General features: G+C 74.0%; 47 protein-coding genes and 2 pseudogenes (1 of these 49 running past the window's edge). 17 read left to right on the forward strand and 32 right to left on the reverse strand.

Annotation, left to right across the window (positions count from 1 at the left end; genetic code table 11):
- Nucleotides 1–71: 71 nt before the first annotated feature.
- On the reverse strand, nucleotides 72–1,520 hold the full coding sequence (locus RM844_RS00995) for an ATP-binding protein (RefSeq protein WP_311663533.1): 1,449 nt from the start codon (nucleotides 1,518–1,520) through the stop codon (nucleotides 72–74).
- A gap of 441 nt (nucleotides 1,521–1,961) precedes the next feature.
- Between RM844_RS00995 and RM844_RS01000 the strand changes: the two genes are divergently transcribed.
- The 3 genes from RM844_RS01000 (at nucleotide 1,962) to RM844_RS01010 (ending at nucleotide 7,968) form a co-directional block, all read left to right on the forward strand.
- A complete protein-coding gene (locus RM844_RS01000; RefSeq protein ID WP_311663535.1) occupies nucleotides 1,962–3,323 on the forward strand; it encodes a glutamine synthetase family protein in 1,362 nt (453 codons plus the stop codon).
- Between the two features lie 153 nt (nucleotides 3,324–3,476).
- The gene (locus tag RM844_RS01005) at nucleotides 3,477–4,862 is read left to right on the forward strand and encodes an FAD-binding oxidoreductase (RefSeq protein WP_311663537.1); all 1,386 of its coding nucleotides are present in this window, start codon (nucleotides 3,477–3,479) and stop codon (nucleotides 4,860–4,862) included.
- Between the two features lie 112 nt (nucleotides 4,863–4,974).
- Complete coding sequence (locus tag RM844_RS01010) at nucleotides 4,975–7,968, forward strand: bifunctional [glutamine synthetase] adenylyltransferase/[glutamine synthetase]-adenylyl-L-tyrosine phosphorylase (RefSeq protein ID WP_311663539.1); 2,994 nt, start codon at nucleotides 4,975–4,977, stop codon at nucleotides 7,966–7,968.
- Here the strand turns inward: RM844_RS01010 and RM844_RS01015 are convergent.
- From RM844_RS01015 to RM844_RS01025, 3 genes are all read right to left on the reverse strand, one after another.
- Nucleotides 7,956–8,273 (reverse strand): MGMT family protein, encoded by a 318-nt coding sequence (locus tag RM844_RS01015; protein ID WP_311664304.1) that lies wholly within the window; start codon nucleotides 8,271–8,273, stop codon nucleotides 7,956–7,958. The two genes, RM844_RS01010 and RM844_RS01015, sit on opposite strands and share 13 nt — an antisense overlap.
- Nucleotides 8,274–8,341: 68 nt before the next feature.
- Nucleotides 8,342–8,872 (reverse strand): DUF488 domain-containing protein, encoded by a 531-nt coding sequence (locus tag RM844_RS01020; RefSeq protein ID WP_311663541.1) that lies wholly within the window; start codon nucleotides 8,870–8,872, stop codon nucleotides 8,342–8,344.
- Nucleotides 8,873–8,898: 26 nt separating this feature from the next.
- A complete protein-coding gene (locus RM844_RS01025) occupies nucleotides 8,899–9,108 on the reverse strand; it encodes a hypervirulence associated TUDOR domain-containing protein (protein ID WP_311663543.1) in 210 nt (69 codons plus the stop codon).
- Nucleotides 9,109–9,220: 112 nt separating this feature from the next.
- On the opposite strand from RM844_RS01025, the gene RM844_RS01030 reads away from it, so the two are divergent.
- Entirely contained in the window at nucleotides 9,221–10,015 is a 795-nt protein-coding gene (locus tag RM844_RS01030; protein WP_311663545.1) for a uracil-DNA glycosylase, read from the forward strand.
- A gap of 4 nt (nucleotides 10,016–10,019) precedes the next feature.
- Here RM844_RS01030 and RM844_RS01035 read toward each other — a convergent pair whose 3' ends face one another.
- Together RM844_RS01035 and RM844_RS01040 are read right to left on the reverse strand one after the other, a co-directional pair.
- A complete protein-coding gene (locus tag RM844_RS01035) occupies nucleotides 10,020–10,958 on the reverse strand; it encodes a phosphatase PAP2 family protein (protein ID WP_311663547.1) in 939 nt (312 codons plus the stop codon).
- Between the two features lie 119 nt (nucleotides 10,959–11,077).
- Nucleotides 11,078–12,106 carry a LacI family DNA-binding transcriptional regulator gene (locus RM844_RS01040; RefSeq protein WP_311663549.1) on the reverse strand — a complete coding sequence of 343 codons (1,029 nt, stop codon included), beginning with the start codon at nucleotides 12,104–12,106 and terminating at the stop codon, nucleotides 11,078–11,080.
- 466 nt (nucleotides 12,107–12,572) lie between these two features.
- Here RM844_RS01040 and RM844_RS01045 point away from each other — a divergent pair, with 466 nt between their 5' ends.
- From RM844_RS01045 to RM844_RS01070, 6 genes are all read left to right on the forward strand, one after another.
- On the forward strand, nucleotides 12,573–13,808 hold the full coding sequence (locus RM844_RS01045) for an extracellular solute-binding protein (protein WP_311663551.1): 1,236 nt from the start codon (nucleotides 12,573–12,575) through the stop codon (nucleotides 13,806–13,808).
- Between the two features lie 32 nt (nucleotides 13,809–13,840).
- Nucleotides 13,841–14,878 (forward strand): carbohydrate ABC transporter permease, encoded by a 1,038-nt coding sequence (locus RM844_RS01050; RefSeq protein ID WP_311663553.1) that lies wholly within the window; start codon nucleotides 13,841–13,843, stop codon nucleotides 14,876–14,878.
- 2 nt (nucleotides 14,879–14,880) lie between these two features.
- Nucleotides 14,881–15,807 (forward strand): sugar ABC transporter permease, encoded by a 927-nt coding sequence (locus RM844_RS01055; RefSeq protein WP_311663555.1) that lies wholly within the window; start codon nucleotides 14,881–14,883, stop codon nucleotides 15,805–15,807.
- 49 nt (nucleotides 15,808–15,856) lie between these two features.
- Nucleotides 15,857–17,554: a glycoside hydrolase family 13 protein gene (locus RM844_RS01060; protein ID WP_311663558.1), complete on the forward strand. Its 1,698-nt coding sequence runs from the start codon at nucleotides 15,857–15,859 to the stop codon at nucleotides 17,552–17,554.
- Complete coding sequence (locus RM844_RS01065; RefSeq protein WP_394814382.1) at nucleotides 17,542–18,612, forward strand: LacI family DNA-binding transcriptional regulator; 1,071 nt, start codon at nucleotides 17,542–17,544, stop codon at nucleotides 18,610–18,612. The genes RM844_RS01060 and RM844_RS01065 overlap by 13 nt, the downstream gene beginning before the upstream one ends.
- Before the next feature lie 101 nt (nucleotides 18,613–18,713).
- Nucleotides 18,714–20,306 carry an N-acyl-D-amino-acid deacylase family protein gene (locus RM844_RS01070; RefSeq protein ID WP_311663562.1) on the forward strand — a complete coding sequence of 531 codons (1,593 nt, stop codon included), beginning with the start codon at nucleotides 18,714–18,716 and terminating at the stop codon, nucleotides 20,304–20,306.
- A 177-nt stretch (nucleotides 20,307–20,483) separates the two neighbouring features.
- Here the strand turns inward: RM844_RS01070 and RM844_RS01075 are convergent, their stop codons facing one another.
- The 7 genes from RM844_RS01075 to glnII all read right to left on the reverse strand — a co-directional run bounded on the left by RM844_RS01075 (nucleotide 20,484) and on the right by glnII (nucleotide 28,174).
- Nucleotides 20,484–22,460, reverse strand: a complete 1,977-nt coding sequence (locus RM844_RS01075; protein ID WP_311663564.1) for a hypothetical protein — start codon at nucleotides 22,458–22,460, stop codon at nucleotides 20,484–20,486.
- A gap of 229 nt (nucleotides 22,461–22,689) precedes the next feature.
- Nucleotides 22,690–23,337, reverse strand: a complete 648-nt coding sequence (locus RM844_RS01080; RefSeq protein WP_311663566.1) for a response regulator transcription factor — start codon at nucleotides 23,335–23,337, stop codon at nucleotides 22,690–22,692.
- A gap of 155 nt (nucleotides 23,338–23,492) precedes the next feature.
- Nucleotides 23,493–24,533: a phosphatidylinositol-specific phospholipase C domain-containing protein gene (locus RM844_RS01085; RefSeq protein ID WP_311663568.1), complete on the reverse strand. Its 1,041-nt coding sequence runs from the start codon at nucleotides 24,531–24,533 to the stop codon at nucleotides 23,493–23,495.
- Nucleotides 24,534–24,696: 163 nt separating this feature from the next.
- Nucleotides 24,697–24,891: a DUF397 domain-containing protein gene (locus tag RM844_RS01090; protein WP_311663569.1), complete on the reverse strand. Its 195-nt coding sequence runs from the start codon at nucleotides 24,889–24,891 to the stop codon at nucleotides 24,697–24,699.
- A gap of 46 nt (nucleotides 24,892–24,937) precedes the next feature.
- Nucleotides 24,938–25,573, reverse strand: coding sequence for a GrpB family protein (locus RM844_RS01095; RefSeq protein WP_311663571.1), 636 nt, complete (start codon nucleotides 25,571–25,573; stop codon nucleotides 24,938–24,940).
- 5 nt (nucleotides 25,574–25,578) lie between these two features.
- On the reverse strand, nucleotides 25,579–26,877 hold the full coding sequence (locus RM844_RS01100; RefSeq protein WP_311663573.1) for a sensor histidine kinase: 1,299 nt from the start codon (nucleotides 26,875–26,877) through the stop codon (nucleotides 25,579–25,581).
- Nucleotides 26,878–27,151: 274 nt separating this feature from the next.
- Nucleotides 27,152–28,174, reverse strand: coding sequence for a glutamine synthetase (gene glnII / locus RM844_RS01105; protein WP_311663575.1), 1,023 nt, complete (start codon nucleotides 28,172–28,174; stop codon nucleotides 27,152–27,154).
- Nucleotides 28,175–28,428: 254 nt separating this feature from the next.
- On the opposite strand from glnII, the gene RM844_RS01110 reads away from it, so the two are divergent.
- Nucleotides 28,429–29,319, forward strand: coding sequence for a Gfo/Idh/MocA family protein (locus RM844_RS01110; protein WP_311663577.1), 891 nt, complete (start codon nucleotides 28,429–28,431; stop codon nucleotides 29,317–29,319).
- Nucleotides 29,320–29,480: 161 nt separating this feature from the next.
- Here the strand turns inward: RM844_RS01110 and RM844_RS01115 are convergent, their stop codons facing one another.
- From RM844_RS01115 to RM844_RS01135, 5 genes are all read right to left on the reverse strand, one after another.
- Nucleotides 29,481–29,882: a DUF2795 domain-containing protein gene (locus RM844_RS01115; protein WP_311663579.1), complete on the reverse strand. Its 402-nt coding sequence runs from the start codon at nucleotides 29,880–29,882 to the stop codon at nucleotides 29,481–29,483.
- A gap of 414 nt (nucleotides 29,883–30,296) precedes the next feature.
- The gene (locus RM844_RS01120; RefSeq protein WP_311663581.1) at nucleotides 30,297–30,902 is read right to left on the reverse strand and encodes a TetR/AcrR family transcriptional regulator; all 606 of its coding nucleotides are present in this window, start codon (nucleotides 30,900–30,902) and stop codon (nucleotides 30,297–30,299) included.
- A gap of 171 nt (nucleotides 30,903–31,073) precedes the next feature.
- Nucleotides 31,074–31,643, reverse strand: a complete 570-nt coding sequence (locus RM844_RS01125; protein ID WP_311663583.1) for a hypothetical protein — start codon at nucleotides 31,641–31,643, stop codon at nucleotides 31,074–31,076.
- Between the two features lie 162 nt (nucleotides 31,644–31,805).
- Complete coding sequence (gene rsgA, locus RM844_RS01130; protein ID WP_311663585.1) at nucleotides 31,806–32,930, reverse strand: ribosome small subunit-dependent GTPase A; 1,125 nt, start codon at nucleotides 32,928–32,930, stop codon at nucleotides 31,806–31,808.
- A 208-nt stretch (nucleotides 32,931–33,138) separates the two neighbouring features.
- Complete coding sequence (locus RM844_RS01135) at nucleotides 33,139–33,966, reverse strand: alpha/beta fold hydrolase (RefSeq protein WP_311663587.1); 828 nt, start codon at nucleotides 33,964–33,966, stop codon at nucleotides 33,139–33,141.
- 258 nt (nucleotides 33,967–34,224) lie between these two features.
- On the opposite strand from RM844_RS01135, the gene RM844_RS01140 reads away from it, so the two are divergent.
- Nucleotides 34,225–35,136 (forward strand): transglutaminase-like domain-containing protein, encoded by a 912-nt coding sequence (locus tag RM844_RS01140; RefSeq protein WP_311663589.1) that lies wholly within the window; start codon nucleotides 34,225–34,227, stop codon nucleotides 35,134–35,136.
- 39 nt (nucleotides 35,137–35,175) lie between these two features.
- Nucleotides 35,176–35,745, forward strand: a complete 570-nt coding sequence (locus RM844_RS01145) for a hypothetical protein (protein ID WP_311663591.1) — start codon at nucleotides 35,176–35,178, stop codon at nucleotides 35,743–35,745.
- Between the two features lie 181 nt (nucleotides 35,746–35,926).
- Here RM844_RS01145 and glnA read toward each other — a convergent pair whose 3' ends face one another.
- Complete coding sequence (glnA, locus tag RM844_RS01150) at nucleotides 35,927–37,342, reverse strand: type I glutamate--ammonia ligase (RefSeq protein WP_311663593.1); 1,416 nt, start codon at nucleotides 37,340–37,342, stop codon at nucleotides 35,927–35,929.
- A 198-nt stretch (nucleotides 37,343–37,540) separates the two neighbouring features.
- On the opposite strand from glnA, the pseudogene RM844_RS01155 reads away from it, so the two are divergent.
- Nucleotides 37,541–38,005, forward strand: a pseudogene (locus RM844_RS01155) (RDD family protein); the annotation flags it as partial.
- A gap of 624 nt (nucleotides 38,006–38,629) precedes the next feature.
- On the opposite strand, the gene RM844_RS01160 reads toward RM844_RS01155, so the two are convergent.
- The 4 genes from RM844_RS01160 to lipB all read right to left on the reverse strand — a co-directional run bounded on the left by RM844_RS01160 (nucleotide 38,630) and on the right by lipB (nucleotide 41,575).
- Nucleotides 38,630–39,346 carry a DUF4191 domain-containing protein gene (locus tag RM844_RS01160; RefSeq protein ID WP_311663595.1) on the reverse strand — a complete coding sequence of 239 codons (717 nt, stop codon included), beginning with the start codon at nucleotides 39,344–39,346 and terminating at the stop codon, nucleotides 38,630–38,632.
- Between the two features lie 42 nt (nucleotides 39,347–39,388).
- The gene (locus tag RM844_RS01165; protein WP_311663597.1) at nucleotides 39,389–39,616 is read right to left on the reverse strand and encodes a hypothetical protein; all 228 of its coding nucleotides are present in this window, start codon (nucleotides 39,614–39,616) and stop codon (nucleotides 39,389–39,391) included.
- Nucleotides 39,617–39,781: 165 nt separating this feature from the next.
- Nucleotides 39,782–40,723 (reverse strand): lipoyl synthase, encoded by a 942-nt coding sequence (gene lipA, locus RM844_RS01170; RefSeq protein ID WP_311663599.1) that lies wholly within the window; start codon nucleotides 40,721–40,723, stop codon nucleotides 39,782–39,784.
- Nucleotides 40,724–40,795: 72 nt separating this feature from the next.
- On the reverse strand, nucleotides 40,796–41,575 hold the full coding sequence (gene lipB / locus RM844_RS01175) for a lipoyl(octanoyl) transferase LipB (protein WP_311663601.1): 780 nt from the start codon (nucleotides 41,573–41,575) through the stop codon (nucleotides 40,796–40,798).
- A 223-nt stretch (nucleotides 41,576–41,798) separates the two neighbouring features.
- On the opposite strand from lipB, the gene RM844_RS01180 reads away from it, so the two are divergent.
- Nucleotides 41,799–43,334, forward strand: a complete 1,536-nt coding sequence (locus RM844_RS01180; protein WP_311663607.1) for a regulator — start codon at nucleotides 41,799–41,801, stop codon at nucleotides 43,332–43,334.
- Nucleotides 43,335–43,390: 56 nt separating this feature from the next.
- Here the strand turns inward: RM844_RS01180 and RM844_RS01185 are convergent, their stop codons facing one another.
- The 3 genes and pseudogenes from RM844_RS01185 to RM844_RS01195 form a co-directional block, all read right to left on the reverse strand.
- Entirely contained in the window at nucleotides 43,391–44,701 is a 1,311-nt protein-coding gene (locus RM844_RS01185) for an FAD-dependent oxidoreductase (protein ID WP_311663612.1), read from the reverse strand.
- Nucleotides 44,702–45,251: 550 nt separating this feature from the next.
- Nucleotides 45,252–46,196 (reverse strand): TIGR01777 family oxidoreductase, encoded by a 945-nt coding sequence (locus RM844_RS01190; RefSeq protein ID WP_394814383.1) that lies wholly within the window; start codon nucleotides 46,194–46,196, stop codon nucleotides 45,252–45,254.
- Nucleotides 46,197–46,442: 246 nt separating this feature from the next.
- Nucleotides 46,443–46,955 (reverse strand): annotated as a pseudogene (locus tag RM844_RS01195) (DUF4240 domain-containing protein); the annotation flags it as partial.
- A 235-nt stretch (nucleotides 46,956–47,190) separates the two neighbouring features.
- Here RM844_RS01195 and RM844_RS01200 point away from each other — a divergent pair.
- A complete protein-coding gene (locus RM844_RS01200; RefSeq protein WP_311663616.1) occupies nucleotides 47,191–48,120 on the forward strand; it encodes an SDR family oxidoreductase in 930 nt (309 codons plus the stop codon).
- On the opposite strand, the gene RM844_RS01205 is transcribed toward RM844_RS01200, so the two are convergent.
- Nucleotides 48,111–48,749 (reverse strand): TetR/AcrR family transcriptional regulator, encoded by a 639-nt coding sequence (locus RM844_RS01205; RefSeq protein ID WP_311663618.1) that lies wholly within the window; start codon nucleotides 48,747–48,749, stop codon nucleotides 48,111–48,113. The genes RM844_RS01200 and RM844_RS01205 overlap by 10 nt on opposite strands.
- Nucleotides 48,750–48,948: 199 nt before the next feature.
- Here RM844_RS01205 and RM844_RS01210 point away from each other — a divergent pair, with 199 nt between their 5' ends.
- Entirely contained in the window at nucleotides 48,949–49,920 is a 972-nt protein-coding gene (locus tag RM844_RS01210; RefSeq protein ID WP_311664306.1) for a TIGR03620 family F420-dependent LLM class oxidoreductase, read from the forward strand.
- Between the two features lie 105 nt (nucleotides 49,921–50,025).
- On the opposite strand, the gene RM844_RS01215 is transcribed toward RM844_RS01210, so the two are convergent.
- The 5 genes from RM844_RS01215 to RM844_RS01235 form a co-directional block, all read right to left on the reverse strand.
- Nucleotides 50,026–51,012 (reverse strand): helix-turn-helix transcriptional regulator, encoded by a 987-nt coding sequence (locus tag RM844_RS01215; RefSeq protein ID WP_311663620.1) that lies wholly within the window; start codon nucleotides 51,010–51,012, stop codon nucleotides 50,026–50,028.
- Between the two features lie 282 nt (nucleotides 51,013–51,294).
- Nucleotides 51,295–51,918 carry a GntR family transcriptional regulator gene (locus RM844_RS01220; protein ID WP_311663622.1) on the reverse strand — a complete coding sequence of 208 codons (624 nt, stop codon included), beginning with the start codon at nucleotides 51,916–51,918 and terminating at the stop codon, nucleotides 51,295–51,297.
- Between the two features lie 113 nt (nucleotides 51,919–52,031).
- The gene (gene sucB, locus RM844_RS01225; RefSeq protein ID WP_311663624.1) at nucleotides 52,032–53,753 is read right to left on the reverse strand and encodes a 2-oxoglutarate dehydrogenase, E2 component, dihydrolipoamide succinyltransferase; all 1,722 of its coding nucleotides are present in this window, start codon (nucleotides 53,751–53,753) and stop codon (nucleotides 52,032–52,034) included.
- Between the two features lie 66 nt (nucleotides 53,754–53,819).
- On the reverse strand, nucleotides 53,820–55,208 hold the full coding sequence (lpdA, locus tag RM844_RS01230) for a dihydrolipoyl dehydrogenase (protein ID WP_311663626.1): 1,389 nt from the start codon (nucleotides 55,206–55,208) through the stop codon (nucleotides 53,820–53,822).
- 240 nt (nucleotides 55,209–55,448) lie between these two features.
- Nucleotides 55,449–56,952, reverse strand: partial view of a leucyl aminopeptidase gene (locus tag RM844_RS01235; protein WP_311663628.1) — the 3' portion only. The gene runs 20 nt beyond the window's last position; the window shows 1,504 of its 1,524 coding nt (coding positions 21–1,524); its start codon lies beyond the right edge, outside the window; the stop codon is at nucleotides 55,449–55,451.

Consider the following 56,952-nt stretch of genomic DNA (forward strand, 5'->3'; position numbering starts at 1 on the left):
GGGGTCTCGCGGGCCGCTCGGGCCCGGGCGGCGTGGGGCCGCCCGGGCCGGCGGCGGGGCGGGCGGCCGGCTCAGGGGCCGGGGCGCTCCGCCTCGCCCGGGCCGTCCGCTGGCGGCGAGGCACCGGGCTCCGACCGGATCCCGGCGAAGAAGGCGTCCACCCACAGCCCCGACTCCCGGCGCTCGGGCGCCCCCCGCCGCCGCGCCGCGGGCGGCGAGGCGGCCGGGGCCGCGCCGTTCGCCCGGGGCGGCGCCGGCCGGCCGCCGCCGTCCGACGTCGCCGTCCGGCGGCGGCGCTGCGGCAGGCCGTTGGCGTTCCGCTCGTACTCCGGGGTCTCCTCGTCCAGCGCGCCGATCGGCAGGTGCCACTGCGGCGTGGGCCGCAGCGCCGGGATCGGGTACTTGGGCGGGGGCACGGCGGTCAGCAGGTCGTTGGGGATGAAGACGACCGCCCGGACGCCCTCGCAGGTGGAGGGGCGCAGGGAGAGTTTGACGCCGTGGTGGCTGGCCAGGATGCCGGCCACCCGGAGCCCGATCCTGGCGGTCTCGCCCAGGTCCTCCAGGTCGAGGCCGTCGACGCCCTGCTGGAGCAGGAACTCGGCGCGGCGGCGCGACTCGTCGGTGAGGCCGGCGCCCTTGTCCTCGATGGAGACCTCGACGCCGGTGGCGACCTCCTCGGTGTTCATCACCACGGTGCTGCTGGGCGGGGAGTAGCGGGTGGCGTTGTCCAGCAGCTCGCCCATGATCATGATCAGCGGCTCGACGGCGTGCCCGACGACGGCCGTCTCGATCACCCGGTGCTGCTCCACCCGCAGGTACTCGTTGATCGGGCCCGAGCCGGCGCGCATCACGTCGTGCAGCGAGATGGGGCGGGCCCAGCGCCGCACCGGGGCGCCGCCGCCGACCACGGCCAGGCTGGTGGCGAACCGGCCGGTGACATTGATGCGGTGCTCCAGGTGCATCAGGTCGCTGAGCACCTCGGGGGTGCCGTGCCGGAACTGCATCTTGGCGATGTCGTCCTGGAGGCGGTGGATCTCGGACTGGATGCGGTGCGCGATGTTCACGATGGCCCGCTTGGCCGAGTCCCGTTGCAGCTCCTTCTCCCGGAGGACGTCGAGGATGCCGAAGGCCATGCCCTCCAGGGCGGCGACGAGCTGCGGGTCGGAGGTGCCGCCGGTGGGGAGGGAGGGGATGACCTCGTCCTCCAGCTCGCCGTTCTTCATCCGGTCGAGCGCCACCGGGAGCAGCTCGTAGGCCATCAGGTCGGCGTCGCCGACCTGGGCGTGGACCCGGTCCCGCAACAGCTCGACGACCCGCCCGCGGCGCGCGGTCTCGCCCGCGATCAGCAGCACCGCGAGGGTGGCCAGGCCGCCGCACCACAGCACCGCGAGGCGGGCTGCCGCCGGCACCAGGAACACGGCGCCCAGCGCGCCGAGCGCCACCAGGGCGGGCGGCACGAACCACCGGCCGGTGGGCAGGACGGGGCGGCTGGTTCGCTCTAATGAACCGACGTGCACCATGGGGCTTCCTCACAGGCTTGCGACGGACGGATACGACGGTGGCCCATGCCACTGACATAGGCGGCGGCGACTAGCCGTAGCGGCCACAACTCGCTATGTGACACAGGAGAGTAGAGGTCCGACGAGGGGTGCCGCAGGCACTTGCGCAAAGCTCCCCCGATCGGGCGGCCAGCCGCCGTCCCTGGGCCGGTGTGGCCGCCGTCGAACCCCAGCTGACCTGTGGTTTCGTGGTTCGGGGCGGGTCCGGGTCGATCCGTGAGGTTATGGCCAAGGGTCGGTTTCCCCGGGGCCTGTGCCGGTGCCCCACAATGGAGCCACCGGCTCCGGGGCCTCCGGTCGCCGAACGGCAACGCGTCGGAAATCCTGGGCTGGGATGCTCGGACGTCCCGGCAGCGGCGCGTTCGGCGACGAGAGCCGTCTGACCAGCGAGGATGGGTGGAAATGGAGAAGCAGCAGGAGTTTGTGCTCCGCACGCTGGAGGAGCGGGACATCCGGTTCGTGCGGCTGTGGTTCACCGACGTGTTGGGCTTCCTCAAGTCCGTCGCGGTCGCCCCCGCCGAACTGGAGCAGGCCTTCGAGGAGGGCATCGGCTTCGACGGCTCGGCCATCGAGGGCTTCGCCCGGGTGCACGAGTCGGACATGATCGCCAAGCCCTCGCCCGGCACCTTCCAGATCCTGCCGTGGCGGGCCGAATCCCCGGGCACCGCGCGGATGTTCTGCGACATCCTGATGCCGGACGGCTCCCCCTCCTACGCGGACCCGCGCTATGTGCTCAAGCGGGCGCTGGCCAAGAGCTCCGACCTCGGCTTCACCTTCTACACCCATCCCGAGATCGAGTTCTTCCTGCTCAGCCACAAGCCGGTGGACGGCACCCGGCCCACCCCGGCCGACTCCTCCGGGTACTTCGACCACACCCCGCAGAACGTCGGCATGGACTTCCGCCGGCAGGCCATCACCATGCTGGAGTCGATGGGCATCTCGGTGGAGTTCTCGCACCACGAGGGCGCCCCCGGCCAGCAGGAGATCGACCTGCGGTACGCGGACGCGCTCTCCACCGCGGACAACATCATGACCTTCCGGCTGGTGATGAAGCAGGTGGCGTTGGAGCAGGGGGTGCAGGCGACCTTCATGCCCAAGCCCTTCTCCGAGTTCCCCGGCTCCGGGATGCACACCCACCTGTCGCTCTTCGAGGGCGACCGCAACGCCTTCCACGAGACCGGCGCCGAGTACCAACTCTCCAAGGTGGGGCGCTCGTTCATCGCCGGGCTGCTGCGGCACGCGGGCGAGGTCTCGGCGATCACCAACCAGTGGGTCAACTCCTACAAGCGGATCTGGGGCGGCGCCCAGCGCACGGCGGGCGCCGGCGGCGAGGCCCCCTCGTACATCTGCTGGGGCCACAACAACCGCTCGGCGCTGATCCGGGTGCCGATGTACAAACCGGGCAAGACCGTCTCCACCCGGGTCGAGGTCCGCTCCCTGGACTCCGGCGCCAACCCCTACCTGGCCTACGCGGTGCTGCTGGCGGCCGGTCTCAAGGGGGTCGAGGAGGGGTACGAGCTGCCCCCGGGCGCCGAGGACGACGTCTGGGCGCTGACCGACCGGGAGCGCAGCGCGCTCGGCATCGAGCCGCTGCCGCAGAACCTGGGGGAAGCCATTCAGCTGATGCAGCGCAGCGAACTGGTCGCGGAGACCCTCGGCGAACATGTCTTTGATTTCTTCCTCCGGAACAAGCGCCAGGAGTGGGAGGAGTACCGGTCCGAGGTGACCGCATTCGAGTTGCGCAAGAACCTGCCGGCCCTCTGAGGGGTCACCGGCCGGCGGACGGAGGTGAAGAGGGGCGCGCGAGTGGCGCCGCGCGCTCCCGGGTGATCCGGTGACGCTCATACGAGGGATGTAAGACCGGCCCTCGGACCTCAAGACTGTGTGCTCCCCAGCGCACAGCCGAGAGGACCTCACGTGCCCGCCCACCCGCTCGCCCGGCAGCTCGCCCGGCATCTGCGCGGCGCCGTGTTCGACCCCGCCGACGCGAGCAGCGCCGCCGCCGAACCCGCCGCCCCGCCCGCCCCTTTCAACGGCGTCGCCCGGCACCGGCCCGAGCTGACCGTGGCCGCCGCCGACCGCGAGGACGTGCGCACCGCGGTGACGCACGCCGCCGACCGGGGGCTGCCGGTCGCCGTCCGCGCCACCGGCCACGGCATCACCCGGCCCGCCGACGGCGGCCTGCTGCTGAGCACCCACCGGATGACCGAGGTCCGGGTCGACCCGGCCGCCCGCACCGCGCTGGTCGGCGCCGGCGCGCGCTGGGAGCAGGTCATCCGGGCGGCCTGGGCGCACGGGCTGGCGCCGCTCAACGGCTCGTCCCCGCAGGTCGGCGTCGTCGGCTACACGCTGGGCGGCGGCCTCGGCCCGCTGGCCAGGCGGTACGGCTTCGCCGCCGACCTGGTCACCCGGCTTGAGGTGGTGACGGCCGACGGCGCCGTCCGGGAGGCCAGCGCCCAGGGCGAGGCCGACCTCTACTGGGGCCTGCGCGGCAGCAAGGACAACCTCGGCGTGGTCACCGAGCTGGAGTTCGGCCTGGTGCCGGTCGACCGGTTCTACGGCGGCGGCCTCTACTTCCCGGGCTGGGCGGCGGCGGAGGTCGTCCACAACTGGCGGATGTGGACGGCCACCGTGCCCGAGACGATGACCAGCTCGCTGGCCCTGGTCCGGTTCCCCGACATGCCGCCCTTCCCCGAGCCGCTGCGCGGCGCGCACGCCGTGCACCTGCGGATCGCCCACACCGGCCCGATCGCCGAGGGCGAGGCGCTGGTCGGCCAGCTGCGCGCGGTCACCGCCCCGCTGCTCGACACCGTCACCGAACGGCCCTACCTGGAGATCGCCCGGGTGCACGACGACCCGACCGAGCCACTGGACCACCACGCGCACTCGGTGATGCTGCGCGACCTGGACGCCGCCGCCGTGGACCAGGTGCTCACCCTGGTCGGCCCCGAGGTCTCCCAGTGCCCCGCCTACATGGTCGAGTTGCGGCACCTGGGCGGCGCCGCCGGCCGGTCGCCGGCCGCGCCCAGCGCGGTGGGCAACCGGGACGCCGTCTTCAGCCTGATGGTGATCTCGCCGCCCGAGTCCACCGGCTCCTACGCGGACGCGCTGACCAAGCGCATGATCCCCTGGTGCACCGGCCGGTCCTACGTCAACTTCCTGACCGGCCCGCTGGCCGTCGCCGCCGCCCCCGAGGTGCACGACCCGGCCGACGTGCCCCGGTTGGCGCGGCTCAAGCACCGGTTCGACCCGGACAACATGTTCCGTTTCAACCACAACATCACCCCGGCGCCCGGCGGCTGACCGTTTCGGCCGGAAGCATGACTAGTCTCTATGCCCAGTGACACCTTCAGGACCGGCCGATCCTGGTGAGCGGGCCGGTCGCCGGGGCAGCGACCGAGAGGGGACGACCACGGTGCCGGTGGGAGGGCGACGGGAGAGCCGTTTCGGACAGCTGCTGCGGCGCGGGTTCACCGACCCGTCCGCCGCCGACCGCCTGCTGGAGTCCCCGCCGCTGCGGCCCGTCGCCGGCCACCCGGCGCTGCTCGACGCGCTGGGCGCCGTCGCCGACCCGGACCAGGCGCTCCGCGCCCTCGCCCGGCTGGTCGAGGCGCAGCCCGAGGCCGACCGGCCCAGGCTGTTGGACACCCTGCTGGCCGCCAAGCCGCTGCGCGACCGGCTGCTCGCGGTGCTGGGCGCCTCCGAGGGGCTGGCCGACGAGCTGGTGCGGCACCCGGCGACCTGGCAGGCCCTGGTCGCCTTCGAGTCCGCCGACCTGCACCCGGGCACCGAGGAGTTCGGCACCGCGCTGGCCGACGCCCACGACCGGGACACGCTGCGGATCCGCTACCACCGGGCGCTGCTCACCATCGCCGCCCGCGACCTGACCGGCAGCAGCGAACTCGCCGAGACCGCCGCCGAGCTGGCCGACCTGGCCACCGCCACGCTGCGGGCCGCGCTGCGGATCGCCGGCGCCGCCGCCCCCGAGGACGCGGCCAGGTGCCGGCTCGCGGTGATCGGCATGGGCAAGTGCGGCGGCCGGGAGCTGAACTACGTCTCCGACGTGGACGTGATCTTCGTCGCCGAGCCCGTCGAAGGCGTCCCCGAGGAGGACGCGCTGCGCGCCGCCACCCGGCTGGCCTCGGCGATGATGCGGATCTGCTCCGAGCGCACCGTCGAGGGCACCATCTGGCCGGTGGACGCCAACCTCCGCCCGGAGGGCCGCAACGGCCCGCTGGTGCGCACCCTCTCCAGCCACCTCGCCTACTACCGGCGGTGGGCCAAGACCTGGGAGTTCCAGGCGCTGCTCAAGGCCCGACCGATCGCCGGCGACCTGGCGCTGGGCGAGGAGTACCGGGCCGCGGTCGCCCCCCTGGTCTGGCAGGCCGCGGCCCGCGAGAACTTCGTGCCCGACGTGCAGCGGATGCGCCGCCGGGTGGAACGTTCGGTCCCCGCCGCCCAGCTGGAGCGGGAGCTGAAGCTGGGCCCCGGCGGGCTGCGGGACGTGGAGTTCGCCGTCCAGCTGCTCCAGCTGGTGCACGGCCGAACCGACCCGGAGCTGCGGCGCGCCCCCACCCTTGAGGCGCTGGCGGCGCTCGCCGAGGGCGGCTACGTCGGCCGCCGGGACGCGGCCGAGCTGGACCGCTCCTACCGCTTCCTGCGCACCGTCGAGCACCGGATACAGCTGCACCGGCTGCGCCGCACCCACCTGATGCCGACCGACCCGGCCGAGCTGCGCCGGCTCGGCCGCTCGCTGGGCTTCGTCGGCGACCCGGTCAGGGAGCTGACCGCCAGCTGGCGCCGACACACCTCGGGCGTCCGGCGGCTGCACGAGAAGCTCTTCTACCGGCCGCTGCTCGAAGCGGTGGCCCGGCTGGAGGATGGCCAGGTCAGGCTGGGGGAGGGCGCGGCCAAGGAGCGGCTGGAGGCGCTCGGCTACACCGACCCGGCCGCGGCGCTGCGCCACCTGTCCGCGCTGGCCTCCGGGGTGAGCCGCAAGGCCGCCATCCAACGCACGCTGCTGCCGGTCCTGTTGGACCGGTTCGCCGACTCGGCCGACCCGGACGCCGGGCTGCTCGGCTTCCGCAAGGTCTCCGACGCGCTGGGCACCACCCCCTGGTACCTGCGGCTGCTGCGGGACGAGGGGGCGGCAGCCGAGCACCTGGCCCGGGTGCTGTCCGCCGGCCGGCTCGCCCCCGACCTGCTGCTGCGCGCCCCCGAGGCGGTCGCCCTGCTCGGCGACCCGGCGGGGCTCCAGCCCCGGGGCCGGGCCGCTCTCAGCCAGGAGGTGCGGGCGGCCACCGGCCGGGCCAGCGGCCCGGAGGCGGCGGCCGCCGCGGCCCGGGGCGTGCGCCGGCGCGAGCTGTTCCGCACCGCCGCCGCCGACATCGTCGGCGCCTACGCCCCGGAGGGCACCCCGGGCGCGGCCAGCGACCTCGGCGCCGCCCTCGACCTGGTCGGGGACGCGCTCACCGACATCAACGCGGCCACCCTGGTCGGCGCGTTGGAGGCGGCCACCACGGCGGTGCTGCGCGGCGCCGAGCCGGCCACCCGGCTGGCGGTGATCGCGATGGGCCGGTTCGGCGGCCGCGAGCTGAGCTACGGCTCCGACGCGGACGTGGTCTTCGTCCACGACCCGCTGCCCGGGGCCGCCGAAGCGGCCGCCGCCGACCAGGCCAGGGCACTCGCCAACGAGATGATCCGGCTACTCCAACTGCCCAGTGCCGACCCGCCGTTGCTGGTCGACACCGAGCTGCGCCCGGAGGGCAGGAACGGGCCGCTGGTGCGCTCGCTGGCCAGCTACGCAGCCTACTACCGGCGCTGGTCGCTGGTCTGGGAGAGCCAGGCGCTGCTGCGCGCCGAGCCGGTCGCCGGCGACGCCGAGCTGGGGCGCCGGTTCGTGGCGCTGATCGATCCGCTGCGCTACCCGGCCGACGGGCTCGACGAGGCGGCGGTGCGCGAGATCCGCAAGCTCAAGGCCCGGATGGAGGGCGAGCGGCTGCCCCGCGGCGCCGATCCGACCACCCACACCAAGCTGGGCCGTGGCGGGCTCTCCGACATCGAGTGGACGGTGCAGCTGCTCCAGCTCCAGCACGCCGCCGCGCTGCCCGCCTTGCGCACCACCGGCACCCGCCCGGCGCTGGCGGCGGCGACCGCCGCCGGCCTGCTGTCCGAGGAGGACGCCGAGGTGCTGGACGAGGCGTGGGTGCTGGCCTCCCGGGTGCGGAACGCGGTGATGCTGGTGCGCGGCCGCCCGTTGGACACCTTCCCCACCGACACCAGGGAGACCGCGGCGGTGGCCCGCTACCTCGGCTACGAGCCGGGCACCGCGGGGCGGATGCTGGACGACTACCGCCGGGTCACCCGGCGCGCCCGCGCGGTGGTGGAGCGGCTCTTCTACGAGTCCTGACCGGGGGGTTGCGGCGGTTCGGTGGCTCCTGACGGGTCCTGACCGGATCCGGACCGAGTCTGACCGCCGCGTGGCGGTGTCCGGACCGTGGCCGCGTCGGGCTGGTGCTGGCGGGCGCGGCGCGGGTCCACCCGGGCGCCACGCATCGGGGTGCCCTCGGCGCGAAGCAGCTCCGGCGCCCGCCCACCGTGACAACCCGCCGGCCTCCCGTCCGCGTGGACCACCCGCCACCACGGCACATCCGCGTCGAGCAGGCTCATCGCCCGCCCCACCTGGCGGGGGCCGACCCCGATCCGCCGGCCGATGTCGCCCTAGGTGACCACCCGGCCGGTGGGGACGGCGCGGACCACCGCACCGACCTCGGCGACCACGTTCACGCCGCCTCCCGCGCCGGGTAGGTCAGCCGCCCGTCGCGCACCCGGGCCCACGGGGTCAGGGTCGCCTCCCGGCTGCTGGTCGGCGACAGGATGTCGAGTACCGGCACGCCGGCGACGAGCAGCGCGTCGGTGATCAGCCGCCGGTGGCAGCGCCAGGGCACCGCCTCGCTGCACATGATCGCCGGCCGGGCCCGTTCGGCCAGCCGGAGCAGCTCGGCCAATCCCTCGGCGAACGCGTCGGTGGCCAGGTAGTCGGCGTAGTCGCGGAACGCCTTGACCCGCCAGGCGTCGTTGACGCTCGGCACGCCCTTCGGGGTGTGCCGCCGGCCGCCCAGCTTGGGCAGCCACCGGTAGCCGAGGTCGGCCGGCAGTTCATCGACGAGCGCCGACCGGTTCCACCGGGGGTAGGCGCGGGAGGACGGGAAGGAACGGACGTCGACCAGGCAGGTGACGTCGTGCGCGCGCAGCATCGTCACCAGCTCGTCGACCTCGCGGGTCGAGTGGCCCACCGTGCAGACCCGGTGCACCGTCCCTCACCTCCCGACCGACGCGGCTACCACCTGGCGAGGGCCGCCCCGCGGTGCAGGGCGACGTGGTCGGTGCGGTCGCTGCGGATCGCGTACTGCGGTTCGTCCTCGGAGCAGCGGTGGATGTGGCCGTGGTACTCGACGTCCTGGGTGTGCTTCTCGATGATCACGCCGGTCACGTATCCGGCTTCCGAGTTCCATCTGACATGGTCGCCGACCGCGAACTGTTCCGCCATTTCCGGTCCTTTCCGCTCGTGGAGGTGCCGGACGGGCGGCCTCCCGGTAGAACGGATACCACCGGTTCACCCGGCGCGCCGCCCGGCGGCGGCCAGCGAGGAGGGCGGCGGGATGGGCGACGGCGGTCAGCGCGGGCCCGCGGCGCCCGACTTCCCGGCCCGGACGGCGCCGGCCGTGCGGTCGGTCGCCGAGCTGGACGCGGCCGTGACGACCTGCCGCGCCTGCCCGCGGCTGGTCGCCTGGCGGGAGGAGGTCGGCCGCCTCCGGCGCCGGGCCTTCCGGGACTGGGAGTACTGGGCCCGGCCGGTGCCCGGCTTCGGGCCGGTGGACGCGCCGCTGGCGCTGGTCGGCCTGGCCCCGGCGGCGCACGGCGGCAACCGCACGGGCCGGGTCTTCACGGGTGACCCGTCCGGTGACGCCCTCTACGCCGCGCTCTACGACCTCGGCCTGGCCTCCCAGCCGACCGCCACCCACCGCGGCGACGGCCTGCGGCTGCACGGGGTGCGGATCATGGTGCCGGTGCACTGCGCGCCGCCGGAGAACCGGCCGACCACCGAGGAGCGGGCCAGGTGCGGCCCGTGGCTGGCCCGCGAGCTGGCGCTGCTGCGGCCCGGGCCGCGGGCCGTGGTGGCGCTCGGCGGCTTCGCCTGGCGGGTGCTGCTGCCGCTGCTGGCCGACGCCGGCTGGCGGTTGCCCAGGCCGCGGCCGGTCTTCGGACACGGCGTCGAGGTGACCCTGGCCGACGCGGCCGGGGCGGGGCGGCTGCACCTGGTCGGCGGCTACCACCCGAGCCAGCGCAACATGTCCACCCGCACCCTCACCCCGGCCGGGTTGCGCGCGGTGCTCCACCGGGGCGCGCGGCTGGCCGGGCTGGACACGGTGGCGCCGCCGGGGGAGGCCGGCTGAGCCGCTACGGCGTGGCGTGGTCCTTGTCGCCGCCGGGTGGGGCGGCCGCCTCGGCGCGGGCCGCCGCCATCCCGACGGCGGTGGCCGCGACCGGCTCCTTCGGGTCGTCCACCGCCCGGGGCAGCCGGTAGCAGAGCCGGCCGAACCAGAGGTACGCCACCAGATAGCCGAAGCCCAGGCAGATCACGCCGCCGACCGCGTCCAGCCAGAAGTGGTTGGCGGTGGCCACGATCACCAGCAGGGTGAGCACCGGGTAGAGCGCCCCGAGCAGCTTGATCCACAGCGGCCTGGCCAGCACGGCTATGGTGATCCCGCACCAGACCGACCAGCCGATGTGCATCGAGGGCATCGCCGCGTACTGGTTGGAGACGGAGGCCATCGCGCTGTCCTCGGCGGACAGCGAGCCCCAGGTGTCGTGCACCCGGGCGGTGTCGATGAAGTCCATGCCCTCCATCAGCCGGGGCGGCGCCAGCGGGAAGAAGTAGTAGCCGAGCAGGGCGACGCCGGTGGTGAGGAAGAGCACCAGCCTCGTCGGGCCGTACCGGCCGGGGTGCGAGCGGAAGAGCCAGACCAGCACGGCGATGGTCACCACGAAGTGCAGCGTGGCGTAGTAGTAGTTCATCGACACGACGAGCCAGGTCACGCCCTCCACGGCGTGGTTGACCGTGCGCTCGAAGGCCAGGCCCATGCTGCCCTGCAGGTCCCAGATCCAGCGGGCGTGCCGTTGGGCGTCCTCCACCCGGTCCGGCGCCGCGTTGCGGATCGCCGAGTACACCGCGTAACTCACGGCGATGAGCAGCAGTTCGAACCAGATGCGCGGGCGGCCGGGGAGCCTCGGCCGGGAGAACCGTCTGCTGGGGGCGGACACGGTCGCTTGTCGCTCGGTCACGGATGTGGCCGCTTCCACTCGTTCATCGGTCGGACTGACGCTCGTTGCCCCCATGGGCCACTAGTCTGCCAGAGCGCCACCGTCCGCCCGATCATCCTTCGGTCTGGTCTTCGGCCCGGTGTGTCCGCCGTTCGGGGGATGCCGACCCCGAGGTCAGGGGAGGGGGGCCGGGGTCAGGCGTGGGTGCCGGGCGGGGCGGCGGCGGTGGAGCCGCGCACCACCAGCTCCGGCATGAAGACGAACTCGCTGGGCGGCGCCGGGGTGCCCCCCAGCTCCTCAAGCAGCGCCCGCACCGCGGCCTGGCCCATGGCCGGGACCGGCTGCCTGATGGTGGTCAGTGGCGGGTCGGTGAAGGCGATCAGCGGCGAGTCGTCGAAGCCGATCACCGAGCAGTCGCCCGGCACCGAGAGGCCGCGCTGCCGGGCGGCGCGGATCGCGCCGAGCGCCATCATGTCGCTGGCGCAGATCACCGCCGTGCAGCCGGCGTCCAGCAGCGCGTTGGCCGCGGCCTGGCCGCCCTCCAGGGTGAAGAGCGAGTGCTGGATCAGCCCCTCGGCCCTGGCCTGCGGCATCGACAGCTCGGCGGCCATGCTCTCCACGAAGCCCGTCATCTTCCGCCGCACGGGCACGAACCTGGCCGGCCCCAGGGCCAGCCCGATCTCCCGGTGGCCGAGCGAGACCAGGTGCGTGACGGCCAGCCGCATCGCCGCCCGGTCGTCGGGCGAGACGAAGGGCGCCCGCACGCTCGGCGCGTACCCGTTGATCAGCACGAAGGGGACGCCGCTGGCCCGCAGCCGGTCGTAGCGCTCCATGTCGGCCGAGGTGTCGGCGTGCAGTCCTGAGATGAAGATGATGCCGGCGACGCCCCGCTCCACCAGCATGCCGGTCAGCTCGTCCTCGGTGGAGCCGCCGGGGGTCTGGGTGGCCAGCACGGGCGTGAAGCCCTGCCGGGTCAGCGCCTGGCAGATGACCTGGGCGAACGCGGGGAAGATCGGGTTCTCCAGCTCGGGTGTGATCAGGCCCACCAGGCCGGCGCTGCGTTTCTGGAGGCGCGCGGGCCGCTCGTAGCCGAGCAGGTCGAGCGCGGCCAGCACGGACTCGCGGGTGGCCGAGGCGACGCCTGGCTTGCCGTTCAACACCCGGCTGACGGTCGCCTCACTGACCCCCGCCTGGGCTGCGATGTCGGCTAGCCGCGCGGTCACAGTCCGGGACCTTACCTGGCGTCGCTGACACTGCCTACTCGGGGCGGACAACTGTCCTGACATGTGGGGACATTCGGGGCCGCGGCGGGGCTCGCCGGCCGGGTCGCGCGCCGCGCCGGGGCCGGTGTGCGCCGGGGCGGGTGCGCATCAGCCCCCGCGCCACCTCCGTCGCCCCCGTCGCCCCCGTCGCCCCTTGTGTCGCCCCACCCGGGCCGCCTCCGGCCCCCGCCCGGCGGGCCCCGGTGCGCGCGGCTCGCGGGGCCCCGTCGGCCGGCCGCCGGGCGGTCGGCTGTGCGCTCCGTGGCGGGAAAAGTCCTGTCCAGCGCACTCTTGCAGAAATTTGCCGCAAGGTCTTTCCAAAATCTTGCGGCACTGTTACGTTCCTGCTCGGCCCGGCGCAGCACTGGCGCGGCGCATAGGGTGGCTATATCGCCCTGAATCGGGCGTAACGGTTGAAGGAGTTCACATGCGGCGCAGCATAGGGACCACGGCCGTGCTGGCGGCACTGGCTGTTACGGCAACAGCTTGCGGCGGGGACGACGGTGGCGGCGACGAGGGCGGCAGCACCGTCACCTTCTGGGACACCTCGAACGAGACCGAAGCCGCGGTCTTCGAGGCGGTCGCCAAGGAGTTCGAGGACCAGCACCCCGATGTCACCGTCGAGTACGTCAACGTCGGCTTCGACGACGCGCAGAACCGCTTCAAGAACGCGGCCGGCGCGAACGAGGGCCCCGACGTGATGCGTACCGAGGTGGCCTGGGTCGCCGACTTCGCCAGCCTCGGTTACCTCTACCCGCTGGACGACACCGCCGCCCTGGAGAACCAGGAGGACTTCCTCCCCGAGGCCTGGGCCAGCACCCAGTACGAGGGTCAGACCTACGCCGTGCCGCAGGTCACCGACACCCTGGCGCTCTTCTACAACAGGTCCCTGCTGGCCGAGGCCGGCATCGAGGTGCCCGAGACCCTGGACCAGATCCGGCAGGACGCCGGCGCCCTGGAGGAGATCGGCACCACCCCGCTCTACGTCCGCGGTGACGACCCCTACTGGTTCCTCCCCTTCCTCTACGGCGAGGGCGGCGACCTGGTGGACGCCGACGCCCAGCAGGTCACCATCGACAGCGAGGCCGGCGTGGCGGCCTTCGAGCAGATGAACGACCTGGTCGAGTCCGGGGTCGCGATCAGCGACACCACCGACGGCTGGGAGAACATGATGTCCGCCTTCGCCGCCGGCGACGTGGCGATGATGGTGAACGGCCCCTGGGCCATCGCCGACGCGCAGGCCGCGCTCGGCGAGGACCTGGGCGTGGCCCCCGTCCCCGGCGGCGCGGCCCAGCAGGGCTCCCCGCTCGGCGGCTGGAACTACGGCGTCTACTCCGGCACCCCGGACGCCGACGCCTCCTTCGAGTTCGTCAAGTACATGAGCTCCGCCGAGACCCAGGCCCGGATCACCGAGGAGCTGAGCCTGCTGCCGACCCGCGAGTCCGTCTACGCGGAGCCCGCGGTCGAGGCCAACGAGATGGTGCAGTTCTTCAAGCCGGCCGTGGACGTCGCTCACGAGCGCCCCTGGATCCCGCAGGCGCAGTCGCTCTTCGAGCCGCTCCAGCACTCCATCGAGGCCATGCTGACCGGCTCCGCCTCGCCGGAGGAGGCCGCCAACAACACCGGTGACGCCTACCGTGACCTGCTCGAAGACTGGCAGTGAGCACCGGTCCTGGCGGACGAAGGGCACACCCCATGGCTGACGCGACAACCCCCACCAGCACGCAGGACCCGGGCCCGCCGCCCGCGCCCGCCGGCCCCGGTACCCCCGGGGCCGGCCCGGCCGGCCGGGCCCGCCGCCCCGGGCGGCCGCCGCTGCGCAACCGACTCGGCGACTACTGGTACGCCTGGGCGATGATCGCCCCCGTGGTCGCGGTGATCAGCGTGATCATCGGCTGGCCCCTGGTCCGCGGCATCTACCTGTCGCTGACCGACGCCGACGAGTCCAACGTCGAGCGGACCATCGGCGTCAACACCATCGAGGCGACCTACGAGTTCGTCGGCCTCGACAACTACGTCGACGTCCTCACCGACAACGCCTTCTGGGACCGGCTCGGCTGGACCGTGCTGTGGACGGTGGCCTGTGTCGGCCTCACCTTCCTCGTCGGCCTGAGCCTGGCCAACATGCTCAACCGCTCCCTCCGGGGCCGCACCCTCTACCGGATGGCGCTGATCCTGCCCTGGGCGATCCCGGCCTTCGTGTCGATCTTCGCCTGGCGGATGCTCTTCAACGAGCGCAACGGCATCCTCAACGGCGTCCTGGAGAACGGCGGCATCGACGGCGTCTCCTGGCTGTCCGACCCGACCTGGGCCAAGATCTCGGTGATCGCGGTCAACGTCTGGCTCGGCGTGCCGTTCATGCTGATCGCCATGCTGGGCGCGCTCCAGTCCATCCCCGCCGAGCAGTACGAGGCGGCCGAGATGGACGGCGCCAGCGCCTGGCAGCGCTTCGTCAACATCACGCTGCCCGGGGTGCGTTCGGTCAGCATGACGGTGGTGCTGCTCAGCACCATCTGGACGTTCAACATGTTCCCGGTGATCTTCCTGCTCACCCGGGGCGGACCGGCCGGCTCCAGCGACATCCTGGTGACCGAGGCGTTCCGGCTGGCCTTCGTCAACAGCCCACGTGACTTCGCCGGTTCGGCGACCTGGGGCGTGTTGATCCTGCTGCTGCTGGTGCTCTTCGCCGTCGCCTACCGCAGGGCGCTGCGCCGGCAGGGAGAGGTGTGGTGACCATGGCGACCGATACCACCCGGGTCGACGGCACGGAGCCGCTGCCCGTGCCGGGACCGGCCAGGACCGGTGGCGCCGGCGGGCGCGTCCGCCGGACCAGGAAGCGCGGCGAGCGCGGACCGCTGGCCTCCGTGGGGCTGCACCTGACGCTGCTGGTGGCCGCGTTCATCGCGCTCTTCCCGCCGCTGTGGCTGCTGGTGACCTCGTTCAAGCCGAAGAGCGAGACCTTCTCGCTGTCGCTGATCTCGGACTTCACCCTCGACAACTACGACCACGTCATCAACAACACGGCGTTCCTCACCTGGTTCGGCAACTCCGTGGTGATCGTGTTCGTGACCACCGTGATCGGGGTGCTGATCTCCTCGACCACCGGCTACGCCCTCAGCCGCTTCCGGTTCCCCGGGATGCGCCCGCTGATGTGGACCCTGCTGATCACGCAGATGTTCCCGATGGCGGTGCTGATCGTGCCGCTGTACAACCTGATGGCCAAGTACGGCCTGCTCAACCAGCCGGTCGCGCTGATCGTCACCTACCTCACCATCGCGGTGCCGTTCTGCGCCTGGATGATGAAGGGCTTCTTCGACACCATCCCGGTCTCCATCGACGAGTCGGGACGGGTGGACGGCCTCACCCCGTTCGGCACCTTCTGGCGGCTGGTCATGCCGCTGGCCAGGCCCGGGCTGGCCGTCACCGGCTTCTACACCTTCGTGACCGCCTGGGCCGAGGTGGCCTACGCGACCGCCTTCATGACCGGCGAGGAGAACCTCACCCTCGCCGGTGGCCTCCAGACCTTCGTCAACCAGCACACCCAGGACTGGCATCTGATGACGGCCGCGGCCGTCCTGATCGCCGTTCCCGCGACGCTGGTCTTCGGGTACGCCCAACGGCATCTGCAGTCCGGGCTCACCGCCGGCGCCACCAAGTCCTGACGGCACGGCGCAGCCCCACCGACCGCCCACCACCCACCTCAGGGATGTCATGACCCAGCACCTCGCTGACCGCACCCAGCCGACCAGCGAAGCCCGCCCCCCGCGACCCGGCGGCGAGCCGCAGGCCGCCGCCCCCAGCCGCTCGGAGTGGTGGCGGGAAGCGGTGATCTACCAGGTGTACCCGCGTTCCTTCGCCGACGGCGACGGCGACGGCATGGGCGACCTGGCCGGCATCCGGGCCCGGCTGCCCTACCTGGCGCAGCTCGGCGTGGACGCCGTCTGGCTGAGCCCCTTCTACGCCTCCCCCCAGGCCGACGCCGGCTACGACGTGGCGGACTACCGGGCCATCGACCCGATGTTCGGCAACCTGCACGACGCCGACGCGCTGATCCGCGACGCCCACGACCTGGGCCTGCGGATCATCGTCGACCTGGTGCCCAACCACTCGTCCGACCAGCACGAGTGGTTCCAGCGGGCGCTGCGCGACGGCCCGGAGTCGCCGCTGCGGGACCGCTACCACTTCCGCCCCGGCCGCGGCACCGACGGCGAACTCCCGCCCAACGACTGGGAGTCCGTCTTCGGCGGCCCGGCCTGGACCCGGGTCACCACCCCGGAGGGCACCCCGGGCGACTGGTACCTGCACCTCTTCGCCCCGGAACAGCCCGACTTCAACTGGGAGAACCCGGCCGTCCGCGACGAGTTCCGCTCGGTGCTGCGGTTCTGGCTGGACATGGGCGTGGACGGCTTCCGCATCGACGTGGCGCACGGTCTGGTCAAGGCGCCCGGCCTGCCCGACATGGGGCACGCCGGCCAACTGCGCCTGCTGGGCACCGACGTGCTGCCGTTCTTCGACCAGGACGGGGTGCACGAGATCTACCGCGCCTGGCGGGAGATCCTCGACGAGTACCCGAACCAGCGGATCGGCGTCGCCGAGGCCTGGGCCCCCACCGAGCAGCGCACCGCGCTGTACGTCCGGCCCGACGAACTGCACCAGGCGTTCAACTTCCACTACCTGAACACCCCGTGGGACGCGGCCGAGCTGCGTCGGGTCATCGACGCCTCGCTCGACTCGATGCGGCCGGTCGGCGCCCCCACCACCTGGGTGCTCTCCAACCACGACGTGGTCAGGCACCGCACCCGGCTGGGCGGCGGGCTGGCCCGGGCCCGCGCCGCCAGCCTGCTGATGCTGGCGCTGCCCGGCTCCGCCTACGTCTACCAGGGCGAGGAACTGGGGCTGCCCGAGGTCACCGACCTGCCCGACGAGGCCCGCCAGGACCCGGCGTTCTTCCGGCGCGGCACCGGCGGCGACGGCCAGGACGGCCAGGACGGGCTGCGCGACGGCTGCCGAGTGCCGATCCCGTGGGCCAGGGACGGCGCCTCGTTCGGCTTCGGCGGTGGCACCGGCTGGCTGCCGCAGCCCGCCGGCTGGGGCGAGCTGTCGGTCGCGGCCCAGACCGGCGACCCGGACTCCACCCTGGAGCTGTACCGCGCGGCGCTGGCGGCCCGCCGGGCGCAGCCGGCGCTGGGCGGCGGCGACTCCGTCGAGTGGCTGACCGCGCCCGACGGCGTGCTGGCCTTCCGCCGCTCGGCCGACGGCGGCGCGGTGCTGGTCGCGGCCAACACCACGGACGCGCCGGTCGAGTTGCCGGCCGAGTTCGCCGAGGCGGGCGAGCCGCTGCTGGCCAGCGGCCCCTACCGGGCCGGCGGCCCGCTGCCGGCCGACACCACCGTCTGGTGGCAGGTGTGAGCCAGCCGGTCCCACCGGTCGCCCCGCCCGCCCGGCTCGCCGACATCGCCCAGCAGGCGGAGGTCAGCGAGGCCACCGTCAGCCGGGTGCTGAACGGCCGGACGGGCGTGGCGTCGGCCACCAGGCAACGGGTGCTCGCCGCGCTCGACATCCTGGGCTACGAACGGCCGGTCCGGCTGCGGCAACGCAGCGCGGGGCTGGTCGGGTTGGTGATACCCGAGCTGACCAACCCGATCTTCCCCGCCTTCGCCCAGGTCATCGAGCAGGCGCTGGCCGGCTACGGCTACACGCCGGTGCTCTGCACCCAGACCCCGGGTGGCGCCACCGAGGACGAGCTGGTGGAGCAGCTGGTGGAGCGCGGCGTCACCGGCATCGTGTTCCTCTCCGGGCTGCACGCCGACACCACGGCCGACCCGGCCCGCTACACCCGACTCGCCGGCAGGGGTGTGCCGTTCATCCTGATCAACGGCTTCAACGAGCGGATCGGCGCGCCCTTCGTCTCGCCGGACGACGCGGCGGCCAGCCGGATCGCGGTCCGGCACCTGCGGGAGCTGGGCCACCGCCGGATCGGCCTGGCCGTCGGCCCGCACCGGTTCGTGCCGGTGCGGCGGAAGGTCGCCGGCTTCGAGGCGGCCGTCGTCGCCGAGAACGAGCGGCTGACCGCCGACGACGGCCGCGGCCCGGTGGTCGGCGAGGTGCGGCACACCCTGTTCAGCGTGGAGGGCGGCCAGGCCGCCACGGCCGCGCTGCTGGACGCCGGCTGCACCGCGGTGGTGTGCGGCAGCGACATGATGGCGCTCGGCGCGATCCGCGCGGTGCGGCAGCGCGGCCTGTCGGTGCCCGGCGACGTGTCGGTGATCGGCTTCGACGACTCGCAGCTGATCGCCTTCACCGACCCGCCGCTGACCACCGTGCGGCAGCCGGTCGCCGCGATGGCCAGCGCCGCCGTGCACACCCTGCTGGAGGAGATCAACGGGAACCCGGTGCAGCACACCGAGTTCGTCTTCCAGCCGGAGCTGGTGGTGCGCGGCTCCACCGCCGCCGCCCCCGCGGCCTGACCCCCGCCGCCCGTTCGGCCCGCCGGTCCGCCGGCGGGCTTCCGCGTGCGCCCGCCGTGCGGCAGGGTGGACGGGGCGCGCCGCGCGGAGGGAGCGGGCCGATGGCCGAGCTGCTGATCAGGGGCGCGCTGGTGCTCGACGGCACCGGCGCGCCGGGCCGCCGGGCCGATGTCACCGTCGACCGCGGCCTGGTCACCGCCGTCGGCGGCGCCGGCCTGACCGGGCGGCGCGTGCTGGACGCCGACGGCCTGGCGCTGGCCCCCGGCTTCGTCGACATGCACGCCCACTCCGAGCTGAGCCTGCTCACCGACCCGGACCACACCGCCAAGGTCGCCCAGGGCGTGACCTGCGAGGTGCTCGGCCAGGACGGCCTCTCCTACGCCCCGGTGGACGACACCACCCTCCCGCAGCTGCGCCAGGCCATCGCCGGCTGGCACGGCGACCCGCCCGGCCTCGACTGGGACTGGCGGGACGTGGCCGGCTACCTGGACCGGCTGGACCGCGGCTCGGCCGTCAACGCCTGCTACCTGGTGCCGCACGGCACCGTCCGGATGCTCGCCATGGGCTGGGCCGACCGGCCCGCCACCGGGCCCGAGCTGGCCGCCCAACAGCGGCTGCTGGCCGAGGGGTTGCGCCAGGGCGCGGTCGGTCTGTCCGCCGGGCTCAGCTACCCGCCGGGCCGCTCCGCACCGACCGCCGAGTTGGTCGCGCTCTGCCGGGTGGTCGCGGCGCACGGCGGCTTCTTCGCGCCCCACCACCGCTCCTACGGGGCGGGCGCGCTGGCCGCCTACGCCGAGATGGTCGAGGTGGCCAGGGCCGCCGGCTGCGCCTTGCACCTGGCGCACGCCACCCTCAACTTCCGAATGAACCGGGGCCGTTCCGGTGAGCTGCTGGCGCTGCTCGACGCGGCGGCCCGGGACGGCGTCGACCTCACCCTGGACAGCTACCCCTACCTGCCCGGCGCCACCACGCTGGCCGCGCTGCTGCCCGGCTGGGCCGCCGAGGGCGGGCCGGCCGCCACCCTGGCCCGGCTGCGCGACCCGGCCGCGCTGGCCCGGATCCGCCACGACCTGGAGGTGGTCGGCTCGGACGGCTGCCACGGGGTGCCGGTCGAGTGGGACACCATCCGGATCGCCGGCTCCCGGGACCCGGCGGCGATCGGCGCGACGCTCGACCAGCTGGCCGCCCGCGCCGGCCGGTCCCCGTTCGCGACCTTCGTCGCGCTGCTGCTGGCCGACGAACTGTCCACCGCCATCCTCCAGTTGGTCGGCAACGAGGAGAACGTGCGGGCCGTGATGCGGCACCCGGGCCACACCGGGGGCAGCGACGGACTGCTCGCGGTGGCCCACCCGCACCCGCGGGCCTACGGCACCTTCCCCCGCTATCTGGCCCGGTACGTCCGGGAGTTGGGGGTGCTGACGCTGGCCGAGTGCGTGGCCCACCTGGCCGGCACCCCGGCCCGGCGGCTCCGGCTGCGCCGGCGCGGGCTGGTCCGCGCCGGCTACCACGCGGACCTGGTGCTCTTCGACCCGGCCACGGTGGCCGACACCGCCACCTTCGAGGAGCCCAGGCGGCTGCCGCGCGGCATCCCGCACGTCCTGGTGGCCGGCGTGCCGGTCATCGCCGACGGGCGTCCCACCGGCGCCCGCCCCGGCCGCGCCCTGCGCCGCCACCGGGACGCCACGGTCCGCTGACCGCGCGGGCCGGGGACCACCCGCGCTCCGGCGGGCGGAGCCCCCGGCCGAGCGGGCGCGTGAGGCCCGTGACGGCCCTCCGCTCAGCCGGGGTACGCGGGAAAGCTAGCAGCTCGCAAGAGCTTGCGAAAGACTTTGCACAGCACGGGTGTTGGCGGCCCACCGGCCCGCCCGCCGTCACCCACCGCCGAGCATCAGCAACTCACCGCCGTCCGCCAGTGACCCGGTCAGCCGTGCCTGCGCGCCCTCCGTGGCCGGCAGCGCCAGCGTGCGCTCCGCGCCCTCGCCGCTGACCCCGCCACTCGCCGCGATCTCGGTCACCTGCTCGCTGCCGGCCGCCAGCAGATACCAGGACGCGTCCGGCGACCGCCACAACACCCCGCTGAGCACCTCGGGCCGCCGCTCCCCACAGGCCGGGTCCTCCTCGGCCGCCGCCGTGACCACCGCGGCCCCCGACCCCTCCAACGACGGGTCGACGAAGTGCGTCCAGGCCGTGGCGCCGCCGCCCCGCCAGGTCTCCGCCCGGCCACACACCCAGCGCCCGGTGCCGGCGTGCTCGGGCAGTGACTGCTCGGCGAACTCCCAGGCGTTCACCGACCGCACCCCGCCGCCCGCGACCGCCGCCAGCTGGCAGGCGAGCGGCGCCCAGGCCGCCCGGGCACCGCCCGAGTCCGCCGGCGCCGCGTCGTCCCGCGCCACCCCCGGCACCCCGTGCGTCAGCTGCGCCGGCGCCAACTCGCCCAGGTCGGTCAGCAGCAGCGGCCCCGCCAGGCCCTCGGCCGACAGCTCAAGGGACGGCACCGTCCGGCACTCACCCTCCTGCGCCGGCGTGTGCACCGGGCCGGTCACACCGTGCTCGTCGACCGGCAGCTCGGCCGCCGGCTCCCGCGGCTCCAGCAGATCGACCGAGGCCGCACCGGTCACCCAGGGCGCCGTCAGATAGCGGGTGTTGCCGTCCCCGCGCTGCACCACCACCGCCGAGGCGCCGGCCAGCCCGGCGCCGTCGACCCGCGCCAGATCCAGCACCACCGCGCCGTCCCTGGCGCCGCTCGGCTCCGCGTACCGCACCAGCCGCAGCCCGTCGTACAGCAGCACCACCGACGCCCCGCCGCTCTCCCCGGCGAACAGCAGCTGCGCCGGCCCCGGCGGCGGACCCGTCTGGGTCCCCGGCGTCGCCGAGACCGTCACCTCGTCCCCCGGCCTGGCCCAGACCGCCAGCGCCCGGCGCAGCAGACCGGTGTCGTCCAGCGCGTCACCACGCGCCGGCCAGACCGAGAAGTCCAGCCGTGGCGCCGCCAGCCAGTCGTCCGCCGGCACCCGACGCAACCCCGCCGGGTCCAACGCCGCCTCGGCCGCCGCGTTCTCGCTGTACGGCGGGGCGGCCGCCCCGTCCGGACCCCAGCCGCCCGGCACCAGCGTCACCGCGCCCGCCGCGACCGCCACCGCGACGGCGCCGACCAGCGCCGTCCTGGCGTACTGCCGGCGCCGCAACAGGTCCGTCGGCCTGGCCTGGAGGGTGCACGGATCGACCAGCGGGGTCTCGCCGACCACCGCGTCGGCCGCCGCCAGGGCCGCCTCGATCCGCTCCGCCGGCTCCCCGGCGCCGGCCAGCAGCAGCCGCACCTCGGCCGGGCTCAACCCGTCGATCCGGCGCAGCGCGAAGGCCGCGCGGGCGGCGGCCGAGAGCACGCCGAGCCGCTGGTCCAACGCCACCTCCTCCGGCTCCCCGGCCCGTGGGAACAGCCGCAGTCCCCACACCCTGGGCAGCGCCAGCGGCACCCTCGGCAGCCACCCCACCTCGCGCCCGGCGACCCGGACCGGCCGCTGCGCGGCCAGCGCGGCGCGCACCACGCGCAGCCGCAGCAGCGCGTACCCGGCCTCGCTCACCGGGGCGGCGGCGACCCCGGAGCCGTCCCGCTGCGCGGGCAGCACCGGCGGCGCCTCGTCGACCGCCCGGCCGCGTGGCAACGCCCGCTGCACCAGGGCGTGTGCGGCCAGCACCCGCCGGTGCCGGCCGAAGGACTGCGGCAGGATCAGGTAGCCGATCCTGACCAGCCGGGGATAGTGCTCGACCAGCACCGCCTCGGCCTGGTCGATGGCCAGCGCGGGCGCGGCCCGGCGGGTGTCGCTGGGAGAGATGTCACTGGATGGCACAACCGGCAGAACGAGCCGCCCACCCGGGAGTTACGCCACCACGCGCACCGCGCGCGGACCGCCCGGCGGCCCGCACCCCAGCGGAAACGAATCCCCTCCGGGGGCGAGCGGACGACCACGCCAGCCGCCGCCGTCCGCGGCCGCCCGGCCGTGGCCCGGGCCCGCCGTCCCGGTCCGGCCGGCGGCAGCGCCGGCCCCCGCCGCCGCGCGGTCAGCGCACGCGGCCGCGTCAGCGTTCCAGGTAGGCGAGGACCGCCAGGACCCGGCGGTTGTCGTCGTCGGACGGCGGCAACCCCAGCTTGGCGAAGATGTTGGAGGTGTGCTTGGCGACCGCCCGCTCGGTGACCACCAGCCGCTCGGCGATCGCCGCGTTGGACCGGCCCTGGGCCATCAGCTCGATCACCTCCACCTCGCGCGGGGTGAGCTTCTCCAGCGGGGACCCCTGGCTGCTGCGCTGCGCCAGCAGTTGCTGGATGACCTGCGGGTCCATCGCGGTGCCGCCGCTGGCGACCCGGCGGACCGCGTCCACGAACTGGTCGGCGTCGAAGACCCGGTCCTTCAGCAGGTAGCCCACGCCCCCGTTGCCGTCGGCCAGCAACTCCCTGGCGTAGAGCTGCTCGACGTGCTGGGAGAGCACCAGCACCGGCAAGCCCGGCTGCTCGCGGCGGGCCTGGAGCGCGCACTGGAGCCCCTCGTCGGTGAACGAGGGCGGCAGCCGCACGTCGACCACGGCCACGTCCGGCTTCAACTCGGCCAGCGCGCGGGTCAGTTCGGGCCCGTTGTCCACGGCGGCGGCCAACTGGAAGTCGTGGGCCTCCAAGAGCCGGACCAGACCGTCCCTGAGGAGGAACAGATCTTCGGCGACAACAACCCGCACGGAACTCTCCGTCTCCCGGATGTTTCCGGATGCTCGACGACGTCTTCTGAGCGTCTCCCGACGGGGGCCACCCTATGCCGTCCCGCCGCCCGGCCGCCGCCGGCGCCCCTCACGCGGGGCCGCCGGGCGGCTCGGACGGGGGCGGTGGGCCCGGCTCAGTGCGGGAGGACGGTGCCGAGCACCGAGGGCAGCCCGGTCCAGTCCGAGCTGGCCACCGCCGCGCCGGAGTCGGCCAGCTGCCGCACCCGGTCCAGCGCCTCCCGCTCGGTCGGGTCGGTGCCGGATATCGGCGGGGCGACGTTGTGCGCGTTGGTCATCACCAGCAGGTAGTTCCGGTCGGTGTACCAGCCGGTGTCCACCGACTCCACGAAGACGTCGGCGTCGCCGTCGAAGACCACGAACCAGGGGCGGATCGACTCCTCGTAGCGGCCGACCCGCGGGTCGCCGCCGGCCTCGGCGCGCAGCACCGCCGGGAAGGCGGTGGCCGAGCCCAGCTCGCCGGCGGCGGCCAGATCCCGCAGATGCCGGCCGTACTCGACGTCCGTCCACAGGTTGTCGAACGGGTTGCCCTGCTCGACGGTGCCCGGGATCAGGTGGATCAGGAACTTGCCGGCCAGCGCGTCCCTGGACGGCCAGCCGTCCGCGGTGACCGCCGCGTCCAACGACGCGTGGCCGCCGGTCAGGTCGGCGGGGCGGAACACCGCGTCCCCCAGCGTCTGCTCCACCAGCGCGTCGAACGCGGCCGGGCCGCGCCCCAGGTTGTCGGCGAAGCCGTCCTTCAGCTCCAGCTTCAACTGGATGGGCCGGTGGCCGGGGTTGGCGTCGTGCCAGGTCCTGATGTCGGTCAGGCAGGCGGCCAGGCTCTGGTCCCGGTCGCCGGACCGCAGCTCGTCGGGGCTGCCGGCGCCCACGCAGTTGTTCTGGTTGACGAACGGGCTGTCGTGCCCGACCCGCCAGCCGGAGCCGAAGAAGTTGGTCCAGACGTCGATCTCCAGCATGCCGGCGCCCGAGTCCAGGGCGTCGGCGAAGTAGGGGAACGCGCTCTGCAGATAGGCGTTGTGCACCCCGACGGAGGTGCTCGCCGAGTAGGCCGCTGGACCCGACTCGACCGCCCGCGCCCCGCCGGCCACCACCAGCACGCCGACCCCGCCGACGGCCGCCGCGCCGCCGAGCCACCGCATCCTTGACCTGTGCATCCGAACTCCCTCGCCGCCGCCTGCCGATGCGTCCTGGGACGCGGGAGCACCCGCAACCCCGCGCTAGCGTAGGGGAGTTGTCATGCACAAGCGATGATGCGGAGGCGAACGCTCCCCACACATCCGATGGCGACGCCCGCGTTGGCCGCCCGGCGGCCGGGGGTCAGCGTTTGGTCAGTGTGACGAAGGCGGACCAACTGGCGGTGGGGAAGGCCAGGGTGGGGCCGTGGGTGTTCTTGCTGTCACGGACGGGGACCACTTCCGGTACGCCGTCCGCGACCTCCAGGCATTCGCCGCCGTTGGGGCCGCTGTAGCTGCTGCGGCGCCACGCGGATACCGGGTGTTCGCAGTGGGTCATGAAGCGTAGTCCTTGAGTGTGGAGCCCAGCCTTTCCCGTCGCCCCGTCAGTCGGTGCCCGGCCCAACGCCCCCGCTGGCCGGGCCGGTTGGGGGCCGGGCCGGCGGCGGGGGGACGCGCCAGCCGGTGTCGGCCGCCCAGCGTTCGGCGGCCAGCATCAGCACCGTGGTGGCCGACGCCTTGATCTGGCCGTACTCGAACAGGTCGGGGGCGCTCCGCACCAGCCGGGTCTTGAACGCCCCCCACGCGTCCCGGGCCGCCGCGTCCGCCCGCAGGTGGTCGCGGAAGAGCAGGGCGAACCGGGCGTTGGGCCCGTCGTGGGCGCGCAGGTGGACGTTGTGCCGGACGGCCGCCCCCACGGGTGGGGCGAAGACCAGCTTGCGGCAGGACACCCCACCGCTCAGCTCCTTCCGGTTCCACGGCTCCGGCCGCAGCCGGTAGCCCAGGGCCGTCAACGGCGGGGCCAGCGACGCCGGTTCGGGCGGGGCCGCGACCCGCACCTGGATGTCCACGCAGTCCTTGGCGGCCAGCCCGGGCACCGAGGTGGAGCCGACATGGTCCACGGCCAGCGCCAACGGGCCCAGCGCGGCGGACAGTTCGGCGGCCAGCAGGTCGAAGTCCCCGGCCCAGTGGGCCCGGTGGGGCAGCACCTCGACGGGGGCGATCTCGTCGGGGAACGGCACCGCGGCTACTCGGCGCGGGCCTGGCGGGGGTGGCAGAGCACGCCCGGGATCTCGATGGTGACCAGCGTCGGGCCGCCCTCCGGACTGCTCACCGCCAGCACCCCGTCGAACGCGCCCAGCCGCCGCTGGAGCCCGCGCAGCCCGCTGCCGCCCTCCAGCGAGGCACCGCCCCGGCCGTTGTCGGTGACCGCGATCTGCAGCGAGCGCTGCTTGCGGTCGTAGTAGATGTCCAGCCAGATCCGCTCGGCCTCGGCGTGCTTGGCCGCGTTGGTGAGCACCTCGCTGATCGCGAAGTAGGCGGCGGACTCGACCGGTTCGTCCAGCCGGCCGGGCAGCTCCACGTCCACCTCGACCGGCACCTGCATGCGCAGCGCCAGCGCCCGCGCCGCGTCGCCGAGCCCCCGCTCGGCCAGCACCGGCGGGTGGATGCCGCGCACCAGGTCACGCAGCTCGGTCAGGGCCTCGGCCGAGTTGGCCCTGGCCTGCGCGAGCAGCCGCTTGGCCTGGTCCGGGTCCTTCTCGATCAGCGCCTCGACCGCGCCCAGGCTCATGCCCATCGCGACCAGCCTGGCCTGCGCCCCGTCGTGCAGGTCGCGCTCGATCCGGCGCAGCTCGGCCGCCGAGTTGTCCAGCGCGTCGTGCCGGGTCTCCTGGAGCCTGGCCACCCGCTGCGCCAGCAACTGCTTCTCCGGCGCCCCGATCAGCACCCGGGTGAAGTGGAAGTGCAGCTGGATCAGCAGGTGGTTGTAGCGCAGGCCGACGCCGATGAAGACCAGCCCGAGCAGCCCGGCGAGCAGCGCCGTGCCGAAGCCGCTGACCGGGACGAACCCCCACCAGAAGACGTCCACTGCGGCCACGATCGGCACCCAGACGCCGGCCGCCAGCACCACGCCCCACAGGCCGTAGCTGAGCAGCCCGAGCGGCAGCACCGCGAGCAGGAAGCCGACCACCGCGTCGGGCAGCAGCCACAGCACGTCCCGCCAGGTCGCCGGGTCCTTCAGCAGCTGGATCGCGCGGTACACCTGGCCGGCGATGCCGCCGCGTGGGTCGTGCGGGAGCGGCCGGTAGGCGACCGGGATCTCGATGCCGTACCAGGCGCCGGCGAACTCCCGCCGCTGGTTGGCCTGCGCCCGGATCGCCGCCACCAGGACCGGCACCGCCAGCAGGCCCACGCCGAGGGGGATCAGCGCGAGCGAGACCACGAAGAGCACGAACAGCAGCAGCGAGACACCCACCGACATCAACATCAGCAGCGATCCCTGGGCCGCCGCCAGCAGGCCGCCCCGCACCCGTTCCCGGTTCATGTCCACGTGACCTTTCCGTATCCGCACACTCTCGCCCCGTACCCAGAGTCTGGCCTGTCCAGGAGGGGAGCGTAACGGGGGGAGGCCCCGGAGCGTCGGTGGTGCTGGCTACACCCGGGCGGTACGTCGGCGCGCCCCACGCGGGCGGGACAAGGCGAAGGCGCCCGCCGCGGGGCGGGCGCCTTCGACGTCCCCTCGGTGCCACACCCGAGCTGCGGCCGTGGGCCAAGGGGGCCTCAAGGGGCCGGGCGCGAGCGGCCCGGCCGGGGGGCGGTCAGACCAGGCCGGCCTTCGCCAGCTCCTCGCAGCAGGTGTCCACCAGCAGGCGGGTCACCACGTACGGGTCGCAGTTGGCGTTGGGGCGGCGGTCCTCGATGTAGCCCTTCTTGTCCCGCTCGACCTGCCACGGGATGCGGACCGAGGCGCCGCGGTTGGAGACGCCGTAGCTGTACTCGTCCCACGGGGCGGTCTCGTGCGCGCCGGTCAGCCGGTCCTCGACGCCGGTGCCGTAGTTGCGCACGTGCTCCAGCGGCTTGCCCTCCTTGCCGAGGGCGTCACAGGCGGTGATGATCGCGTCGTAGCCCTCGCGCATCGCCTTGGTGGAGAAGTTGGTGTGCGCGCCGGCGCCGTTCCAGTCGCCCTTGGCCGGCTTGGGGTCCAGGGTGGCGGAGACGCCGAAGTCCTCGGCGGTGCGGTAGAGCAGCCAGCGGGCCACCCACAGCTGGTCGGAGACCTCCAGCGGGGAGAGCGGGCCGACCTGGAACTCCCACTGGCCGGGCATCACCTCGGCGTTGATGCCGGAGATGCCGAGGCCCGCCTTGAGACAGTTCTCCAGGTGCGCCTCCACGATGTCCCGGCCGTAGATCTCGTCGGCGCCGACACCGCAGTAGTAGCCGCCCTGCGGGGCGGGGAAACCGTTCTCCGGGAAGCCCAGCGGGCGGGAGCCCTTGAAGAAGGTGTACTCCTGCTCGATGCCGAAGATCGGCTCCTGGCCGGCGTACTTCTCGGCCAACGGGCGGAGCAGCGCACGGGTGTTGGAGACGTGCGGGGTGTCGTCAGCGACGTTGTAGACCTCGCAGAGCACCAGCTTGTGGTCGCCGCCGCGGATCGGGTCCGGGTAGCTGGCGACCGGCTTGAGCACGCAGTCCGAGGCGTGGCCCTCGGCCTGGTTGGTGCTCGACCCGTCGAAGCCCCACTCCGGCGGCTCGACACCGTCCGCGATGATCTTGGTCTTGGAGCGCAGCTTCGCGGTCGGCTCCGTGCCGTCGATCCAGATGTACTCGGCCTTGTAGCTCACGGTCCTGCTCCTTGAGAAGTCATCGCGGGTACGTCGCGGGTGCTGCGCGGGCGCGTGCGCTCCGCACCCTGGGCACACCATCGCCAGCCGCGATTGCCCTTCAGTTGCCCGTTTGTTAAGCCGCTGTGAACTAGGTCTTCGGGGGCCCGCGTGGGGAAGTGCGGGGCGGCGTGGCTAGGGTGGGGCGGCGCTTCCGGCCGCTCGCCGGCCGGTCTCGCCGGCACGGGACATGAGCGAGGAGAGGGCGTTCGAGGATGAGGATCGGCCTGCTCGGCACCGGCCCCTGGGCCCACATAACCCAGGGCCCGGCGCTGGTGGAGCACCCGGGGGTGGAGCTGGTCGGGGTGTGGGGACGCCGCCCCGAGGCGGCGGCCGAACTGGCGGTGGCCCTGGGGACCCACCCCTACGACAGCCCGGAGGCGCTCTTCGCGGAGTGCGAGGCGGTGGCCTTCGCGCTGCCGCCCGACGTGCAGGCGCCGCTGGCGGTCCGGGCCGCGGCGGCCGGCTGTCACCTGCTGCTCGACAAGCCGGTGGCCACCACGGTGGCCGGCGCCCGGCAGGTCGCCGACGCGGTCGCCGCGCACGACCGGGCCTCGGTTGTCTTCTGCACGCTGCGCTTCGCGCCCGAGACCGAGGCCTGGGTGGCGGCGCAGAGTGGCACGGACGGCTGGCTGACCGGCCGGGCCGACTGGTTCTCGCCGGTCTTCGGCGGCGCCGACACTCCTTACTCCCAGTCGGTCTGGCGCCAGGAGCGCGGCGCGCTCTGGGACGTCGGGCCGCACGCGCTCTCACTGCTGCTGCCACCGCTGGGCGACGTCGCTGACCTGGCCGCGATCCGCGCGATCCGGGGGCCGGGCGACCTGGTGCACGCTTCGCTCCGGCACACCACCGGGGCCACCAGCACGTTGACCCTCAGCCACACCGTGCCACCGCAGGCGGCGAACGTCACCGCCGAGCTGCGCGGCGCGGCCGGCGTCTCGACGCTGCCGGAGCGGGCCGACGGCGGCGCCGTCCGGCCGTTCCAGCGGGCGGTGGACGCGCTGGTCGAGGCGGCGGGCGGCGGCCCCGCGCACCCGTGCGACGCCCACTTCGGGCTGCGGGTCACGGAGATCCTGGCGGCGATCGAGGCGGCGCTGGACGCCTGACGCGCCCGACGCCACGTCGGGTGGTGTCGCCCCCACCGAACGCCCACCGAACGTATACGGTGCCGCGCCCCGGGGCGTGCGACGGCGCCCGCCGCCCGCGTGAGCGGGTGGGACGGGCGCCGTCGGGTCGGGTGCCGAGACGCGGGTCCCGGTCGTGGGCCTCAGGCGCGGGGATGGTGGCCGAGGGCCACCGCCACCTCCTGCACGTTCTGGTAGGCGTGCTCGGGCGGCAGGTCCGCGCGCACCGTCTCGACCAGGGGCTCCGGGGCGTGGTTCTCGTCGAGCGCCGCCAACAGCTCGGGGCGGTCCGCGGGGAAGTCGGTCCGCCGCAGATAGCGGGCCAGCTCGAAGCGGAACGCCTCGTCGTCCTGCTCGCGTTCGGCGCCGCCGGCGCCGGGGCGTACCGGGCCGCCGGCCAGCTGCGGATCGTCGTCCGCCGCCGGCTCCGGGTCCCGCCACTCCTCGGCCCTCGACGGGCGTTCGCCGCGCAACATGCCCTGAAGCTCATGCTTCATCTCGTCGTCGCGACGCGGACTGTACTGGTCGCTACCACGCTGCTGCATGGCTTCCTCCTAACGACTTCGGGAGCGCCCCGGGTACCCGCCGGGGCGCTCCCCACACCGCGCCGGCGGTCTCCCACCGCACGGCCGGCCCGCCGGGGGCGGGTTTGCCGTCCGACGGGGCGGGGAACTCGCAGAGTCCGGGTCGGTGAGCGGCCTGGGACAGGGAAACGCACAAGCTCCGGGCCGGGGAAATCAGGGGCCCCGCCCGGAGTGCTGCTCGCGCCCTCCCGACACCGCCACCGGTCCGCCCCACCGGCCGGCCGCGCAGGACCGTGCTGGCCGGTGCGCCCTCCGCGCCCCGTCACCCCGTCGACTCGTCACGCCCGCGGTGCGGCTGGGGCCACCGTTCCCCCCGGGGCTACCGTCCGCTCAGCGCCACCGTCCGCTCAGGGGCCACCCAGGGTTACCGTCCGCTCAGGACCGCGCCGGCTGCCGGCCGCCGCCGACCGGTGCCCGGACCGCCGCCGGGCCGAGCAGCGACTCCAGCGCCGCGTCCAGCCGCCGCTCCTCGTCCCAGCCGGCCTCCGGGAGCAACCCCGGTATGGCGCGCAGGATCTGGGCCCGCCCCAGCTGCTCGCAGTAGAGCCGCAGGGCGCGTTCCCCGGCCTCCTCGGCGCTGAGCCCGAGCGTCGCGCGCAGCCAGCCGGCCAGCGCGTCGAGGCGGCGGGTGATGACCCGCTCCAGCACGGCCGCCACCCGGGGTTGGCCGGCTTCGGCGAGCAACGCCAGCTCGGTGGCGTCCCGTTCCGCGAGCCCGGTCATGGTGCGGAGCAACTCCCGTGCCCGCGCCGCCGGTTCACCTTCGTGGACGGCCAGGGCCGCGGTCAGCTGGTGGGTCGAGCGGGCCTCCCAGTCGGCCAGCGCCGCGTCGATCAGCGCGTCGCGGTTGGTGAAGTGCCAGTAGAAACTGCCCTTGGTGGCGCCGAGCCGCGCGGCCAGCGGTTCGATGGCGATGGCACTCAGACTGCCCTCGTCCCGCAGCGCGGCGAGCGCCGCCTCTGCCCAGTCCGCAGCCGTCAAACGGCGTCGGGCTCCCCGTTGTTGTGGCATGGGAGAAAGGTAACGTAAAGTTAAAACCATGCGGATACGTATGGTGAGGTACGCCATACCGGCGCCCTCGTCGTCACCTGGGGCGGGCGGGGCCTGACCCCCCTCGGGTCCGCTTTCGCGCCGCGCCCGCCCCAACTCCTGTCAGCGGTCGGTCTTTTCCAGCGCGCTGCCCTCCAGCCCGTCGGCCGTGGACGGTGCCGGCCCCTCGGTGCGGACCCGCTCCACCTCGTGCAGCGACTCGCGTAGATCGGCGAGCCAGGCGTCCGAGTTGCGCTCCACCAGCCGCACACACCAGGCGAGCGCGTCGCTGCGGCTGCGCGCCACCCCGCCCGCTATCAGGGTGTCGAGCACCAGCCGCTCCGGCTGCTTGAGGCGGGTCATGACCGGCGCCGAGATATGGGTGAACATCTCCTGGCTGTGGCCGCAGCGCGCCCCCCAGGAGAGCTGCCGCCGGAACCGGACCTGCGCCTCGCGCGCCACCTCGACCCGCTGCGCCCTGGTGCGCTCACGGAACTCCGTGATCCGCCCCTCGCAGGCCGCCTCGTACTCGGTGATGGACGCCCCGGGAGGCAGCTCCGGCTCCGCGATGCGGCCGATGACCGTGATCTCCTCACGGTCCGCCGACACCTCCACCAGTTCGGTGAACCAGGATTCCGGGAGCCGCCCGGCGAACCAGCCGCGCAGCTCCTGCCGCCCCTTGTCTGTAATCATGTAATCAAGATTACGCCTCGACGGCATCCGCTGTCCCACCAGGACTGTCACGAAATCGCTCCGACTCGGCGCGGGCGCCGGGCAGTTGCGCCCGACGCCCGCACCGTCACCGGGGCGCGGCCAGCCACCTGGGGTCAGCCGCGCCGGATCAGCCGCGCGGGGTCAGCGCTGCCGGTCGCGGAACCGGTAGGTCGCCCGCTGGTGCCGGGTGATCGCCTTGAGCCGGTCGGTGCGTTCAGCCCGCACCCGCGCGTCGGTCCTGGCCGCCGCCCAGGCGCTCTCCCGCAACAGCTTGCGGTAGCTGGCCAGTCGCCGCGCCGGCAGCGTGCCCGCCTCGATCGCGGCCAGAACCGCGCAACCCGGCTCCGCCTGGTGGGCGCAGTCGGTGAAGCGGCAGTCGGCGGCCAACTCCTCGATCTCGGCGAAGACCTGCTCCAGCCCCTCCGCCGCGTCGAACAGGCCGACCCCACGCAGGCCCGGGGTGTCGATCAGCACGCCCCCGTGCGGCAGCGGCAGCAACTCCCGCCGCACGGTGGTGTGTCGGCCCTTGCCGTCGCTCGCCCGCACCGCCCCGGTGGCCAGCACCGGCTCACCCAACAGGGCGTTGCCCAGGGTGGACTTGCCGGTGCCCGAGGTGCCCAGCAGCACCACCGTTCCGGTGAGCGCGGCGGTCAGGGCGTCGAGCCCTTCGCCGGTCAGCGCGCTGGTGGCCACCACGTCGGCGCCCGGTGCCAGCGCCGCCGCCTCGGACAGCGACGCCCCGGGGTCGGCGGCCTGGTCGATCTTGGTGAGCGCCACCACCGGACGGGCGCCGCTCTCCCAGGCCAGCGCCAGCAGCCGCTCCAGCCGGCCGGCGTCCAGCGCCCCGGCGGCCGAAACCGCCAGGACCACGGTGTCGACGTTGGCGGCCAGCACCTGGCCGTGGGAGTCCCGGGCGGCGGACGCCCGCACGATGGCGGTGCGCCGCGGCAGCAGCGCCGCCAGCCGGGGTTCGGCGCCGTCCCGCAGCGCCACCCAGTCGCCGGTGCAGGCGCCGGGAGTGGCCGTGCTGTCGGCGTGCACCGGGCCGCGCCCGGTCACCACCTCGCACCGGCCACGGTCCACCCGCACCACCCGGGCCGGGGTCAGCCCGTCCGCGACGTGTTCGGCGAACGCGGCCGCCCAGTCGGCGTCCCAGCCGTGGTCGTCGAGCGCGGTGGCCGCGCCGGCGGCGGGGTCGGGGCCGGCGGCGGGGGAGAAGAAGGGAGAGTTCGAAGAAGAACCAGCAGAAGAACCAGCAGAAGACATGAGGGGCAGACCCTTGGAGAAAGGGGTCCCGCGTATGTGACGTCGGTCAGACCGGGACCCGGGAGACAAGAACGATCCGGGCGCTGCTCAGGGCAGCCGTCATCACCACAGCCATCGTCCTCACCTCCCGTCCTCGGGGCCCGCCAACGGGCCGGGTCAGAGCCCGGTTACTCTACCACCGGTCGCTGACCGCCCGCGGCGCCTGCGGTCAGTGCTTCAGGAAGACCAGCAGGTCCTCGTGGAACTTCTCCTTGAAGCCCGGGACGTTGGCCAGCCCGTGCGGCGCGTCCGGATAGACGTGCAGGGTCGCGTCGGGGATGATCTCGGCCGACTTGCGGCCGGCGGCGTCGATCGGCACGATCTGGTCGTCGTCGCCGTGGATCACCAGCGTCGGCACGTCGATGCGGCGCAGGTCCTCGGTGAAGTCGGTCTCCGAGAACGCGGCCACGCAGTCCAGCGCGCCCTTGACGCCCAGTTGCATCGCCATCAGCCAGAACGCGTACTTGTTGCCGTCGGTGACCTGGTTGCCCGGCCGGTTGGCGCCGAAGAACGTCTCGGTCAGATCCAGGTAGAACTGCGACCGTTCCTTGCGGATACCGTCCCTGATCTGATCGAAGACGTCGATGGGGGTGCCCTCGGGGTTCTCCGGGGTCTTCAGCATCAGCGGCGGCACCGCGCTCAGCAGCACCACCCGGCCCACCCGGTCGGTGCCGTGCCGGCCGATGTACCGGGCCACCTCGCCGCCGCCCGTCGAGTGGCCGACCAGGGTGATGTCCCGCAGGTCCAGCTGCTCGATCAGCTCGGCCAGGTCGTCGGCGTAGGTGTCCATGTTGTTGCCGTGCCAGGTCTGGGTGGAACGGCCGTGGCCCCGCCGGTCGTGGGCGATCGCCCGGTAGCCGTTCTCGGCGACCAGGTTGAGCTGGTCGTCCCAGACGTCCGCCTGGAGCGGCCAGCCGTGCGAGAAGACCACGGGCGAGCCGATGCCCCAGTCCTTGTAGTAGATGTGCGCTCCGTCGCGGGTCCTCACAAAGCTCATGGGTGCCTCCTCGGGGCACGAGCGTGCGGTTCGGCGGCCCGGGCGCGCCGCTCGGTGGACGGCGTGGGGGCCGCTTCTTCGAACCTAGGACGATGCGCCATTCGGTGCAAAAGCGGCCGAACCGGTCGGTAATGTGGCCCGTCGGGTCGCGGAAGTCGCTGGACAGGGGGCCGGGAGAATTGGCAGGCTGAGCGCCGGTCGCACGCGGTCGAACGTGTGTCCGAATAGCTCGCCTGTTCTCGTCCCCCGGGAGTTCCCTTGCCGACCGTCGCACCGCTCGCACCCGAGGTCGCCGCGTACTACCGCGCGCAGAGCGCCTACAGTGACCCGGGTCAACTGGTCGACTCCTACGCGGCGTTGCCCACCGACGTGGGCGAACTGGCCCGGCTCGCCCGGGGGCTGGTGATCCACCGGCTGGAGGGCGACCACCTGAAGTACGCCATCCCCGAGGACCGGCTCCACCACGACGCCGAGACCCGCTACCTCGACGACATCCTGCGGATCGTTCTCGACCGGAACAGCGCGCCATTGACCGAGGAACGCCCCCTGGACGACCGTTTCGTCGGCATCTGCCGCGACTTCGCGCTGCTGCTCTGCTCGTTCCTGCGCCATGTCGGGGTGCCGGCCCGACTCCGCTACGGCTTCGCCGACTACTTCTCGGACGACGGCTTCCACGCCGACCACGTGGTCACCGAGTACTGGGACCCACACCGCGGCTGGCTGCTCGCCGACCCCAACGTCGCCACCGACCCGCCGCCCGGCATCGACCCGCTGGACGTCTCCCGGGACCGCTTCCTGCTCGCCGGCACCGCCTGGCAGGCCATCCGCGCCGGCACCGCCGACCCCGGCCGGTTCGGCGTCCGCACCCCCGGCGCCGACCTGGTGGGGGAGTGGTTCGTCTGCGGCGCGCTCCTGCTCGACCTGGCGATGCTCAACAAGACCGAGCCGCTGCTCTGGGACGTCTGGGGCGAGGGCGCCAGCAACGACGCCGACCTCACCGACGCCACCCGCGCCCTCTACGACCGGGTCGCCGAACTCACCGCCCCCGACGTCGCGTTCACCGCCGCCCGCGAGCTGTACACCAGCCACGACGGGCTCCGCGCCCCCGCGACCGTCCGCTCCGACGCCCCGTTCCTCGGCTCCTGCCAGGTCACCCTCCGCCCGGCGTGACCGAGTGGGACTGTCAGACCCGGCTGGCACCCTGACACCATGGCAGCACCGGAGACCCGCCCACCGCGCGACCTCGCCGAACTAACGGCGGTCCTCACCACCGGCTTCGACCTGATCCGGCCCGTCGCCCCGGAGTTACCGCACCGCCTCGTCGGCACCGCGGCAGCCCGCCTCCAGGGCGTCGACCTGCCGGTCGGCGACATCGACCTGCTGCTCGCCGGCCGGGGCGACGTGCACGCCGTCGCCACCGCGCTGGCCGGCCACCCCTGCGTCACTCCACCGGTGTGGCTGGCCGCCGCCGCCCAGTACTACGCCTGCTACCGGGTGGGCGGCGTCGGCTTCAGCGTCAGCACCGTGGAACGGCCCGGCGCGGACGCCGCCTGGCGGCACCACGTCCCGGTGACCGTGGGCGCCCACCGCGTGCACTGCGTCCGGCTGGAGCTGCACCTCCCCACGGAGTTCCTCCGCGACCGCCCCGACCGGTACCGGCCACTCCTGGCCCACCTCGCCACCCACGGCGTGGACCACGCACTGCTCCGCCTGGCCATGGCCGCCCACGCGGTCCCCGCCCGGTTCGCCGCCCTGATATCCGACCTGCCGGCGCGTTAGCCAAGCTCCTCGTCAGGCCCGAGACACCTGCGCCAACCCGCGCCCCGGCCGCCCGGTTCCCGCGCCGCCCCGACGGGCCGGGACGTGTCCACCCGGACGAGCGGGAACGCGGCGAGGGCCGCCGTCCCGCGGTTCGCGGGATGGCGGCCCTCGCCGAGCTGCGGGGAGGCAGCGGGTCGACTCACACGTCGAAGTACAGCTCGAACTCGTGCGGGTGCGGCCGGAGCTGCATCGGGGCGATCTCCTTCTCCCGCTTGAAGTCGATCCAGGTCTCGATCAGGTCCGAGGTGAAGACGCCGCCGGCCTGGAGGTACTCGTTGTCCGCCTCCAGGGCCTCCAGCACCGCCGGCAGCGAGGTCGGGACCTGCTGCACGCCGGCGTGCTCCTCGGGGGCCAGCTCGTAGAGGTCCTTGTCGATCGGCTCGGCCGGCTCGATCTTGTTCTTGATGCCGTCCAGACCGGCCAGCAGCAGCGCGGAGAACGCCAGGTACGGGTTCGAGGACGGGTCGGGCGCCCGGAACTCGACGCGCTTGGCCTTCGGGTTGGACCCGGTGATCGGGATGCGCATCGCGGCGGAGCGGTTCCGCTGCGAGTAGACCATGTTGACCGGGGCCTCGAAGCCGGGCACCAGGCGGTGGTAGGAGTTCACCGTCGGGTTGGTGAACGCCAGCAGCGACGGGGCGTGCTTGAGGACGCCGCCGATGTAGTAGCGGGCGGTGTCCGAGAGGCCCGCGTAGCCCTGCTCGTCGTAGAAGAGCGGGGTGCCGCCCTGCCACAGCGACTGGTGGACGTGCATCCCGGAGCCGTTGTCGCCGAAGATCGGCTTGGGCATGAAGGTGGCGGTCTTGCCGTTGCGCCAGGCGACGTTCTTCACGATGTACTTGAAGAGCATCAGGTCGTCGGCGGCGGCCAGCAGGGTGTTGAACTTGTAGTTGATCTCGGCCTGGCCGGCGGTGCCCACCTCGTGGTGCTGGCGCTCCACCTCAAGGCCGGCGGCGGCCAGTTCGAGGGAGATCTCGGCCCGCAGGTCGGCGAAGTGGTCCACGGGCGGGGCCGGGAAGTAGCCGCCCTTGTACCGGACCTTGTAACCGCGGTTGCCGCCCTCCTCGATGGCGCCGGTGTTCCAGGCGCCGGCCTCGGAGTCGATGTAGTAGTAGCCGGCGTTGGAGCGGGTCTCGAACCGCACGTCGTCGAAGACGTAGAACTCGGCCTCGGGGCCGAAGTAGGCGGTGTCGGCGATGCCGGAGGAGGCCAGGTATGCCTCGGCCTTCTTCGCCACGTTCCGCGGGTCGCGGCTGTACGCCTCGCCCGTGATCGGGTCGTGGATGAAGAAGTTGATGTTGATCGTCTTGTCCTTGCGGAACGGGTCGACCCGCGAGGTGGAGAGATCGGCGACCAGCGCCATGTCGGACTCGTGGATGGCCTGGAAGCCGCGGATCGAGGACCCGTCGAACATCAGGTTCTCCGTCGGGTCGAACGCCTCGGCCGGGACGGTGACGTGCTGCATGATGCCCGGCAGGTCGCAGAAGCGGACGTCGACGAACTTGACGTCGTTGTCGGCGATGTATTTCTTGATCTCGTCGGCGTTACGGAACATCCGGATGTCCTCCTTGCCCCGTCCCGGCAGGGCGGGGGATGTGCAGCTCGGGAGTGGCCCCTCGCGTGGGCCTGCCGGGGCCGACCCTAGGGACCAGCCATTTCTCGGGCGTGACTCACTTGTTTCCCCAGTGTTAACCGGACTTCTCACCGGATAGCCGGCGGCACGCCGGGACGGCGACCGCGCTACGGTGGAGGGGTGGACAACCGGCAGGCAATGGGTTCGTGGCTGTCCGGCCCCCGCGCGGCGGCCGAGGACATGGGGATCGACTTCGGTTACCGGGGCGAGGGGTTGGGGCTGCCCAAGGAGGGCCCCGGCTCGATCGCGCCGTTCGGGCGGCGGGTCGCCGCCATCTGTGTGGACTGGGGGCTCTGCGCGCTGATCGCATACGGTCTGCTCGCCCAGGGCGACCTCGGCACCGCCAACAACTGGACGCTGCTGGTCTTCACGCTGATGAGCGTCCTCACCGTCGGTACGGTGGGGATGACCCCGGGCAAGCGGCTGTTGGGGCTGCGCCTGGTGCATCTCAGCGGCCAGCGGCTGAGCTTCCCGCGCGCGGCCCTCCGCTGCCTGCTGCTGGCGTTGGCCATCCCGGCCCTGATCTGGGACCGCGACGGCCGCGGCCTGCACGACCGGGCGGCGGGCGCCGTCCAGGTGCGGATCACCGGCCGGCCGGCGACGGAGCCCTCGACGAAGCCCTTGACGGAGCCGGAGGCCGGCTCCGCGGCGGGATCGACGCCCGCCAGCAGCTGACCGGCTCGTCCCGCCGCGCGCCTTGGCGGTACGCGGCCTGGCGGGGCTCCGGGTCCGTTCCGCACCAAGGGCGCGGCCTGGCGGTATCACAGCGAGGCGCGGCCCCGGAGTTCGACCGTTCCGGCGGTAGGCGGCCGGGCGCGGTCCTCGGGGTCCGGACGTTCCGGCGGTAGGCGGCGGGGCGGGCCCTCGGGTCCGGCCGGCCCGGCGCGCGGTCGGGCGGTAACGCTTGGGCGGGGCTCGGGTCGGGCTGTTCCGGCGCGCGGCCTGGCGGTGACACGGTCGGGCGAGGCCCCGTGCTCTGCCCGATCGGGCCGGCTCGCTTCCGAAACCGCTCCCTGACCTTCCCTGACCTTCCCTGACCTTCCTTGACCTTTTGGCCGCCCGCCGAGCCCGGCCCCACCCCGGAACGAGCCAGGCGTCAGCGAACGCCTGCCGCCCATCCCGGGCCGCCGGGCGCCACAACGGCCGAGGGGCCGGCGGGAGATCCCGCCGGCCCCTCGGCCGCGCTTCGTTCGTGTCCCGCGAAGCGGCTCAGCGCCCGCGGCGGGGCGCCTGGTTCATCCCCTTCATCCGCCCGCCGCCGCCCTTGGGCATCGGCCCCTTCGGGATCGGCATGTTGCTCAGCAGATCGCCCATCGCCCGCAGCCGGTCGTTGACCTCGGTGACCCGGGGACCGGGCAGCTCCTTGCGGAACTTCGCGATCGTGCGGCGCAGGTTCTTCAGCTCCACCTGGCCCTCGCCCTTGCCGACCACGATGTCGTGGACCGGAACGTCGGAGACCACCCGGTTCATCCGGCGCTTCTCGGCGGCCATCAGGGTCTTCAGCCGGTTCGGGTTGCCCTCGCCGACCAGCACGACACCGCACTTGCCGACCGCACGGTGCACCACGTCCTGCTGCCGGTTGACCGCCACCGCCGGGGTGAAGACGATCCCGCGCCGCATGTTCTCCAGGGCGGCGGCCGCCGCGCCCGGCTGGCCCTCCATCTGGCTGTAGGCCGCCCGCTCGGCCCGGCGGCCGAAGACGATGGCGGTGGTCAGCAGCGCGACCAGGAAGCCCAGGATGCCCAGATAGATCGGGTGTCCCCAGAGGATGCCGATGCCGAGAATGATCCCGAAGGTGACCAGGAAGACCAGAATCAACCACAGACCGATCCAACGATCGACCCGCTTGGCCATCTTGTAGGTCAGACCGATCTGCTTCATCCGGCCTGGGTTTTCGGAATCCTGTTCTTTTTCCTTCCGCGCCATGCCGGCAAGTCTACGGCGCCGCCGGCCCCTCGGGCGCCCGGGTCAGACCCGGGTGGTGGGCCGGGCCGGTGGCGGGTTCCCGCCATCGACCGCGCGCAGCGCGCGCTCGGCCTCCCGGTGGGCGGCGGCCCGCTCCTGGTCCTCCCGCACCGCGGACCAGGCGTTCTCCAACGCCGTCCGCCGGCCGCCGGCCAGTAGTCGTTCGTCCAGGGCCCGCAGGGCGCGACCCATGGTGGACCGCTCCCGGTGCACCAGCTGAACCAGCCCCATCACCGCATCCCTCCCGGGCGGCCACGGCACCACCGGGCCCGGCGAACCCCCGTGCCGCTGGCCGCGCCCCGCACGCCCACCATGGCTGTTCACGGACAACGCTCCCCCATATCGTTATCGAACGGTGTTTCCACCCGGTGACCCCGGGGTCAACAGCCGGCGCCGTCACGCCACCCGCGAAGCGCCCCGCCGCTCCATGGCCTGCTGGTAGAGCCGGCCGGCGCGGTAGGACGAACGGACCAGCGGCCCGGACATCACCCCGGCGTAGCCGATCTCCTCGGCCTCCTGCTGCAGCTCGACGAACTCCGCCGGCTTCACCCAGCGCTCCACCGGGTGGTGGCGCGGCGTGGGCCGCAGGTACTGGGTGATGGTGATCAGCTCGCAACCGGCCTCGTGCAGGTCGCGCAGCGCCTGGCTGACCTCCTCGCGGGTCTCGCCGAGCCCCAGGATCAGGTTGGACTTGGTGACCAGGCCGGCCTCCCGGGAGAGGGTCAGCACCCGCAGCGAGCGCTCGTACCGGAAGCCGGGGCGGATGCGCTTGAAGATCCGTGGCACCGTCTCCACGTTGTGCGCCAGCACCTCGGGGCGCGCCGAGAACACCTCGGCCAGCTGCTCGGGAACCGCGTTGAAGTCGGGGATCAGCAGCTCGACGCCGGTGCCGGGGAGCACCTGGTGGATCTGTCGGACGGTCTCCGCGTACAGCCAGGCGCCGCCGTCGGCCAGGTCGTCCCGGGCCACGCCGGTGATCGTGGCGTACTTCAGGCCCATCTGGCGCACCGAGTCGGCGACCCGGCGCGGCTCGTCCCGGTCCAGCTCGGCGGGCTTGCCGGTGTCGATCTGGCAGAAGTCGCAGCGCCGGGTGCACTGTTCACCGCCGATGAGGAAGGTCGCCTCGCGGTCCTCCCAGCACTCGAAGATGTTGGGGCAGCCGGCCTCCTGGCAGACCGTGTGCAGGCCCTCGCGCTTCACCAGGCCGGTCAGCGCCTGGTACTCGGGGCCCATCCGGGCACGGGTCTTGATCCACTCCGGCTTGCGTTCGATCGGGGTCTGACTGTTCCGGACCTCAAGACGCAGCATCTTGCGGCCGTCAGGCGCGACAGCGGACACGTCCGGCTCCCTACCACTTTCGATTCTTTGGCGTTCTACAGCGTACGCCTCTGGATATGTGGGTGATCCCGGTCACACGGCGCGCGGAAGCGGGGTGGCCGTCTCCCATATCGCGCTCAGGTGCTTCTCCACCACGGGCACCACCTCGGTGACCGGGACCTGGCGGCCCAACTCCTGGGAGAGCGAGGTCACTCCGGCGTCCCTGATCCCGCAGGGCACGATCCGATCGAACCAGGTGTTGTCCGGATCGCAGTTGAGCGAGAAGCCGTGCATCGTGACGCCCTTGGCGACCCGGATGCCGATCGCGGCCAGCTTGCGGTCCTCGTGTCGCTGGCCGGCGTTGGACGGCGCGTACTCGGGGCCGTTCAGCCGGGGGTCGAACTCCTCGTCGTGCCGGCGCGGGTCGAAGTCCAGCGAGAGTCCGCCCAGCCCGGCGCCGGCCACCTCGTCGCCCAGCACCCACACCCCGCTGCGGCCCTCGACCCGGGTCGTCTCCAGACCGAACTCGGCGCAGACCTTGATCAGCGCGTCCTCCAGTCGGCGCACATGGGCCACCACGTCGACCGGACGGGGCAGCTTCATGATCGGGTAGCCGACCAACTGGCCCGGGCCGTGCCAGGTGATCTTGCCGCCGCGATCGACGTCGACCACCGGGGTGCCGTCCAGGGGGCGCTCACTGTCCTCCGTGCGCCGGCCGGCCGTGTAGACCGGTTGGTGCTCCAGGAGCAGACAGGTGTCGGGGATCTCGTCGGCGAAGCGAGCGGTGTGCACCCGACGCTGCTCCTGCCAGGCGGCGTGGTACTCCACCGCCTCGGCTCCGAACCCCAGATGGACAAAGCGCAGCTCGCCCACTGCAACTCTCGCTTTCGGTACACGCGCTTGGCATACACGCATTCGGTGAGACGCACTGGCGTCCCACCCCCAACTCTAAGCCCGGCCGAGGACGGCGAGGGGGGTGGCCTCCGGCTCACACATACGGATGAATCATCCGCTCTCGCGGCGTTGCGACCTGGCGGGACCGTTACATTCACGCCGTTCCAGCCGCACAGCCGTAAGGCAGGAGACCGCATCGCCGATGTCTACGGAACGACCCGGAGGCCCGGCCTCCCCGCAGTCCGCCACGCCGCGCAATCCCAACCGACAGCTGGCCGCCCTGATCGCCGAAGCCGGCTTCTCCCACGCGGGGCTGGCCAGACGCGTCGATCAGCTTGGCCTCGAACACGGCCTCGACCTCCGGTACGACAAGACATCGGTGACGCGATGGCTGCGCGGCCAGCGCCCGCGCGGCACCACCCCGGCGCTCATCGCCGAGGTGTTCACCCGTCGGCTCGGCCGGCGGCTCTCCGCGCAGGACCTGGGCCTGGAGGCCTGCGCCCCGGTCTACGCCGGGCTGGAGTTCGCCGGCAGCCCGGCGGAGGCGGTGGACATCGTCGCCGGGCTCTGGCGCAAGGACACCGGCGGCTACGCGGAGCTGCGCAAGATCGCGTTCACCCCGGCCGGCCTGGTGGTGCCGAGCCGGGACTGGCTGATCGGCCGCCCCGACGAGCGCGTCGCCCGGGGGGAGGCCCCCGACGGCGCGGTCAGCGAGCCGCCACCCCCCGTTCGGGTCCCCGAGCAGCTGCGCGGCCACGGCCCGCTCGGCGCGGCCAGGGCCAACCCCCGGATGCCCAGGCCGAGCCGCATCGACCGGGTGGAACGCGGCCCGGGCCAGCGGGTGACGGCGGGCGACATCGCCGCGCTGCGCTCGGTGGCCGAGCTGTTCCGGGGTCTGGACCAGGCGTACGGCGGCGGCCACGCCCGGCAGGCGCTGGTGCGCTATCTGGAGCACGAGCTGGAGCCGATGCTGCGGGGCGGCTACGGCGAGCAGACCGGGCGCCGGCTCTTCGCCGCCGCCGCCGAGCTGACCCGGCTCGCCGGCTGGACGGCCTACGACATCGCCGCCCACGGCCTGGCCCAGCGGTACTTCGTGCAGGCACTGCGGCTGGCCCAGGCGGCGGCGGACCGGGGCTACGGGAGCTTCGTCCTGGTGTCGATGAGTCGACAGGCGGTCTACCTCGGCCACGGCCGCGAGGCCGTGCAGCTGGCGCGGGTCGCCCAGCAGGGCATCGCCAGCTCGGTGGCCCCCGTGGTCCAGGCGCTGCTGCACGCGGTGGAGGCGCGTGGGCACGGGCTGCTGGGCGAGGTCAGATCCTGCACCGCGGCGATGGCCAGAGCCGAGCGGGCCCTGGAGGCGGCCCGCCCGGGGGAGGAGGTGCCGCCCTGGGCGCGGTCCTTCGACGAGGCGCAGCTGGCCGACGAGTTCGGCCACTGCAACCGCGACCTCAAGCAGTACCGGGCCGCCGCCCGGCACGCCGAGCGTTCGCTCCAGCTGCGGGCCCCGGAGCAGGCCCGCAGCCGGCTCTTCTGCCGGGTCGTCCTGGCCTCGGCCAGGCTGGGACTCGGCGACGTGGAGCAGGCCTGCACGCTGGCCGCCGAGGCGGCCCAGCAGGCCAACGAGATGCGCTCGGCCCGCGCCCACGAGTACGTCCAGGAGTTCGAGCGTAGGTTGGAGCCGTTCCGGGACGCGGCCGCGGTGCGCGCCTACCGGGAGAAGACGGCTGTCCTGCGGTAGCCGGCCGGCCCGGCGCCCGCCCCCGGCCGGGGCCGGGGGCGCCGCCCGGGGGCGGGTCAGCCCGCGGCCCGGGTGGAGTCCTCGGCCGCGGGGGCGCAGCCCAGGTCGTCCAGGACGGCCAGGCTGGCCCGGCGGGCCGAGTTGAGGTCCCCGGTGATCCCCGGCAGGTCCCGGTGGTCGCCGCAGACGTAGAGGCCGTCCAGCAGCCGCGCCGGCCGGCGCCGCCGGTATGGCGGGGGCAGCACCGGCACCGCCTGCGGGTCGTGGTGGGCGGCCAGCAGCCGCCAGCGGTCGGCTGCCACCCCGTACAACTGGCTGAGCTGGGGGCGCGCCGCCCGGTCCAGCGACTCGACCGACCCGGCAGCGGCCGGGCCGATGATCACCGAGGTGAGCAACGTCTGCCCCGCCGGGGCCCGGCTCGGGTCGGCCGCCGAGGCGGCCACCGAGTGTGCCACCGGGCCGCGCGCGGCGGCCTCCACCAGCAGCGCCGGGTGCGGCACCGACAGCGCCGGCGCCGCGTGGTGCAGCACGGTCAGCTGGTGGAAGCGCGGCATCCGAAGCCCCGGCAGCAGCCGGGCCGCCGTGGCCGCACCGGTGGCCACCAGGACCGCCCGGCAGCGCAGCACGCCGTGCGCCGCGGTCTCGACCCGGGTGGTCGCGACCGAGGTGACCCGCACCCCGGTGCGCACCGAGTCCGGCGGCAGCTCGGCGGCCAGCGCCTCCGGCAGCGCGGCGGCGCCTCCCTCGGCCAGCGCCAGCCCGTGCCGGGCGAAGGCGCGCAGCACCGCGTCGCTCAGCCGGCTGGAGGTGGCCAGCTCCGGGTCGTGGAGCAGCGCGGCCAGCGCCGGCCGCAGCATGGCGTCCGCGATCCGGGTCGGGATGTCCCGCCGGGCCAGGGCCTCGGCCGCGGTCGACTCGGGCCGCTGGGAGAGCTGCTCCTCGGAGAGCCGGCCGAGGCGGGCCAGGTTGGCCCGCAGCCAGATCTGGTCGAACGGCTCGGCGGGCGACCGGCCGGCACCGGCACCACCCTCGGGCCCCTCCTCGCCGCCGGGCGGCGGCTCGCCACCCAGCTGGCGGACCGGGCCGGCGCCGTGCAGCTGGACGCCGCCGGTCAGCCGGCGCAGCGGCACCCGGCGGGGCAGCTCGGCCAGGGCCGGGGAGTCGGGGAGGGTGAGCTGGCTGGAGCGGTCCAGCCGGAAGCCGTCCCGAAGCTCGGTGGCCAGCCGGCCACCGATCCGCTCGCCGGCCTCCAGCACGATGACCGTCAGTCCGGCGGCGGTCAGCCGGTGCGCGGCCGACAGCCCGGCCGGGCCGGCCCCGATGATGACGACGTCGGCGTCCGTACGCCGTGTTCGGCTGCTGAGCACTGGGCCTCCCGGGTGAGGTGGTCGGTGCGTCGGAGCGGCGGTCAGGCGGTGGCCGGTGGGCCCTGCTACCTGATGCCCGCTGGGAAGCGAGCAATGCCTTCCGAACCGGAGCTGACCCTCTCACGCCGCCCCGAAAGCGGCAGAGCGCACGCACCGGGCACCGGAGCACGAGGGCGGCGCAGGGCCCGCCGGGCGGACGGGGGCGGACGCCTGGCGGCGAACCCGCCGGCGAACCGGGCGGACCGGGCGGAACGGTCAGGCCGGCCAGCAGGGGGCCCAGGCCGAGCCGGCGGGCGAGCGGGACGCGCGCCGCGAGCTGGCGGCGGAGCCGGACGAGGAGCGGGGCGACGAGTCGGACGACCAGCGGCGCGGTACGGCGGGCGACGAGCCGGACGGAGAGTGACGTACTGTGACAGCAGAGGCGATTCATGTCACGGAGAGTAGCTCCCGCCACTGACAACCACGGTGACGGCGACGGCGACGACCGCCGCCAAGGCCCCCCGCCCGCGCCCCGGACGCCCGTCCGTCGCGCCGTTCGTCGCGCCGTCCGTCAGTCCAGGGCCGCCCGGATCGCCGCCTCCGCCGTCGGGTGCTGGAAGGTGAACCCCGCGGTCGTCAGCCGGGCCGGCAGCACCCGCTGGCTGCCCACGATGTCCTCGGTGAACTGGCCGACCACGATCCGCAGGGCGAACTTCGGCACCGGGAGGACGGCCGGCCGGTGCAGCACCCGCCCCATGATCCGGGTGACCTCCCGGTTGGTGACCGGCGTCGGTCCGGTGAGGTTGACCGGCCCGGACAGCTCGTTCCCCGCCTGGAGCAGGAAGCGCATGGCGGCCAGGTGGTCGGCGATCGAGATGACGCTCCAGTACTGCCGCCCGTTGCCCAGCCGGCCGCCGACGCCGGCCCGGAAGATCGGGAAGAGCCGGGCCCAGGCCCCGCCCTTCCGGGAGGCGACCAGCCCGGTGCGCAGGTGCACGGTGCGTACCCCGGCCCGGCGGGCCGCCTCGGCGGCGCCCTCCCAGTCCTGGCAGACGTCGGCCAGGAAGCCCTGGCCGGCGGCGGCGTCCTCGTCCACCGGCCGGTCGCCGGTGTCCCCGTAGTAGCCGATCGCGCTGCCGCACAGGAAGACCCGGGGCGGGGTGGTCTGGGCGGCGATGGCCTCCGCGACGGCGGTGGTGCCCAGCACCCGGCTGTCCCGGACCAGCCGCTTGTACCGGGCGGTCCAGCGGCGGTCGCTGACCCCCGCGCCGGCTAGGTGGACCACGGCGTCGCAGCCGGCCAACGCGGTGACGTTCGCCGCCCGGTCCTGCCCGGTCGGGTCCCAGCGGGCCTCGTCCGCCGCCCGGGGCGGGTGCCGGACCAGACGCACCACCTCGCACCCCGCCGAGCGGAGGGAGGCGACCAGCGCGCCGCCGAGGAGTCCCGAGGTGCCGGTCACCGCGACCCGGTGGGGGAGTTCGGTGGTGTAGGGGGTGTCAGCTGCCATGTCGATCATCCTGGCCGATCAGACCGGTGCCGGGCCACCCGCGATGCCGGGTGCGTCGGCGGCTCCCGGTCGGTCCGCCGTCCAGCGGTCGGACGGCTCGCCGGCGACCTCGTCGTAGTACCCGCTCGACACCCGCGCTCCGCCCGACCCACTGCCGGATGGCTCCCCCGGCCAGCCCCCCGGCGCCCCGCCCGGCCCCGTGTCCGACCAGCCGTCGGACGCCGCGCCCGGCCCGGCCGGCCGCCCGGCGCCGGGCCCGAAGCGGGCCCACAGCCGTGGGTAGGCGGCGGCCAGCGCCGCCTCGTCGGCCAGGTCGAGCGCGGCTCCCAGCGGCTCGTTCCCCGGTTCGCCGAGGCCGAGGTCCGGCAGTTCGTCGCCGGTCAGCTGTTCGTAGGCGTCGAACGCGGCGTAGCCGAACTCCTCGGCCTCCCCCTCGCGCCCGCCGTCGAAGTCGGGCAGCAGCTCGGCGAGCGCGTCCGGGTCGGCGAGCGCGCCCTCGAAGACCCGCCGGCCCCGGCTGATCAGCCAGCAGCGGAAGTTCTCGAAGGTGTCCTCGTCGGCGCCGTCGAGCAGCAGCCAGGCCGCGCCCCACAGGTCCCACCGGTAGGCGCGGCCGAAGCGGGCCTCGAAGTGCCGCGCGAAGTCCTGGACGGCCTCCGGGTCCAGCTCGGTCAGCCGTTCCACCAGCAACTCGGCGTGCAGGTCCGGGTCGTGGCCGGCGGCGAGCCGCGTGCCGTCCACCAGCGCCCAGAACTCCGTCTCGTCCATCACGGCAACAGGATCGGCGGGCCCGGCCCGCTCCGCACCTCGAACGTCACCCGGTCGGACGGCGCCGAGCCGGTGGCCCCGCCCCGGGGTGGTCCGGCCGGCGCGAACCGGAGGACCCGAGGAAGCCGCGCGGAATCCGGACACCAGGTGTCGGGATTGGCTGCCAGGGTCGGAGCCGGCACCGGCCGCCGGACGGCGGAACCGGCCGTCGAGCGACGACCCTGGAGGACACGGAGTGAGCACGCAGGATGGACCCCTGGCCGGACGGATCGCCCTGGTCGCCGGGGCGACCAGGGGCGCGGGCCGGGCGCTGGCGGTGGAGCTGGGCCGGGCCGGCGCGACCGTGTACGTCACCGGCCGCACCACCAGGGCGGCGGTGAGCGAGGTGGGCCGGGCCACCGAGACCATCGAGGAGACCGGGGAACTGGTCACCGCGGCCGGCGGCGAGGGGGTCGCGGTGCCCACCGACCACCTGGCGCGCGAGCAGGTCGCGGCGCTGGTGGCACGGATCGACCGGGAGCGGGGCCGGCTGGACATCCTGGTCAACGACATCTGGGGCGCCGACCACCTGATCGACCACCCGTTCACCGAGCGGATGTGGGAGACCGACCTGGACCGCGGCCTGCGGATGCTCCGGCTCGGCGTGGAGACGCACATCGTCACCAGCCACCACGCGCTGCCGCTGCTCACCCGGCACGAGGGCGGGCTGCTGGTCGAGGTGACGGACGGGACGGCGGAGTCGAACGCCGACTACCGGGGCGCGTTCTACTACGACCTGGCCAAGTACGCCCCGCTCCGGATGGCGCTCGGGCTGGGGCGGGAGCTGAGCGGCTTCGGCTGCACGGCGGTCGCGGTGACGCCCGGCTTCCTGCGTTCGGAGCAGATGCTGGACACCTACTTCAAGGTGACCGAGGAGAACTGGCGCGACGGGATCGCCCAGGACCCGCACTTCGCCATCTCCGAGACCCCGACCTACCTGGGGCGGGGCGTGGCGGCGCTGGCCGCCGACCCGGAGCGGGCCCGCTTCAACGGGCGCTCGCTGGACAGCGGCACGCTGGCCAGGGAGTACGGGGTGACCGACGTGGACGGTTCCCGGCCGGACTGCTGGCCCTACCTGAAGCGGGTGCTGGCGGGGGAGGAGGTGGACGCGGCCGACTACCGCTGAGGCGGTGCGGGGCCGCCCAGCGCGTCCAGCACCAGGCCGAGCAGTCGCTGTGGGGTCGGTGGAGGGTCTTCCGCCGGCCCCGGGGCGGCGTCGTCCGCCGCCGTCTCCACGGTGGCCAGGGCGACCCCGACGACCAACCGCAGCATCTCGTCCGTCGTGATGTCGGGGCGGGTGCCGCCACTGGCCTGGGCCCGGTCGAGAAGGGCCCCGGCCGCCGCCCGGAGCCGGTGGTGGCAGTCGAGGCCGAACTCGCTGGATCGGGCCAACAACAGGGCGCTGCCCAGGCCCTGTTGGCTTCGCGCGTGGTCCAGGAAGGCGGCCAGCCAGTCCGCCAGGGCCCGATCGGCCTCGGGTGCGGTCAGCAGCGCGTCGGCCCGGCGGGTCAGCCGGTCGATCCGTTCGTCCAGCACGCCGGCCAGAAGTGCGTCGCGGCCGGGGAAATGGCGGTAGAGGGTGCCGGGGCCGACTCCGGCGCGGCGTGCGATCTGGTTGAGCGAGGCGGTTGGGCCCGACGTAGCGAAGACCTCCTCGGCGGCGGCCAGCAGCCTTTCGCGGTTGCGGCGCGCGTCAGCGCGCCCGGTGGGTCGCCCCGCCCGGTCGCCCGGTCCCGTCTCCGTCGTGTCCGCCATGGCCCCATCTTCCATCTTCCATCGGCCGGGCGGCGGGCGGCGACCGCGGGGTGACCCGGGGACGGCCCGGGCGGGACAGGCCACCCCGGACAAGCGGAGAGACTCTCCGAATATCCGAGTGCCGGGGTAGGGTGACCCGGTCAGGCAAAACGGAGAACCTCTCCGGTTGGTGGGCTGAGGGTGGGCGATGGCCATGACGATGGTTGACGAGGCGTCGGACGGCAGGGTGGCGCGCGGGGCCGCACGGCTGCGTCGGGTGATGGGGCCGGTGGGTCTGTGGACCTTCGCCCTCGACGCTCAGCCGGCCTCCCTGGTGCGGGAGACGGCGGCCGAGTTGGACGAACTGGGCTGGGGGGCGCTCTGGTTCGGCGAGGGGTTCGGCCGGGACACCGTGAGCCAGGCCTGGCTGCTGCTCTCGGCCACCCGCCGGCTCACCGTCGCCTCGGGCATCGCCAACGTCATGCTGCGTGACCCGATCGCGCTGGCCGGCGCCGAGCGCGCGCTCGGCGAGGCGTTCCCCGAGCGCTACCTGCTGGGACTCGGTGGCCACCGGGTGGAAGGCGCCATCCACCGGTCCGACGACTCCCCGGTGCCGGCCCGGGGCCGACCGCTGGCCCTCATGCGCGGCTATCTGGACGCCATGGACGCGGTTCCCGCGCACGGACCGGTGCCCCTCTCACCGCCACCCCGGCTGCTCGCGGCGCTCGGGCCCCGCATGCTGGCGCTCGCCGGCGAACGCACGCTGGGCGCGCACCCCTACTTCGTGCCGGTCGAGCACACCGTGCGGGCGCGGGCGGCGCTGGGCGCCGAGGCGTTCCTGGGGGTGGAGCAGGCCGTGGTGCTTGACCGGGACCGGGCCCGGGCCAGGGAGCTGGCCACCGCTCATGTCGCCCCCTATCTCGCCGCCCCGCACCACCAGCGCAACCTGCGGGCCCTCGGCTTCACCGACACGGATCTCGGGACGACACCGAGCCGCCGGCTGGTGGACGCCCTGGTCGCCCAGGGCGACCTGGAGGCCGTCGAGGAGCGGGTGCGGACGCAGCTGGCCGCCGGCGCCGACCACGTCTGCCTCCAGGTGCTCACCCCCGACCCCACCGCGCTGCCGAGCGCCGGCTGGCGGGACCTGGCCGCCGCGTTGATCCCGCGCCATCCGGCCCACGCGCGGGGCTGACCACCCCGTGCCCGGCCGGAGGCCCTCGGCCCGAGCGGCCGGCGGTCCACCGGGCGGCCTCCTGGGCGGTCTCCTGGGCGGTCTCCCGGCGCGGGGCCGGGGCCGTCAGGTCCCGGGGGAGCGGTAGAGGGCCGCCGTCCGCTCGGCCGCCCGGGCCAGCCGGGTGCGGAGTGCCTCGGGGCCCAGTACCTCGACCTCGGGGCCCAGCGTCAGCAGTTGCTCGAAGGCCACGTCCAGCGACTCGACGGGCAGGGTGACGGTGACCCGCCCCCGCTCGTCCGGCGGGCCGGCGGCGGCCAGCGCCTCATCGGCCGCCGTCCGGTCGGTGTGGCGGCGCAGTTGGCGGGCGCCGGCCGCGGTGAGCCGCAGGCGGACGGACTCCCGCAGGATCGAGCGGGCGAACGCGGCGGCCCGCTCGGCCCAGAACGCCGGCAGGTCGAACTCCGGGTCGCGCGCGAACGGTTCACCGGTCACCGCCGCCGCGGAGAAGCGGGCCACCCGGTAGATCCGGTGGCCGGCCGCTCCCACCGGCCGGGCCGCCAGGTACCAGGCGCCGGCCTTGAGCACCAGCCCGTGCGGCTCCCAGACCCGGGTCACCGTGCGGCCGTCGCCCCGCCGGTAGTCGGCGCTGAGGGTGGACTCGGCCCAGACCGCCTCGGCGACCAGCGGCAGCGCCTCGGGGGTCTCCGGGGCCTGCCACCAGTGCGGGGCGTCCAGGTGGAAGCGGCCGGCCGCGCTGTGCTCGGCGTCCCGCAGCTCGGGCCGCAGCGCCGCCGCGAGCTTGAGCCGGGCGGCCGAGGCGGTGTCCGCCAGGCCCATGTCACGCAGCGCGGACGGTACCCCGGAGAGGAAGAGGGCCTCGGCCTCGTCCCGGTCCAGGCCGGTCAGCCGGGTGCGGTAGCCCCCCAGCAGGCGGTAGCCGCCGGCGCGGCCCCGGTCCGCGTAGACCGGCACCCCGGCCTCGGAGAGCGCGGCCACGTCCCGGGCCACGGTGCGTTCGGAGACCTCCAGCTCGGCGGCCAGCTCGCCGGCCGTCATGCTCCGCCGGGACTGCAGCAACAGGACCAGTCTGATCAACCGAGCCGCGCGCATGGCCCCAGCCTGCATCATCCGTCGACATCGGAGAAAACCGGGGGCGGGGGAGGGGCGGGGGTGGCAACATGAGGGCAACCGTGAGGGCCGGGTCCCTGGAATCGTTGGCGCGACATCGGGACCCGGGCCTCGGGCAGAGCCGCGCCACGCGGCAGGACAGGTGCGATGCGTGGCACGGCTCTTTCTTCGTCTCGCACTGTAGGCCCCTGATCGATGATCGATCAAAGCTTTTGAGTAAATTGACACCGCGTGCCAGGGCAAAGCGGGGCGAACTAAGGAAGATCAGGCACGGGGTGCACAGTTCAGGACATGTTCCTTGACCAGTTCCCCGATGCGCGGATCGCGCCGGACGAAGGCGTCGATCAGCTCCTGGTGCTCCTCCGCGTAGGACCGCTGCCTGGTGCCCAGCCAGCGGATGGAGAGCGCGGTCCAGATCTCGATGCCCAACGACTCCCAGGTGTGCAGCAGCACGCTGTTCCCCGAGGCCATCACCAGCTGGTGGTGGAACGCGACGGTGTGCCCCACCTGGGCCTCCGCGTCGTTGGCCAGGTCCGCCGTGCGCAGCGCCGCGACCTCGGGCACCAGCGCCGAGGCGTCCCCGGCCAGCCGCTCGGCGGCCAGCTCGGCGGCGATCTGCTCAAGACCGGCCCGCACCGGATAGATCTCCTCCAGATCGGAAGCGGTCAACTCCCGCACCCGAACACCCTTGTTGGGCGCCGACTCGATCAGCCGGAGCGTCTCCAGCTCCCGGAGCGCCTCCCGCACCGGCGTCTGGCTGACCTCCAGCTCGACCGCGATCCGGCGCTCCACGATCCGCTCTCCCGGCTGCCAGCGGCCACTGACGATGCCCTCCACGATGTGCTCACGGATCTGCTGCCGCAGCGAGTGGACGATGGGCGGGCTCATCACTTCTCTCCTGTCGGGCCGTTGCCGGCCGCTGGCTTGACCTGCTCTTGACCCCGGGCAGAACGGGCCGCGCCCCGCCCGGGAGGACCCGGACGGGGCGCGGCCACCTCGGCTCAGAGACCGAGTTCGCCCTCGAACTCCCCGGCTTCCAGCCGGGCCTTGACCTCCGACAGGTAACGGGCCGCGTCCGCCCCGTCCACCAGCTGGTGGTCGTAGGACAGGGTCAGGTAGACCATGTCCCGGATCGCGATGGTCTCGCCCAGGTCCGGGTGGTTGACCACCACGGGACGGCGCACGGTGGCACCGATCCCCAGCTCGGCGACCTGCGGGTAGTTCACGATGATGGTGTCGAACAGCGCGCCGCGCGAACCGGTGTTGCTGATCGTGAACGTGCCGCCCGCCATGTCGTCCGGGGCCAGCCCGCCCTTGCGGACCTTGCCGGCCAGCTCGGCGGTCTTCTTGGCGATCCCGGCCAGGCTCAGGTCACCGGCGTCCTTGATGACCGGGACCATCAGGCCCTTCTCGGAGTCCACCGCGATGCCCACGTTCTCGACATCGTGGTAGGTGATGGTGCCGTCGTCGTTGATCCTGGCGTTGATCACCGGGTGCACCTTCAGTGCCTCGGCGGCCGCCTTGACGAAGAACGGCATCGGGGAGAGCTTGACGCCCTCCCGGGCCAGGAACGACTCCTTGGCCTTGGCCCGCAGCCGCATCACCTTGGTGACGTCGACCTCGACCACCGAGGAGAGCTGCGCCTGGTTCTGCAGGGCGCGCATCATGTTCTCGCCGATGACCTTGCGGATGCGCGGCATCTTGACGGTCTGGCCACGCAGCGGCGACGGCTGGGCCGGCGCCTTGGCGGCCTTGGCGGCCGGCGCCGGGGCGGCGGCCGCGGCCTTGGCGGCCTCGGCGGCGGCCAGCACGTCCTGCTTGCGGATCCGGCCACCCACCCCGGAGCCCTTGACCTGCCCCAGGTCGACGCCGTTCTCGCTGGCCAACTTGCGCACCAGCGGGGTGACATAGGCGCCGTCCGCGGGCGGCGCGGTCGTCGCCCGGGGGGCGGCGGCCGGCGCCGGGGCAGCCGGGGCCGCCGGAGCCGGCTTGGCCGCCGGCGCGGGGGCCGGAGCCGGAGCCGGCTTGGGCGCCTCGGCCGCCGGGGGCGCGGGGGCCGCGGCGGGCGCCGGGGCAGCCGGCGCGGGCGCCGGCGCGGGAGCGGCACCGGCCGCGCCGATCACGCCGAGCTTGGCGCCGACCTCGGCCGTCTCGTCCTCGCCGACGGTGATCTCCAGCAGGGTGCCGGCGACCGGCGCGGGGATCTCGGTGTCGACCTTGTCGGTGGAGACCTCAAGCAGCGGCTCGTCGGCCTCGACCTCCTCGCCGACCTCCTTGAGCCAGCGGGTGACGGTGCCCTCCGTGACGCTCTCACCGAGCGCCGGGAGCACCACGTCGGTGCCCTCGGCAGCGCCACCGGACGGCGCCTCAGCCGCCGGAGCCGGCGCCGCCGGCTGGGCCGGCTGGGGCGCCTCGGCCTGCGGCGCCGGAGCGGGCTCCGGCGCGGCCTCGGCGGCCGGCGCCGGCGCGGCCGCCGGAGCGCCGGAACCGTCGTCGATCACGGCCAGCTCGGCGCCGACCTCGACGGTCTCGTCCTCGGCCACCTTGATGGAGGACAGCACGCCGGCGGCCGGCGCGGGGATCTCGGTGTCGACCTTGTCGGTGGAGACCTCAAGCAACGGCTCGTCAGCCTCGACGTGTTCGCCCTCGGCCTTCAGCCAGCGGGTGACGGTGCCCTCGGTCACGCTCTCGCCGAGCGCCGGAAGGGTTACGGAAACCGCCATGGTTTCTGTTGCTCCTTACGAAATGTGGCAATGGGTTACGCGCGCTCTGGGACCACGCGGCCAGGATCAGTCGTGGGAATGCAGCGGTTTGCCGGCCAGGGCGAGATGGGCCTCGCCCAGCGCCTCGTTCTGGGTCGGGTGGGCGTGGATGAGCTGCGCCACCTCGGCGGGCAGCGCCTCCCAGTTGTAGATCAACTGGGCCTCGCCAACCTGCTCGCCGAGCCGGTCGCCCACCATGTGCACCCCCACCACGGCGCCGTCCCGCACCCGCACGAGCTTGATCTCGCCCGCCGTCTTCAGGATCTTGCTCTTGCCGTTGCCCGCGAGGTTGTACTTCAGGGTGACGACCTGGTCCGCGCCGTACAGCTCCTTGGCGCGCGCCTCGGTGACGCCCACCGAGGCCACCTCCGGGTGGCAGTAGGTCACCCGCGGCACGCCGTCGTAGTCGATCGGCACCGGGGAGAGCCCGGCCAGCCGCTCGGCGACCAGGATGCCCTCGGCGAAGCCGACGTGCGCCAGCTGGAGCGTCGGGATCAGGTCACCGACGGCCGAGATGGTCGACACGTTGGTCTGGCAGTACTCGTCGACCTGCACGAAGCCGCGGTCCAGCGCGACCCCGGCCTCCTCGTAGCCGAGCCCCGCGGAGACCGGCCCGCGGCCGATCGCCACCAGCAGCACCTCGGCCTCGAAGGTCTTGCCGTTCGCCAGGGTGACCCGCACCCCGTCGTCGGTGTACTCGGCGCCCTGGAAGAAGGAGCCGAGGGAGAAGTTGATGCCCCGCTTGCGGAAGGCGCGCTCCAGCAGCTTGGAGCTGTTCTCGTCCTCCACCGGCACCAGGTGCGGCAGGCCCTCGACGATGGTCACGTCCGCGCCGAAGGACTTCCAGACGGAGGCGAACTCCACGCCGATCACGCCGCCGCCGAGCACGATGGCGGACTTCGGCACCCGGTCCAGGACCAGCGCGTGGTCGGAGGAGATGATCCGGTCGCCGTCTATCGTCAGGCCGGGCAGGGACCTGGGCACCGAGCCGGTGGCCAGCAGGACGTGCCGCCCCGTGTAGCGCTGCCCGTTCACGTCGACCGAGGTCGGCGACGACAGCCGGCCCTCGCCCTCCACGTACGTGATCTTGCGGGAGGCGACCAGCCCCTGGAGCCCCTTGTAGAGGCCCGAGACCACGCCGTCCTTGTACTTGTGGACCCCCGCGATGTCGATGCCGTCGAAGGTGGTCCGCACACCGAACTCGGCGCCCTCGCGCGCCGCGTCGGCGATCTCGCCGGCGTGCAGCAGGGCCTTGGTGGGAATGCAGCCCTGGTGCAGACAGGTGCCGCCCAGCTTGTTCTTCTCGATCAGGGCCACGTCGAGACCCAGCTGGGAGGCGCGCAGCGCTGCGGCGTAACCGCCGCTGCCGCCTCCGAGGATCACTAGGTCGAAAACGGTGCTGGCGTCGTTCGCCACGTCACGTTCCTCCATGGATGGGTGCACCGGCCGGTCGGCGCTGACCGGTCGGCGTCGTCTGTCCGCCGCGGATCGTGCGGCTTGCTGTGGCTCGCTGGTTGAGCCTGGCCCTGTCCTGCCGGAAGACCATCTTCGCACCTGCCGGACCCTGGTGGGACGGCGGGCGGGTGACGACCGCCACACGGCGGCCGTCACCGTCCCGACCGTCCGGGGCCGGCACCCGGTGCCACGCCCGGGACGTCAGCCCAGGTCACCGTCCGCGGCGCGCTCCGCGAGCCGCACCAGGGTGCGCACCGCGAAGCCGGTGCCGCCCTTCGGCGTGTAGCCGTAGGCCGAGCCGTCGTTGTACGCGGGGCCGGCGATGTCCAGGTGCGCCCAGCGCAGGTCCGCCGGCACGAACTCGCGCAGGAAGACGCCCGCCAGCAGCCCGCCGCCCATCCGGCCGGCCACGTTCGGCAGGTCGGCCACCACCGACTTCAGGGACTCGGCCAGCTCGGTCGGCATCGGCATCGGCCAGGACGGCTCGCCCACCTCGACGGCCGTCTCGTGCACCAGGTCCCGGAACTCGTCCGTGCCCAGCACGCCCATGGTGCGCTCGCCGAGCGCCACCACCATCGCGCCGGTCAGCGTCGCCACGTCGACGACCGCGTCCGGCTCCTCCTCGCACGCCCGCACCAACGCGTCGCCCAGCACCAGCCGGCCCTCCGCGTCGGTGTTCAGCACCTCGACGGTCTTCCCGCCGTACAGGCTCAGCACGTCGCCCGGCTTGGTCGCCGAACCCGACGGCATGTTCTCCGCCAGCGCCAGCCAGCCGGTGATGTTGACCGGCAGCCCCAGCCGGGCCGCCGCCAGCACCGCCGTGTACACGGCGGCCGCGCCGCTCATGTCGCACTTCATCGTCTCGTTGTGGCCGGCCGGCTTCAGCGAGATGCCGCCCGAGTCGTAGGTGATGCCCTTGCCGACCAGCGCCAGCGTCCGGGAGGCCGCCGGGTTGCGGTAGGCCAGCCGCACCAGCCGTGGCGGGTTCGCCGAGCCACGGCCCACGCCGATCAGCCCGCCGAAGCCGCCCTCCGCCAGCGCCTCCTCCTCCCACACCGTCACGTCCACGCCGTACCCGGGCGCCGCCTCGGTGGCCCGCGCGGCGAACTCCGCCGGGGTCAGCGCGTCCGGCGGGGTGTTGATCAGGTCCCTGGCCCTGGCCACCTCCTCGGCCACCACCAGCGCCCGCTCCACCGCCGCGGTGTGCGCGTCGTCCGCCGCGCCCTCGTCCAGCACGGTCACCTGGCCGGGCGGCGCCGACTCGGAGCCGTCGAAGTCCCGGCCGCGGAACGCGGTGAACCGGTAGGCGCCCAGCAGCGCGCCCTCCGCGACCGCGGTCACCGCCTCGGTGTCCGCCAGCGGCAGCGCGAACGCCGCGTGCGCCGACCCGGCCAGCGCCCGGGCCGCCGCGCCCGCCGCCCGGCGCAGCCGCTCCGGGTCGAACGCGGCGCCCTCCTCGGGAACCGCGCCCAGGCCGACCGCCACCAGCAGCGGCGCCGCGACGCCCTCCGGGGTCGCCAGCTTGGTGATCTCCAGCTCACCACCCTTGGCGCCCAGGGTGGTCAGCGTCGCGGCCAACGTGCCGCCCGTCGCGGCGTCCACGGCGGCGGCGGGCGCGCCGGCTGCGGCCAGCACCGGCCCCGATTCGCCCTTGGCGACGCCGATGACGACGGCGTCCGCCGGCACGGTCGCCGCGGAGAGGTTG

Source organism: Streptomyces chisholmiae, from assembly GCF_031845445.1.
GTDB classification, from domain to species: domain Bacteria; phylum Actinomycetota; class Actinomycetes; order Streptomycetales; family Streptomycetaceae; genus Streptomyces; species Streptomyces chisholmiae.

Bases quoted from the DNA above. Each gene is read 5' to 3' on its own strand.
- RM844_RS01220 (WP_311663622.1), bottom strand. From the start codon at position 51,918: ATGAGCCCGCCCATCGTCCACTCGCTGCGGCAGCAGATCCGTGAGCAC.
- RM844_RS01025 (WP_311663543.1), bottom strand. From the start codon at position 9,108: ATGGCGGAACAGTTCGCGGTCGGCGACCATGTCAGATGGAACTCGGAA.
- RM844_RS01090 (WP_311663569.1), bottom strand. From the start codon at position 24,891: ATGACCCACTGCGAACACCCGGTATCCGCGTGGCGCCGCAGCAGCTAC.
- RM844_RS01110 (WP_311663577.1), top strand. From the start codon at position 28,429: ATGAGGATCGGCCTGCTCGGCACCGGCCCCTGGGCCCACATAACCCAG.
- RM844_RS01055 (WP_311663555.1), top strand. From the start codon at position 14,881: ATGGCGACCGATACCACCCGGGTCGACGGCACGGAGCCGCTGCCCGTG.
- glnA (WP_311663593.1), bottom strand. From the start codon at position 37,342: ATGTTCCGTAACGCCGACGAGATCAAGAAATACATCGCCGACAACGAC.
- RM844_RS01100 (WP_311663573.1), bottom strand. From the start codon at position 26,877: ATGAACCGGGAACGGGTGCGGGGCGGCCTGCTGGCGGCGGCCCAGGGA.
- RM844_RS01125 (WP_311663583.1), bottom strand. From the start codon at position 31,643: ATGATTACAGACAAGGGGCGGCAGGAGCTGCGCGGCTGGTTCGCCGGG.
- RM844_RS01210 (WP_311664306.1), top strand. From the start codon at position 48,949: ATGGTTGACGAGGCGTCGGACGGCAGGGTGGCGCGCGGGGCCGCACGG.
- RM844_RS01215 (WP_311663620.1), bottom strand. From the start codon at position 51,012: ATGCGCGCGGCTCGGTTGATCAGACTGGTCCTGTTGCTGCAGTCCCGG.
- RM844_RS01180 (WP_311663607.1), top strand. From the start codon at position 41,799: ATGTCTACGGAACGACCCGGAGGCCCGGCCTCCCCGCAGTCCGCCACG.
- RM844_RS01085 (WP_311663568.1), bottom strand. From the start codon at position 24,533: ATGCACAGGTCAAGGATGCGGTGGCTCGGCGGCGCGGCGGCCGTCGGC.
- RM844_RS01145 (WP_311663591.1), top strand. From the start codon at position 35,176: ATGGCAGCACCGGAGACCCGCCCACCGCGCGACCTCGCCGAACTAACG.
- RM844_RS01205 (WP_311663618.1), bottom strand. From the start codon at position 48,749: ATGGCGGACACGACGGAGACGGGACCGGGCGACCGGGCGGGGCGACCC.
- RM844_RS01135 (WP_311663587.1), bottom strand. From the start codon at position 33,966: ATGAGCTTTGTGAGGACCCGCGACGGAGCGCACATCTACTACAAGGAC.
- RM844_RS01160 (WP_311663595.1), bottom strand. From the start codon at position 39,346: ATGGCGCGGAAGGAAAAAGAACAGGATTCCGAAAACCCAGGCCGGATG.
- rsgA (WP_311663585.1), bottom strand. From the start codon at position 32,930: ATGTCTTCTGCTGGTTCTTCTGCTGGTTCTTCTTCGAACTCTCCCTTC.
- RM844_RS01115 (WP_311663579.1), bottom strand. From the start codon at position 29,882: ATGCAGCAGCGTGGTAGCGACCAGTACAGTCCGCGTCGCGACGACGAG.
- RM844_RS00995 (WP_311663533.1), bottom strand. From the start codon at position 1,520: ATGGTGCACGTCGGTTCATTAGAGCGAACCAGCCGCCCCGTCCTGCCC.
- RM844_RS01165 (WP_311663597.1), bottom strand. From the start codon at position 39,616: ATGGGGCTGGTTCAGCTGGTGCACCGGGAGCGGTCCACCATGGGTCGC.
- RM844_RS01070 (WP_311663562.1), top strand. From the start codon at position 18,714: ATGGCCGAGCTGCTGATCAGGGGCGCGCTGGTGCTCGACGGCACCGGC.
- RM844_RS01035 (WP_311663547.1), bottom strand. From the start codon at position 10,958: ATGGGGGCAACGAGCGTCAGTCCGACCGATGAACGAGTGGAAGCGGCC.
- RM844_RS01000 (WP_311663535.1), top strand. From the start codon at position 1,962: ATGGAGAAGCAGCAGGAGTTTGTGCTCCGCACGCTGGAGGAGCGGGAC.
- sucB (WP_311663624.1), bottom strand. From the start codon at position 53,753: ATGGCGGTTTCCGTAACCCTTCCGGCGCTCGGCGAGAGCGTGACCGAG.
- RM844_RS01030 (WP_311663545.1), top strand. From the start codon at position 9,221: ATGGGCGACGGCGGTCAGCGCGGGCCCGCGGCGCCCGACTTCCCGGCC.
- RM844_RS01190 (WP_394814383.1), bottom strand. From the start codon at position 46,196: ATGATCGACATGGCAGCTGACACCCCCTACACCACCGAACTCCCCCAC.
- RM844_RS01060 (WP_311663558.1), top strand. From the start codon at position 15,857: ATGACCCAGCACCTCGCTGACCGCACCCAGCCGACCAGCGAAGCCCGC.
- RM844_RS01045 (WP_311663551.1), top strand. From the start codon at position 12,573: ATGCGGCGCAGCATAGGGACCACGGCCGTGCTGGCGGCACTGGCTGTT.
- RM844_RS01050 (WP_311663553.1), top strand. From the start codon at position 13,841: ATGGCTGACGCGACAACCCCCACCAGCACGCAGGACCCGGGCCCGCCG.